The organism is Vreelandella sp. L-25 (assembly GCF_056857535.1).
The window spans coordinates 1-57,671 of record NZ_JBSXNH010000060.1 but is presented as its reverse complement, the minus strand read 5'-3'; the positions used below and the strand labels follow the sequence as shown (position 1 = coordinate 57,671).

55 protein-coding genes, 1 tRNA gene and 1 pseudogene (1 of these 57 running past the window's edge) are annotated in these 57,671 nt (G+C 58.0%); 33 read left to right on the top strand and 24 right to left on the bottom strand.

The window, feature by feature from the left end; all coding sequences use genetic code 11:
- On the bottom strand, positions 1-653 hold the 5' portion of the coding sequence (locus AC13CN_RS07710) for an ATP-binding protein (RefSeq protein ID WP_253561280.1). It extends 3,007 nt beyond the left edge of the window; only the first 653 of its 3,660 coding nucleotides appear in the window; its start codon is at positions 651-653; the stop codon falls past the left edge of the window.
- A gap of 89 nt (positions 654-742) precedes the next feature.
- Here AC13CN_RS07710 and AC13CN_RS07705 point away from each other — a divergent pair, with 89 nt between their 5' ends.
- Positions 743-1,852: a pyridoxal phosphate-dependent aminotransferase gene (locus tag AC13CN_RS07705; RefSeq protein WP_172515443.1), complete on the top strand. Its 1,110-nt coding sequence runs from the start codon at positions 743-745 to the stop codon at positions 1,850-1,852.
- 50 nt (positions 1,853-1,902) lie between these two features.
- On the opposite strand, the gene AC13CN_RS07700 is transcribed toward AC13CN_RS07705, so the two are convergent.
- The 11 genes from AC13CN_RS07700 to AC13CN_RS07650 form a co-directional block, all read right to left on the bottom strand.
- On the bottom strand, positions 1,903-2,859 hold the full coding sequence (locus AC13CN_RS07700; RefSeq protein ID WP_253557364.1) for a branched-chain amino acid transaminase: 957 nt from the start codon (positions 2,857-2,859) through the stop codon (positions 1,903-1,905).
- A complete protein-coding gene (locus AC13CN_RS07695) occupies positions 2,856-3,962 on the bottom strand; it encodes a class II histone deacetylase (protein WP_089675744.1) in 1,107 nt (368 codons plus the stop codon). Before AC13CN_RS07695 ends, AC13CN_RS07700 begins: the two co-directional genes overlap by 4 nt.
- Entirely contained in the window at positions 3,959-4,990 is a 1,032-nt protein-coding gene (locus AC13CN_RS07690; RefSeq protein WP_089675745.1) for a histone deacetylase family protein, read from the bottom strand. The genes AC13CN_RS07695 and AC13CN_RS07690 overlap by 4 nt, the downstream gene beginning before the upstream one ends.
- A 20-nt stretch (positions 4,991-5,010) precedes the next feature.
- The gene (locus AC13CN_RS07685; RefSeq protein WP_074211014.1) at positions 5,011-6,285 is read right to left on the bottom strand and encodes a TRAP transporter large permease; all 1,275 of its coding nucleotides are present in this window, start codon (positions 6,283-6,285) and stop codon (positions 5,011-5,013) included.
- Positions 6,282-6,827: a TRAP transporter small permease gene (locus AC13CN_RS07680; protein ID WP_253557365.1), complete on the bottom strand. Its 546-nt coding sequence runs from the start codon at positions 6,825-6,827 to the stop codon at positions 6,282-6,284. Before AC13CN_RS07680 ends, AC13CN_RS07685 begins: the two co-directional genes overlap by 4 nt.
- 45 nt (positions 6,828-6,872) lie before the next feature.
- Positions 6,873-7,946, bottom strand: coding sequence for a TRAP transporter substrate-binding protein DctP (gene dctP, locus AC13CN_RS07675; protein ID WP_172515440.1), 1,074 nt, complete (start codon positions 7,944-7,946; stop codon positions 6,873-6,875).
- Positions 7,947-8,055: 109 nt separating this feature from the next.
- A complete protein-coding gene (gene lhpI, locus AC13CN_RS07670) occupies positions 8,056-8,997 on the bottom strand; it encodes a bifunctional Delta(1)-pyrroline-2-carboxylate/Delta(1)-piperideine-2-carboxylate reductase (RefSeq protein WP_089675748.1) in 942 nt (313 codons plus the stop codon).
- Between the two features lies 1 nt (position 8,998).
- Entirely contained in the window at positions 8,999-9,355 is a 357-nt protein-coding gene (locus AC13CN_RS07665) for a RidA family protein (protein WP_054641707.1), read from the bottom strand.
- Positions 9,356-9,471: 116 nt separating this feature from the next.
- The gene (locus AC13CN_RS07660; protein ID WP_054641706.1) at positions 9,472-10,239 is read right to left on the bottom strand and encodes a helix-turn-helix transcriptional regulator; all 768 of its coding nucleotides are present in this window, start codon (positions 10,237-10,239) and stop codon (positions 9,472-9,474) included.
- 115 nt (positions 10,240-10,354) lie between these two features.
- Entirely contained in the window at positions 10,355-10,711 is a 357-nt protein-coding gene (locus tag AC13CN_RS07655; protein ID WP_054641705.1) for a RidA family protein, read from the bottom strand.
- Between the two features lie 119 nt (positions 10,712-10,830).
- Positions 10,831-11,849, bottom strand: a protein-coding gene (locus AC13CN_RS07650) for an IS630 family transposase (RefSeq protein ID WP_474790017.1) whose coding sequence is annotated in 2 segments (ribosomal slippage) — positions 10,831-11,457 and positions 11,460-11,849 — 1,017 coding nt in all. Because the reading frame shifts where the segments join, the coding sequence is not laid out codon by codon here.
- Between the two features lie 172 nt (positions 11,850-12,021).
- Between AC13CN_RS07650 and AC13CN_RS07645 the strand changes: the two genes are divergently transcribed.
- Complete coding sequence (locus AC13CN_RS07645; RefSeq protein WP_483053110.1) at positions 12,022-14,424, top strand: sulfatase-like hydrolase/transferase; 2,403 nt, start codon at positions 12,022-12,024, stop codon at positions 14,422-14,424.
- A gap of 3 nt (positions 14,425-14,427) precedes the next feature.
- On the opposite strand, the gene AC13CN_RS07640 is transcribed toward AC13CN_RS07645, so the two are convergent.
- Positions 14,428-15,390, bottom strand: a complete 963-nt coding sequence (locus tag AC13CN_RS07640) for a glycosyltransferase family 2 protein (RefSeq protein WP_228219938.1) — start codon at positions 15,388-15,390, stop codon at positions 14,428-14,430.
- 152 nt (positions 15,391-15,542) lie between these two features.
- On the opposite strand from AC13CN_RS07640, the gene AC13CN_RS07635 reads away from it, so the two are divergent.
- The 5 genes from AC13CN_RS07635 to rfbB all read left to right on the top strand — a co-directional run bounded on the left by AC13CN_RS07635 (position 15,543) and on the right by rfbB (position 21,849).
- Positions 15,543-17,303, top strand: coding sequence for a hypothetical protein (locus AC13CN_RS07635; RefSeq protein WP_228219939.1), 1,761 nt, complete (start codon positions 15,543-15,545; stop codon positions 17,301-17,303).
- A complete protein-coding gene (locus AC13CN_RS07630; RefSeq protein WP_074210353.1) occupies positions 17,303-18,130 on the top strand; it encodes an ABC transporter permease in 828 nt (275 codons plus the stop codon). The genes AC13CN_RS07635 and AC13CN_RS07630 overlap by 1 nt, the downstream gene beginning before the upstream one ends.
- Positions 18,120-19,574, top strand: coding sequence for an ABC transporter ATP-binding protein (locus AC13CN_RS07625; protein WP_074210354.1), 1,455 nt, complete (start codon positions 18,120-18,122; stop codon positions 19,572-19,574). Before AC13CN_RS07630 ends, AC13CN_RS07625 begins: the two co-directional genes overlap by 11 nt.
- A gap of 7 nt (positions 19,575-19,581) precedes the next feature.
- Positions 19,582-20,541, top strand: a complete 960-nt coding sequence (locus AC13CN_RS07620; protein ID WP_074211598.1) for a class I SAM-dependent methyltransferase — start codon at positions 19,582-19,584, stop codon at positions 20,539-20,541.
- Positions 20,542-20,790: 249 nt separating this feature from the next.
- Positions 20,791-21,849 carry a dTDP-glucose 4,6-dehydratase gene (rfbB, locus tag AC13CN_RS07615; RefSeq protein WP_228219940.1) on the top strand — a complete coding sequence of 353 codons (1,059 nt, stop codon included), beginning with the start codon at positions 20,791-20,793 and terminating at the stop codon, positions 21,847-21,849.
- Positions 21,850-21,880: 31 nt separating this feature from the next.
- Here rfbB and AC13CN_RS07610 read toward each other — a convergent pair whose 3' ends face one another.
- Positions 21,881-23,137, bottom strand: a complete 1,257-nt coding sequence (locus AC13CN_RS07610; protein WP_054641841.1) for a transposase — start codon at positions 23,135-23,137, stop codon at positions 21,881-21,883.
- Positions 23,138-23,257: 120 nt separating this feature from the next.
- Here AC13CN_RS07610 and AC13CN_RS07605 point away from each other — a divergent pair, with 120 nt between their 5' ends.
- Positions 23,258-24,694, top strand: a complete 1,437-nt coding sequence (locus AC13CN_RS07605; protein WP_483053108.1) for an IS4 family transposase — start codon at positions 23,258-23,260, stop codon at positions 24,692-24,694.
- 36 nt (positions 24,695-24,730) lie between these two features.
- On the opposite strand, the pseudogene AC13CN_RS07600 reads toward AC13CN_RS07605, so the two are convergent.
- Positions 24,731-25,015: pseudogene (locus AC13CN_RS07600) on the bottom strand (IS66 family transposase); the annotation flags it as partial.
- Between the two features lie 219 nt (positions 25,016-25,234).
- Positions 25,235-25,321 (bottom strand) — tRNA-Leu (locus tag AC13CN_RS07595).
- A gap of 113 nt (positions 25,322-25,434) precedes the next feature.
- Here AC13CN_RS07595 and queA point away from each other — a divergent pair.
- The 5 genes from queA (at position 25,435) to secF (ending at position 31,018) form a co-directional block, all read left to right on the top strand.
- Positions 25,435-26,466, top strand: coding sequence for a tRNA preQ1(34) S-adenosylmethionine ribosyltransferase-isomerase QueA (gene queA, locus AC13CN_RS07590; protein ID WP_044628913.1), 1,032 nt, complete (start codon positions 25,435-25,437; stop codon positions 26,464-26,466).
- A 54-nt stretch (positions 26,467-26,520) separates the two neighbouring features.
- Entirely contained in the window at positions 26,521-27,648 is a 1,128-nt protein-coding gene (tgt, locus tag AC13CN_RS07585; protein ID WP_083602330.1) for a tRNA guanosine(34) transglycosylase Tgt, read from the top strand.
- Positions 27,649-27,725: 77 nt separating this feature from the next.
- Positions 27,726-28,052 carry a preprotein translocase subunit YajC gene (gene yajC / locus AC13CN_RS07580; protein ID WP_044628915.1) on the top strand — a complete coding sequence of 109 codons (327 nt, stop codon included), beginning with the start codon at positions 27,726-27,728 and terminating at the stop codon, positions 28,050-28,052.
- Between the two features lie 136 nt (positions 28,053-28,188).
- Positions 28,189-30,042: a protein translocase subunit SecD gene (gene secD, locus AC13CN_RS07575; protein ID WP_483053107.1), complete on the top strand. Its 1,854-nt coding sequence runs from the start codon at positions 28,189-28,191 to the stop codon at positions 30,040-30,042.
- Between the two features lie 49 nt (positions 30,043-30,091).
- Positions 30,092-31,018: a protein translocase subunit SecF gene (gene secF, locus AC13CN_RS07570; RefSeq protein WP_062359889.1), complete on the top strand. Its 927-nt coding sequence runs from the start codon at positions 30,092-30,094 to the stop codon at positions 31,016-31,018.
- Positions 31,019-31,154: 136 nt separating this feature from the next.
- On the opposite strand, the gene AC13CN_RS07565 is transcribed toward secF, so the two are convergent.
- Positions 31,155-31,949, bottom strand: a complete 795-nt coding sequence (locus tag AC13CN_RS07565; protein WP_044628918.1) for an inositol monophosphatase family protein — start codon at positions 31,947-31,949, stop codon at positions 31,155-31,157.
- A 140-nt stretch (positions 31,950-32,089) separates the two neighbouring features.
- Between AC13CN_RS07565 and trmJ the strand changes: the two genes are divergently transcribed.
- From trmJ to AC13CN_RS07490, 15 genes are all read left to right on the top strand, one after another.
- A complete protein-coding gene (gene trmJ / locus AC13CN_RS07560) occupies positions 32,090-32,851 on the top strand; it encodes a tRNA (cytosine(32)/uridine(32)-2'-O)-methyltransferase TrmJ (protein ID WP_062359891.1) in 762 nt (253 codons plus the stop codon).
- A 193-nt stretch (positions 32,852-33,044) separates the two neighbouring features.
- A complete protein-coding gene (gene cysE, locus AC13CN_RS07555; RefSeq protein ID WP_062359893.1) occupies positions 33,045-33,908 on the top strand; it encodes a serine O-acetyltransferase in 864 nt (287 codons plus the stop codon).
- 79 nt (positions 33,909-33,987) lie between these two features.
- On the top strand, positions 33,988-34,455 hold the full coding sequence (locus tag AC13CN_RS07550; RefSeq protein ID WP_044628921.1) for a Fe-S cluster assembly transcription factor: 468 nt from the start codon (positions 33,988-33,990) through the stop codon (positions 34,453-34,455).
- Positions 34,456-34,480: 25 nt separating this feature from the next.
- A complete protein-coding gene (locus tag AC13CN_RS07545) occupies positions 34,481-35,656 on the top strand; it encodes an aminotransferase class V-fold PLP-dependent enzyme (RefSeq protein WP_474786890.1) in 1,176 nt (391 codons plus the stop codon).
- A 54-nt stretch (positions 35,657-35,710) separates the two neighbouring features.
- Complete coding sequence (locus AC13CN_RS07540) at positions 35,711-36,037, top strand: HesB/IscA family protein (RefSeq protein ID WP_044628923.1); 327 nt, start codon at positions 35,711-35,713, stop codon at positions 36,035-36,037.
- Between the two features lie 178 nt (positions 36,038-36,215).
- Positions 36,216-36,641: a nucleoside-diphosphate kinase gene (ndk, locus tag AC13CN_RS07535; RefSeq protein ID WP_044628924.1), complete on the top strand. Its 426-nt coding sequence runs from the start codon at positions 36,216-36,218 to the stop codon at positions 36,639-36,641.
- An 82-nt stretch (positions 36,642-36,723) separates the two neighbouring features.
- Positions 36,724-37,908, top strand: a complete 1,185-nt coding sequence (rlmN, locus tag AC13CN_RS07530) for a dual-specificity RNA methyltransferase RlmN (protein ID WP_044628925.1) — start codon at positions 36,724-36,726, stop codon at positions 37,906-37,908.
- 118 nt (positions 37,909-38,026) lie between these two features.
- Complete coding sequence (pilW, locus tag AC13CN_RS07525) at positions 38,027-38,761, top strand: type IV pilus biogenesis/stability protein PilW (protein ID WP_253557497.1); 735 nt, start codon at positions 38,027-38,029, stop codon at positions 38,759-38,761.
- Between the two features lie 40 nt (positions 38,762-38,801).
- Positions 38,802-39,788, top strand: coding sequence for a RodZ domain-containing protein (locus AC13CN_RS07520; protein WP_054641569.1), 987 nt, complete (start codon positions 38,802-38,804; stop codon positions 39,786-39,788).
- A gap of 8 nt (positions 39,789-39,796) precedes the next feature.
- Positions 39,797-40,912 carry a flavodoxin-dependent (E)-4-hydroxy-3-methylbut-2-enyl-diphosphate synthase gene (gene ispG / locus AC13CN_RS07515; protein ID WP_054641568.1) on the top strand — a complete coding sequence of 372 codons (1,116 nt, stop codon included), beginning with the start codon at positions 39,797-39,799 and terminating at the stop codon, positions 40,910-40,912.
- 68 nt (positions 40,913-40,980) lie between these two features.
- Entirely contained in the window at positions 40,981-42,288 is a 1,308-nt protein-coding gene (gene hisS / locus AC13CN_RS07510; RefSeq protein ID WP_054641567.1) for a histidine--tRNA ligase, read from the top strand.
- Between the two features lie 83 nt (positions 42,289-42,371).
- Positions 42,372-43,031, top strand: coding sequence for a YfgM family protein (locus tag AC13CN_RS07505; RefSeq protein WP_054644944.1), 660 nt, complete (start codon positions 42,372-42,374; stop codon positions 43,029-43,031).
- Positions 43,032-43,072: 41 nt separating this feature from the next.
- Entirely contained in the window at positions 43,073-44,212 is a 1,140-nt protein-coding gene (gene bamB / locus AC13CN_RS07500; RefSeq protein ID WP_054644948.1) for an outer membrane protein assembly factor BamB, read from the top strand.
- Positions 44,209-45,612: a ribosome biogenesis GTPase Der gene (gene der, locus AC13CN_RS07495; protein ID WP_054644943.1), complete on the top strand. Its 1,404-nt coding sequence runs from the start codon at positions 44,209-44,211 to the stop codon at positions 45,610-45,612. The genes bamB and der overlap by 4 nt, the downstream gene beginning before the upstream one ends.
- A gap of 171 nt (positions 45,613-45,783) precedes the next feature.
- Positions 45,784-46,398 (top strand): hypothetical protein, encoded by a 615-nt coding sequence (locus AC13CN_RS07490; protein WP_253557493.1) that lies wholly within the window; start codon positions 45,784-45,786, stop codon positions 46,396-46,398.
- 15 nt (positions 46,399-46,413) lie between these two features.
- Here the strand turns inward: AC13CN_RS07490 and AC13CN_RS07485 are convergent, their stop codons facing one another.
- Positions 46,414-47,286, bottom strand: a complete 873-nt coding sequence (locus AC13CN_RS07485) for an ATP-binding protein (RefSeq protein WP_253557491.1) — start codon at positions 47,284-47,286, stop codon at positions 46,414-46,416.
- 438 nt (positions 47,287-47,724) lie between these two features.
- Here AC13CN_RS07485 and AC13CN_RS07480 point away from each other — a divergent pair, with 438 nt between their 5' ends.
- Both AC13CN_RS07480 and AC13CN_RS07475 read left to right on the top strand, forming a co-directional pair.
- A complete protein-coding gene (locus tag AC13CN_RS07480; RefSeq protein ID WP_062359912.1) occupies positions 47,725-48,528 on the top strand; it encodes a M48 family metallopeptidase in 804 nt (267 codons plus the stop codon).
- Between the two features lie 18 nt (positions 48,529-48,546).
- Positions 48,547-48,804, top strand: coding sequence for a hypothetical protein (locus tag AC13CN_RS07475; protein WP_044628936.1), 258 nt, complete (start codon positions 48,547-48,549; stop codon positions 48,802-48,804).
- Positions 48,805-48,870: 66 nt separating this feature from the next.
- Here AC13CN_RS07475 and aroE read toward each other — a convergent pair whose 3' ends face one another.
- The 5 genes from aroE to AC13CN_RS07450 form a co-directional block, all read right to left on the bottom strand.
- The gene (aroE, locus tag AC13CN_RS07470; protein ID WP_253557490.1) at positions 48,871-49,689 is read right to left on the bottom strand and encodes a shikimate dehydrogenase; all 819 of its coding nucleotides are present in this window, start codon (positions 49,687-49,689) and stop codon (positions 48,871-48,873) included.
- A 9-nt stretch (positions 49,690-49,698) separates the two neighbouring features.
- Positions 49,699-50,631, bottom strand: a complete 933-nt coding sequence (gene hemF, locus AC13CN_RS07465; RefSeq protein WP_044628938.1) for an oxygen-dependent coproporphyrinogen oxidase — start codon at positions 50,629-50,631, stop codon at positions 49,699-49,701.
- A 70-nt stretch (positions 50,632-50,701) separates the two neighbouring features.
- Positions 50,702-51,259, bottom strand: coding sequence for an L-threonylcarbamoyladenylate synthase type 1 TsaC (tsaC, locus tag AC13CN_RS07460; RefSeq protein WP_044628939.1), 558 nt, complete (start codon positions 51,257-51,259; stop codon positions 50,702-50,704).
- Positions 51,260-51,307: 48 nt separating this feature from the next.
- Positions 51,308-52,429 (bottom strand): DNA-processing protein DprA, encoded by a 1,122-nt coding sequence (dprA, locus tag AC13CN_RS07455; RefSeq protein WP_044628940.1) that lies wholly within the window; start codon positions 52,427-52,429, stop codon positions 51,308-51,310.
- A 34-nt stretch (positions 52,430-52,463) separates the two neighbouring features.
- Positions 52,464-53,510: a LysM peptidoglycan-binding domain-containing protein gene (locus tag AC13CN_RS07450; protein WP_253557489.1), complete on the bottom strand. Its 1,047-nt coding sequence runs from the start codon at positions 53,508-53,510 to the stop codon at positions 52,464-52,466.
- A 174-nt stretch (positions 53,511-53,684) separates the two neighbouring features.
- Between AC13CN_RS07450 and def the strand changes: the two genes are divergently transcribed.
- The 3 genes from def to rsmB all read left to right on the top strand — a co-directional run bounded on the left by def (position 53,685) and on the right by rsmB (position 56,640).
- Positions 53,685-54,197, top strand: a complete 513-nt coding sequence (gene def, locus AC13CN_RS07445; protein ID WP_044628953.1) for a peptide deformylase — start codon at positions 53,685-53,687, stop codon at positions 54,195-54,197.
- Positions 54,198-54,328: 131 nt separating this feature from the next.
- A complete protein-coding gene (gene fmt, locus AC13CN_RS07440; RefSeq protein ID WP_044628942.1) occupies positions 54,329-55,309 on the top strand; it encodes a methionyl-tRNA formyltransferase in 981 nt (326 codons plus the stop codon).
- Complete coding sequence (gene rsmB, locus AC13CN_RS07435) at positions 55,306-56,640, top strand: 16S rRNA (cytosine(967)-C(5))-methyltransferase RsmB (protein WP_172515394.1); 1,335 nt, start codon at positions 55,306-55,308, stop codon at positions 56,638-56,640. The genes fmt and rsmB overlap by 4 nt, the downstream gene beginning before the upstream one ends.
- A gap of 292 nt (positions 56,641-56,932) precedes the next feature.
- Here the strand turns inward: rsmB and iscB are convergent.
- On the bottom strand, positions 56,933-57,671 hold a 739-nt coding region (gene iscB / locus AC13CN_RS07430), incomplete at its 5' end, for an RNA-guided endonuclease IscB (RefSeq protein WP_483053106.1).

Here is a 57,671-nt window from a genome sequence, read left to right as displayed (position 1 = left end):
CCGTCCTCTTCGAAAATCGCCGCCAGCATGGTCTTGAGGGTGTCCATCTTGCCCTCTTTGGCGTGCACCGCCGAGACCAGCTTTTCGATATGGCGAATGCGCCGCTCGGGATTGACCAGGCTGAACTGGGCGGCGATCTGGCGCAGCTTCAGGCCATCGCGGCTGTTGCCGTGGAGCTGGGTAAAGTCGTTCTGGATCACCGAGCGGAACTCGGAGGTGGCCCCCAGCTTGGGCGACACCGGCGTGCCGCTGCGGCGCAGCCCGCTGGCCCACTGGGTGTAGTCCAGCGCCAGCGGGCCCTGCTCGGTCTCGACCAGGTAGTCTTCCGGGCGGTAAGGCGCGCCGACGAAGCGATACTCCACGCCGCCTTCCTGCTTGCGGGTCAGCACCGCCTGGCACACGTTGCCCGCTTCGCGGCGGTATTCGTATACCAGGTAGCTGTTGCGGTTGGGTAGGTAGAACGCGTCGAACTTCATACGCGTTTTGGGCACTACCTTGTTGGGTAATTCGCCGTAAAACACCGGCACCAGCCGCTGTAGCGTGGTTTTACCGGAGGCGTTGGTGCCGCAAATATTGGTGTGGCCGTCCACACTGAGTTCGACCACGCCGCTCAGGTGGCCGTGAATCATCACGATGCGCAATAAGTGAGCCATGCCGTATCCTTGGACTGGTGTTGGTATTGCCGTTAATGCTTTCATTACTGTGCTAGGCGACAGTTTACGCTATCTGATTTGGAGACGTTATGCCCCGCTACCCCGAGCATCTCACAGGCGAAGGCCCCGTAAACCCTTTTCCGGGTATCAAAGTGCTAGAGCGGAAACTTGGTCGGGAGCTTCCGCACCGGCTGGGCTCTAACGAGGGATTAGACATGCCGCACCGCGCCCTGCGGGAGCACTTTGGCGATGCGGTGGCGCAGCACGTTTATTGCTATGGCGATGCCGAGGCGCTGGGGGTACGTCAACGCTTGAGCGCACAGCAGAACATTCCCCTGGATCACCTGCTGGTGGATGCCGGTGCCGATAGTCTGATCGCCCTAGCGCTGCGTACTACCTGCACGGCGGGCGATGCGGTGGTGAGCACCGCAGGCACCTACCCTACCTTCGGTTACTTCGCCCAGGGCCAGGGCTGCCACTTGATCGAGCCCAGCTACCATGAAGCCCCCGGCGTGCTCGCCCCGGATTTAGAAGCGCTGGCAGCCGCCGCCCATCAAGAAGAGGCGCGGTTGGTGTACCTGGCGAACCCCGACAATCCTAGCGGTCACCTGCATAGCGATACCGCGATTCTCAAGCTGCGCGAGGCGCTGCCGGAGGCGTGCTGGCTGCTGCTAGACGAGGCCTACGGCGATTTTCGTGACGACGCGGGCAGCGAGTTCCTTGGCCAGGCGCTGCCGGGCGTGATTCGCCTGCGTACGCTCTCCAAGGCCCACGGCCTGGCCGGGATGCGTATTGGCTACGCAATTGCCGAGCCTGACGTGCTGGCGATGATGATGAAAGTGCGTATTCACTACGCGGTGTCGTCGTTCACTCAGGCGGCGGCTGAAGTCGTGCTCGATCACCCCGACGAAGTACGCCAGCACATTGAAGCAGTGAAAGCCCGCCGCGAACAGCTGGCGCTGCACTTCACGGCGCTGGGTGCCGACGTGCTCCCCAGCGCGACGAACTTCGTCGGCATTCGGCTACCCAGCGCGGAGTTGGCGGCAGCGGTGCATCAGGAGCTGTTGGCCGAGGGCGTGCTGGTAGCCCGCCTCGCCCACCCGGAATTGGCCAACGTGATCCGAATTACAGCGGTCGAGGACGCGTTAGCGCCCGGCAGATTGGCCGCGCTGGAAAAAGCGCTTCAGCAGCACGGCTAGCACCGCCTGCCCCGGAGCAAAGCCGGGGCGACTTCAAAGCAATCAGCCCGTTATGCCGGGGTTAGCCAGTGCCGGTAGGCGTCTAGTTCGCCGCGCACGGCTTGGCGATAAAGATGCTGCAGCTGGGCCGTTACGCTATTCGCCGCCACCGGCTCGCTAAGGGGCGGCGCCCCGGCGCGAGTGCCGATTCTGCGCCCATCCAGCTCTCTTAGCGGCAGAATTTCGGCGGCGGTGCCGGTCAAAAATGCCTCATCGGCGGTGTAAAGCTCATCGCGGGTAATGCGCCGTTCTTTGACTTCGATGCCCAACACATCCCGGGCCAGTTGAATGACGCTATCTCGGGTGATGCCCTGCAGGCAGGAGGTCACTTCCGGGGTGTGTAGCACGCCATCGCGCAGTAAAAAGACGTTCGCCGCCGAGGCCTCGGCCACATAGCCTTCGGGGTCGAGCATGATAGTTTCATCAAAACCCGCTTTGACTGCCGTGTTGAGCGCCAGCATCGAATTCACGTAGTGGCCGCTGGTTTTAGCGCGGCACAGGCTGATGTTGACGTGGTGACGCGCCCAAGAGGACGTCAAGGCGCGCAGCCCGTGGGACGCTGCATGAGGGGAAAGGTAGGGCCCTAGATCCCAGGCGGCAATCATCACATGGGTGGTCAGCCCTTGGGCACGCAGCCCTAGGCCTTCCGCGCCGAGAAACACGGTGGGCTTTAAATAAGCGCTGCTTAACCCATTTTTAGTCAGGCTCTCACGCTGGGCATCGATCAGCTCGGCTTCGCTAAACGGCAGCGGGATATCCAGCGCGTGGGCGCTTTCCACTAGCCTTCGCGTGTGCTCCGCTACCCGAAACAGCTGCGGGCCTTGCGGCCCTGCGTAAGCGCGCACGCCTTCAAAACAGCCCATGCCATAGTGCAGCGTATGGGTGAACACATGCACTTTGGCGTTTCGCCAAGCGAGCCATTGGCCATCCTGCCAAATCCAGCCGTCACGATCATAGAGTGGTGTCATCGGGTCATTTGCTCCCACTGTTGTTGCCAGCCATCGATGAGCGCCTGCTGGTGCGGCTGTAGCGATTGGTAGCCCCAGGCGGCAATTTCGTCGTTTTGTGGATCGAATACGGCGGTCTTGCTGCCCGCAAGGGCTTGGATCACCGCATGACCGCAGAGCGGCACGTAGCCTTCGGAGTAGCCGCCTTCATGCACCACCACCAACTTGCCGCTGCAGCAGCGCTCTGCCACGGCCTTGACTTGAGCGGTCATAGTGGCGAAAGCCTGGCTATTGAGCAGCATCTTACCTAGCGGGTCTTTGGCGCAGGCATCATAGCCACAGGCCACCACGATTAGGTCAGGCTTGAATGCCTCCAACGCGGGCAGCACCAACGTTTCCATGGCATACGCGTAGGCCCCCAGGCCACAGCCAGGGGGCAGCGGCAGGTTAAGGTTAGCGCCTAGCCCGGCCCCTTCTCCCTGCTCGTCAAAACCACCGGTTTCCAGCGGGTAGTTGGCCGCTTGGTGCATGGAAACGGTGAAGACATCGGGGTCGTGATAAAACGCCGCCTGCTGGCCGTTGCCGTGGTGAACGTCCCAATCGAGTATCGCTACCCGTTTGGCTTGACCTAGGGCGCGGGCACGCATCACCGCGACGGGAATATTGCCCAGCAGGCAGAACCCTCGGCCTTGATCGGCTTCGGCATGGTGGCCCGGAGGGCGGCATAGCGCATAGGCGTTATCCACGTCGCCCAGTGCCACGGCCTCAACGGCGGCGATGACCAGCCCCGCTGAGTGGGTTGCCGCCGCCCAACTGCCCGGCATATAGGGCGCGCAGTCGCCGCCATTGCCCCCTCGTGCTTTATCCCCTGCTTGCAGTTCATCCAAATAACGCGGGGTATGAAAACGCCGCAGGTCTTCCATCGTGGCGGCAGGTGGCTTCACTACGTGAAGCTCATCAATCAGCCCGCTCACTTCCAGAATATTCTTCAGCCGCCGCTTGCTCTCTGGGCTTTCGGAGGCGGCCTGGGGCTGCAAGAACTCCCCCGGCGCGGAAAACACGCCAATGGCCCCCTGGTCGTGCCAAAAGCAGCGTTCGTGCCAGTAAAATCCGGTTTTACTCATGCGGTAAACCCCTGCATAAAGGCCGCTAGGTTGGCGCTTAAATGCTCGGTGGGGTAGCCGCCTTCCTGCACAATCACCATGGGTAGCGAGAGCGCTTTTAAACGTTTGCCCACCTCGATAAACGCCTCGGTTTCCACATGCAGGCCCGCTAGCGGGTCATCCTTATGGGCGTCTAACCCCAGCGCGACCACCACGGCATCCGGCTCATAGCGCTGCAGATGGTCGATCAGGATCGCCAGCGCATCCAAATAGACCTCGCCATCGCTGCCCACCGGCAGGGGGAGATTCACGTTGCAACCCACGCCCTCATCGCTGCCCTCTTCATCGGCACCGCCCCAGAAAAACGGATAAAAATCGCTGGGGTCGGCGTGTAGCGAACCGGTCCATACATCGTTTCTGGCGTAGAAAATATCCTGGGTGCCGTTACCGTGGTGCAGGTCTACATCGATAATCGCCACCTTGGCAAAGCGTTCGCGCAGCACGGTGGCGGCTAGCGCAGAGTTGTTCAGCAGGCAAAAGCCGCCTGCGCGCTCCGGCCCAGCATGGTGGCCTGGCGGGCGGCACAGCGCATAGGCCACCGCTTCCCCGTCTAACACCGCTTCTGCCGCCGCCTCTGCGGTGACGGCCGAGGCCAGCGCGCCTTGAAAACTAGTCGCGCTGAGCGGGCAGGCCATATCGTGCAGGTGCCAGCCCGCTTGCCCAATCGGGTGGCGGGGGTAGTGGTGGCCTCCGCCGCAGGGGTGAATGTTGGGTGCCACAAACTCGGCGGCATTGGGCAGCGCCTGCCAGCGGGCATAGATCGTTTCTAAGAACGTCAGGTAGCGCGGCGTATGAATTTGCTCTAGGCGCTTGCGCAGCTTGGGGGAGTCTGACTCAACTGGCGCAGTGAGCACTAAGCCAGCCTTTGCTAACCCCTGCGTCAGTAGCTCGGCACGCACCGGGCCTTCCGGCGATGCGACGGGCTGGCCACGTAGCAGGAAGGTAGGCGGCGCATGCATCGCTTGGTCAGGGTGATAAAAGCACTTCATGGGTCGCAGTCCTTAGCTAGTCACAGCAGTGACGGTATCCAGGTGGAGAGCACTGGGAAAGCCGCCAACAGCACAATCACCACCAAAAACGAGACGTAAAATGGCAGCGACGCCACAATGGCCCGTTCATAGGGCACCTCGGCTATTCGCGCGGCGGTCATTAGCGTCATCCCCACCGGCGGTGTGACGTTCGAGATATTGAGCACCACAATCATCAGAATAGCGAAGTGGAGCGGGTCAAAGCCAAGCTGAATCATGGCAGGCACCAGCACCGGCGCAATGACTACCAACGCGGGCAGCACATCCATGACGGTGCCAATCAACAACAGTAGCAGGCACACCAGCATCAACTGTATAAAGGCCACATCGCTAAAGGTGGTGATGATACTGGCTGCATCCCGCGCGATGCCTGAACGGGTCACAAACCAGCCTAGCACTGCCGAAGTGGCCAGCAGAAAAAACACCACGCCAGAAAAGCGCACGGTAGTGACTAACGCCTGCCATATTTTGCGCCAGGTTAAGTTTCGGTAGAACACCACGCCGATCACGATGGCGTACACCGCAGCAAACCCCGACGCTTCAGTGATGGTGGTTAAGCCAGAGAGAATGCCGCCTAGAATAATCATCGGCACCACAAGAGCGGGCAGCGCCAGTACAAATGACATCACCGCCATCTTAAACGGCGTGGGGGCCTGTTTTGGATAGTTACGCTTCCAGGCTAAAAAGAAGCTAACGCCTAGCAGCGCCACGGCCATTAGCAGACCTGGAATAATGCCACCGGCAAACAGATCGATCACCGAAATATCCCGCAGCAAGGTAGCGTACACCACCATCACAACGCTGGGGGGAATAATCGGCCCAATGATCGAAGAGCACGCGGTGACTGCGGCTGCATACTCGGCATCGTACCCCTGCTTTTTCATCTCGGGGATCATGATTTTGCCGATGGCCACCGTATCGGTCACCGCTGCCCCCGTCAGGCCCGCAAAAAACACCGACACCGAGATATTCACATGGGAGAGCGAGCCCCGCACCCGGCCAAACAGCGCATTGTTGAAGGCGATCAGCTTGTGGGTCAGCCCGCCCTGGTTCATTAGCTCTGCGGTAAAAATAAAGTAGGGCACGGCGATCAGCAGAAAGCCGGAGACGCCAGAGAACATACGGTCGGCGATGATGCCGAGCATGCGCTCGCCGCCAATCGCAAACCCACCCGCCAACCCAGACATAGCCATCACAACGGCTACCGGCGCGCCAATAAACAGCAGTACAACAAACGCAATAATCGCAGGCGTCATGAGCGGTGCTCCCCATCAACGGTATCGATAAGTTCGCCAATCACGTCCTGCTCATCCATAAAGTGTTCGAGCAGTGCAAACCCGTGCACCAAGTGCAGCAGCATAATGCCCCCACTCATCGGCACGACAACGGCGGTGACCTTGCTGGGAATACGGATTTGGTCGGAGACCATGTACACCTGGGTGGCGCTGCTAAAGTAGTCCCAGCCGTACCAGGTGAGCATGAGCGCAAACAGCCCAATCACCGCTAGGCAAAGCCCGGCGGCCACCTGCACCATCACTTTTGGCAAGCTGCGTACCAGTAGCGTCATGGCGACGTGCTCACCGTAGCGCAGCGAAATCGTCATCGAGAGAAAACCAATCCAAGGCAAAAACAGCCGCGCCAACGAGTAGGTCCAGCTCAGCGCGCTGCCCGTGATCAATTTGTATAAAAATGCGGTAAAGGAGATGCCTAGCATCGCCAGAATACAGCCCACACACACCACGATAGCGACCTGATTGACCAGGTCGCTTAAGCGGCGCAAAGGAGTTAAAACGCCCATGGTTATTCCTCACGCTGGGGCGCATGACCCCAGCGTTGATCACCGTTATTGTCCGTAAATCCGCAGGTCATCTTCGGCTAGCTGCTGGCCCACGCGTTCGACTTCATCTAGCAGGCCCTGCATGCGCGCCTCGTCCATCCCGAAGTCGTTGACGATCCACTCCTGCCAAGCGGGGCGGGCAATTTCAGCCATACGCTCACGTTCGGCATCGGGCATGAGATAACAGGATTCAAAGCGCTCGCAGGACTCGACCCAACTAGCGGTGGCTAACGCGCCCGACATGCCGTGGCTGAGCTGAATGGCCTCACGCGCCGAGCTAATCACCGCCTGCTGATGCGTTTCCGGCAGCGATTGGTACCAGGACTCGCTCACCACCCAAGGCGCGCTGTTGTACACATGCCCGGTGAGGGTGGTGTAGTCGGTCACTGCATCGAAATTGAAGGTGGTATTAAGGACCGGCGCGTTGAACTGACCATCGGCTAAGCCGGTTTCCAGCGCGGTGATCAGCTCGCCCCAGGGCAGCGGCGTCGCGGAGGCCCCTAACGAGCGCATGATGGCGACGTGGGCCGGGTTCTCTTCGGTGCGGATATTGAGCCCTTCTAGATCTTCCAGGGTTTCGATCAAACGGACGTTATTGGTAAAGGCTACGAAGCCGCCGCCGTCGTCGAAGGTGCCTAGATAGCGCATGCTCGCGGCATCCACGGAGCCCGACATAAAGTCGGCAAACCACTCACTATCAAAGAACGTCCACGCTTGCCGCCAGCTGGTAAATAGGAACGGTGCGGTCACCGCTTGGTAGTCGCCATAGAACGACGACATGGCCCCTGCGGACATGATGGTGGACTGCAACGTACGGCCGCCCTGCACTTCCGAGCCATTTTCTACTTCAGAGCCGAGCTGGCCGCCGCCGAAGATAGTGACTTCAAGATCCCCATCGGTACGGGCTTCGACGAGATTTTTAAAATGCACCAGCGCCGGATAGATTTCGTTATTGCTCATATCCTCCGGTAGCTGGGTGGCGATCACCATTTCATAGGATTGGGCTTGGGCTGTGGCGCTAGCCACTGCCAGCGGAAGTGCCGCGAGGGCAGTGAAGAGCAAAGAGCGATTAGCGTTCATAACACACCTCGTTTTGGTTATTAATGGTCTTCGTTATGACTGGCGTTGCAGTGCTACGGGCGTGGTGGCCTTTATTGTTGTTGTACGGCCAGACCTGTAGCGTGATTTATCAGTGATGTTTAGGCAGTGATTCCCATAGTTCAATCGCGGCTGCGAGATCCTCCAGGGAGGCCCCTACCGATTTAAACAGCGTGATAGCGTCTTTATCCGAGCGCCCAGGTTTAGCACCGGTTAACACCTCAGCAAGCTCCGCTTGGATGTGCTCAAACTGGAACTCACCCTCATCAATCGCTTGCAGAATATCTCCTGCCTCACCTTTTGCACCGGCGTAGGTATCCACAAATACTTGTGAGCGACGCAAGCAAAGCGCATCGGTTTCTCGCATTTGCGGCCGAAACGCGCCAATTAAATCGACGTGAGTTCCGGGGGTTAGCCACTCCCCTTTGATGATGGGTTGGGTGGAGAGCGTCACGCAACTGACAATATCTGCCTCCGCCACGGCGGCGGGTAATGCTTCTACTACTTGGGTATCAAAACGGCTTGCGTACTCCTCAGCAATCTCCGTTGCCTTGCTGGGGTTACGTCCCCAGATCAGCACGCGCTTGATCGGCCGCACGCTGGCGTGGGCTTCGATCACCATAGGGGCCAGCTTGCCTGTGCCCACGACCAACAGCGTTTCGGCGTCTTCATTGGCTAACGCTTGGGCGGCCAGCGCAGAGGCAGCGGCGGTACGGCGGCGGGTTAATTCACTGCCATCGATACAGGCCAGCGGCTGGCCGTGCTTGCCTTCACTGAGCAGGTAAAGCCCGGAAATAGCGGGAATACCGTGCTCGGCGTTTTGCGGAAACACGTTGACCATTTTCACACCAATATAGCCAGCGGCTTCCCAGGCGGGCATCAGCAGCATGGTGGCTTCACCATCTGGCCGGTACATGGCGTGATGGTGGCGAGGAGGCGACTCCACCCCGTTCACAAAGGTGTGCCGTAAGCGGTCAATGACTCCCTGCCAAGTTAAGTATTGCGCGACTTCCGCTGCCGAGACGACCTGCATATCAAGCCTCCAGCAGCGCAGCGATGACCATGATTTCCACCTTCCACTCAGGCTTGGCCAGCTTGGCTTCCACGGCGGCGCGCACCGGCGGGCGGCCAGGCACTACCCAGGCATCCCAAGCTTGGTTCATTTGATCGAACTCCGCCATGCTGGTGACCCACACTTGAGCAGAAATTAGGTGCTCTTTGGATGTCCCCGCTTGCACCAGCAGTTGGTCGATACGTGCAAGCACTTGCTCGGTTTGCCCACGCATATCGGCGGTGGTATCCGTTGGCACTTGGCCTGCGAGGTATACCGTGCCGTTATGAATCGCCACTTGGCTCATGCGAGTATTGCTGTCTTGATAGGTCACGCCCATGGGGTCTCTCCAAGGAAGGTGGGGATCCTCTTGAGACTACGACGATGCAAAAGGGTGTGCTTGCCCGAAACTCTGGCAAATTTGCCCGCAAGTCAGGCAGGCAGCGTGTTCAGGCGTTATCTGTCAGAAGAGGGGGAAATCTCAAAGTAACGACGATAGGCGCGGGAGAAGCTGCCTTGGTCGCGAAAGCCCACCAGCATGGCAATGTGGCCAAGACTCAGCGCGCTATGGCGAACCATCGTGCGCGCATGATCTAACCGCCTGCGCTGTACATAGGCCAGCGGCGTCACCCCGGTTAATTCACGAAAGCAGCTATAAAAGTGCCCAGGGCTTAATGCACACAGGGCCGCTAGCTGCTCAACGCGCACTTCATCCGCCAAATGTTGGTCTAGCCAGGCATCCAACCGCTCTAGATCAAGCCGCTCACTGATACAGCGCACCCCGAGCTGGTCGGCCGTCTGTTTTGGCGCGTCTTGCAGGTACATATAGAGCGCCCGCAGTAGCAACACAGCGATCTCATTTTGCAGTGCTGGGCATTGGTCAAGCTGATGCGCAAGCGCATGGGTGAGCTGATTTAAAGCAGGTGGAACGGTAAAGAAACGCGGCTTATCGAATAAGCGCTCAATCTCACTACCCTTTTCCAAGGTGGCTAAGTGCTGCACAGGGATATCCAGCACCAGCGTTCGATTGCTGCCATCGCCTTGATACTCGTGATGGCGCGACGAAGGGATCAAACAGCCACGGCGAGCGGTGACCCGCCCCCCTTGGCCTTCCATGGCAAGCTCGGTAACGCCACACGTCGCCAGGATTAGCTGGTGGAAATCGTGGGAGTGCGCCACCTGCTCTGGGGCCAAATTGCGGCTATGCAGCTCAAACTGGGCCATAAACTTACCACTGGGTTGGTTCTCAACAAGAGCCTTTACTATACGGCGATGCCCTATTGAAAAGCGAGGGTGCGTTAACGTTTCATTAACGCACCCCGCAACAGCCAGTAACCGCTTAGGCGTCAGGCAGTGCGGCAATCACCATAATTTCCACTTTCCACTCAGGCTTGGCCAGCTTGGCTTCCAGAGCGGCGCGCACTGGCGGGCGACCCGGCACCACCCAGGCTTCCCACACTTCGTTCATTTCCGCGAACTCGGCCATGTCGGTCACCCACACCTGAGCAGAAATCAGGTGCTCTTTAGAGGTACCTGCCTGCGCCAGCAGCTCATCAATACGCGCCAACACCTGCTCGGTTTGGCCACGCATACCCACCGTGGCATCGGCTGGCACTTGGCCCGCAAGGTAAACCGTTCCGTTATGAACAGCCACTTGGCTCATACGTGCATTGCTTTCGTGATAGGTCACGCCCATGGGGTTGTCTCCGTTAAAGTTACGTTTTATATGACATTGATGGCACGGCACCATTTTTACCACGAGATATGTTTAACGGATATCTCTAAACAACAGGCATAAAAAAAGGGCCTAAGTGCCTATTCAAAATTAATCGCGCACTCAGTGCCATAGCCATCGAGTAGCCGGTGCACCTCATCACAGAGGTTATCAAACGAAAGATACGCACTCAGCGGCAGCCATGCATACTTCATCTGCCGCCACAGAATCTCAATCAGATTCAGCTCCGGCGAGTAAGCCGATAAGTAGACCAGATGAACACGATGCGACATCCACTCGAGTATTTTCCGCCTGAAGGCCTTGGAGCGATGCATGCTGGCATTGTCGAGCACCACCACGGCGAAGGTGTCGGGGTCTTTCTGGGCTACAAAATGGTCAAACGCGTCGATGACCGTATCGGTGGTCACGGACTCGGTGGCAGTGTGATAGATCAGCTTCCCTGCTCGGCTGAGAAATCCCAGTACGTTCAGCCTTCGGCTATGTGAGTAGGCGGGCACTTCGCAGGGTTTACCAATGGGGCTCCACGCGTATGGCACCGACGATGATTGTGAAAAGCCTGATTCATCAAAGTAATAGAGCTCATGTTCGCCCTGGTCTTCCCGCTGGTGAAGCGCCTTGAGGAGGCCCTGAGTGTTGCGAAAATCAGTTTCGTCACGGCGTGCCTTCAATGAATGCCGAATACGCTTGAAGCTGAGCCTATTTTTTTTTTAAGCGCCCTGCGGAGCGTCACCATGCTGACCTTTTTCCCCGTCTCCTCCTGAAAGCGGGCGTGCAAGGAGCGGAGCTGATGGGGCTGTTCTGCGACCAGCTCCTGCAGTCGCTGATGGTCATTGTCATCCAAGGCAGGCGTTCGACCACTGCGCGGCTTATCGATTAGACCATCAAGGCCCGACGCTTCCCATTGCTTGAGCCATCGTGATACGGCATCGCGACGAACCTGCAGTATCTCGCTGATTTGATTGATGGTATGGCCTTGATGGCTTAACAGGATGGCATGAGCACGACGACGTAAGGCGCGCTTCTCACCATCTTGATAAGCAGAGGTCAGCGTCTGCTGTTCAGAGTCAGAAAGTGGAGCAATAAAGCGCCTTCTTGCCATGGTTCCATCCGTGCCCGAGATCCTTGCATCGATAATACACGAAAATATTAGATTAAGCACTTAGCTCTCATCTTTGGTGGCTTTGTTAAGTCACCTGGATGGGTTTTTTTAATTAATATTCAATGATTATTTGTTGAGTTTAACGTTTAAGGTGGCTGCTATTAATCAATATATGTTAGTCCTCTCGCTAGTGTTGAGTGCGTTGGCAATTATGGTAAATGGCCGATATGCTAACAGCAAAATTCCCGTAGCAGGCTCTTTAAGCATATTTTTGCTGGTTGTCTTATTGTGCGCTTTTTATGCGGTTGCCGACTACTTTACGGGCAACGGTATCGATGAATCTGTCTTGTATCATTTACAGGTTGGTGTAGAAGGCGCTGGCGTTGCAGCCTACAAGTGGCTTGTGGTGGTGGTAACGGTAGTGCTGGCGGTTGTGCTAATCGTAGCTTTCATTGCATTTACCAAAATTACTCGGCGCAAGCGACAGCATAGCCTCCCAGCCCTCGTGCTGGCTGCTGCACTACTCAGCAGCTCAGTGGCAGTCAACCCCGCATCCCACAACTTATATTCCCTATGGCAAATAATAGCGCAAGGGCAGCGTCAAATAACGTTGCCTGAATCACACTGGCAGCCTGTAAGCAAAACGCCAGAAGCACCGCTGAACGTGGTTGTGCTTTACCTAGAGAGCTTAGAGCGCACATATTTAAACAACGATGCGTTTCCAGACCTTACACCTAACCTGAACCACTGGGAGAGTAAGGGCACCTACTTTACTGATATTCAACAAGTCACCGGGTCGGGTTGGACTATCGGAGGTATGGTGGCCAGCCAATGTGGTATACCCCTAATGACACCAGGGCATGGTAATGCCATGTCAGGAATGCCCGACTTTCTACCGTTGGCTGACTGTCTAGGCGATTACTTGAACGACCAAGGGTATCGTCTAGATTTCATTGGCGGAGCTGATCTCGACTTTGCCGGGAAGGGTAAGTTTTATCAAACCCACGGGTTTACTAACGTACACGGCGTGAAAGAACTCACCACGCAGCTAAACCAACCCCCCATGTCGGATTGGGGAATATACGATGATGTCCTACTTGAGCATTTTCGTCAGCGCCTAGCATCAATGGCGAACCAGCAAACACCCTATGGCCTATTTGGCCTAACGCTGGATACACACCACCCTGCAGGCCATATTCCTCCCGCCTGTGAAAACATCGAATATGCGGATGGTGAAGACCCAATGCTCAATGCCGTCCACTGTGCTGACCGCCTAGTCGGGCAGTTTATTGACGCCTTCATGGAAAGCCCCGCCGCACAAGACACCGTGCTGGTGGTGATGTCGGACCACCTAGCCATGCGTAATACGGTGTGGGAGCGTCTTGAAACACAAGAGCGCCGTAACTTATTGATGATGTTCTCACCTCACTTACCGCCTGGGGAAGTAAACAAACCAGGCTCTACATTGGATGTAGCCCCCACGCTGCTGACGGCCATGGGGTATGAAACAGAAGGGTGGGGGTTTGGCCGTAACCTGCTCAATGACACCCCAACACTGCGAGAGAGTGAAGCCAATATCAATGACTTCCTGAACCTACAGCGAGGAGCCCTTGCTTCGCTATGGCGCTTCCCACAGTTAGATAGTGGCATTCGATTTAATGCCACGTCATCCACAATGCAAATGGAAGGGCAGCCATATCCCGTGCCAGCGTTACTGCGGCTGGATGAGGATGCCAATGTCGAAAGCTTTACTCCGTCCTCACCGGAACAGAGTGGCCTACTTGAGCAAATAGCAGCGCTGGCTCCTGATGAAAATTTCGTATGGAGTGACCAGTGTCGCCATATCGATGGCCTTTTTGAAACAGACTTCTCGACTAGCGGCACAGATAGCTCGCTTTGCCTAGCGGTTGGACAGCTCGAAGGCGACGTGTATATACAGCCGCTAGATAGCGATGACATTCACTTAACCCAGCGTAATATTGTTGACCACCTAGACCAAAGCAAAGCTGATACGCTCCCTTCTCAGCTCCAACAACGAGCACTTAGGCTAGCGAACTTTAATGCCTCTGGGGGTTGGTATGAAAAGCACGTTGCATGGTCTGACTGGGATAGCTTAGAAACTATCACTATCCGTTCAGCAGGGTTTGGGGCAGGGCAAACACATATCAACCAAAGCCCAAATAGCCAGGAAATGACGGCCGAAGTGCTTCCACAATTCCACCGAGGGGTCACCTTGGTAGGTGTCAACCCACAGCGTGAGCCAACGCTAATCAATCATGTGGATACATGCCAAGCATCCACGCCTGACACGGGCTTCGCCGAGCAAATCGCATCGTTACAGGAGGTATATTCGGCATTCGCGGTGATTGTGCACGACACCGCCTTTTGCCAAAGTCGCGACGCGTTTGCCGCGTTACTCAAGGACACACCGCTTTTAGAATGGCAACAACTGGCTTTTCGCGAGCCTTATATCGGGCTTATTACAGCAGATGGTCAGACACACGAAATGAAAGGCAGAGCCTCTGGCGCTGCCAGTATGACGCTCCGCCGTTCAGAGAGAAGAGTGAACCAGTAGCAGTCACAGAGACCAATAGCTAGCATGCATTGAGAGCCGCCGCTTGAGCCAAACAGGTAGGCGGCGCTCCATTCGCCCTAACCGGTAACCCATGTATTTCACAAGTGTCCGCAAGGCCGCCTCGGGTAACGAGAAGGGGGCATGTCGCCAAAGGTAGCGTATTTCCGAATTCACAAAGCGCCAACCTTCACCTTCAGGTTTGCCCAAACTCCTCAATAACAATGGCTCGCGGGAGTGTAGCACACCAATATCAAAATAGCGTTTGGCTTCCTCCAGCAGCGTATAATTATGGGAATGATACACACAAGCGTCAGACTGATAAGCCAGTGCCCAACCCGCTTTTAATAGCCGCGCACCGGCAATCATATCCTCACTTAAAATAGTGCCATGAGGAAATCCGCCCGCCTCAATCAATGCCTGCCGACGGTAAGCCGCAAAAGAGTTGGACAAAAACGCGGTCTTAATACCAAGCGAAGGGATATCCCCAGCATCCACTAAACGTGAAACAGGGGGGTAATTAAACAGCCGAGCGTGAGCGGCAATAGGAGTGGCATCACCATGGGGAAGCTGACGGCCAAAAGCGGCACCCACCTGCGGGTTTTCAAACGCCTTCACTAAGGTGGCCAAAGCCTGATGATCCGCAGGAACGGCATCTTGGGTGAGAAAAACCACCACATCGCTCGTGGCCAAATGCCTAAGCGCCATATCACGGGTAGCACCATGATTGAATGACTGCCTAGGGATCACCAAAGTATCGGCCCCCACTTGCCTAGCAAGCGACACCGTATCGTCTTCTGAAGAAGAGTCCACCACAAGAAGCGTAGCCTCTGGCAAGCTAGCGGTAACAATGCCAAGCCACCTAGCGAAATCCGCGCCTGGGTTCAGTGTAGGAACGCAAACCGCTACAGAAGGACTAAATACAGATAATGACGGCAAAATGAACCCCTGTAGGCAGCGAAAAAGCACCTAAAGCTCTAATTTTAGCATGTTGGGATAAAGGGTGTCTTATGGCATTATACCCACCCGCTGGTGACGCTGCCCGCCCAAGCGCTCAACCGCCGTTTTGCTAATGGCAACCCGTTTGAGATGGCCTAAGAGCAGGCTACACGAAGGTACCAATGGAAAAAAAGCACTCTTCTGAAAACTCCGTCGAAGGAACGACAATCGTTAATAAACGCACGCATAAACTTAGGCGAAAAGCGTATACACTACTGGCGTTGCTGAAAAATGGTGACTGGCAGGGCATTGCCGAGCGCCTAACGCGCTATGCCACGCGGTTAGGGCTTGGCAAACGGGCGCGCCGCCAACGGCAAATAGATGCCTGCGAGCCTGGTATAGATATTATCTGCACCCCCCATACCCGCTTTGTAGCGCTGCGCATGCGTTTGTCATTAGAAATGCTAGGCATTGGCCCCGTGCGTATTTTTGATGCCCAGCCTGCGCGTTACGCCCCAAAATTGCACATTGTCATCTGCCCGCAAATGGTAGCGCAGCTTCCAGCTAACTACATTGCCATGCAAATGGAGCAGTCGGTCAGTTCACGCTGGTTTGATCAAGCCTATATCGACCGGCTGGAAAATTCGGTTGCCATCATGGACTACTCACTGCACAACATTGCCTATCTGCAGGACAGTGCAGGGTTGTCCCATCGGCAAATTTTTTATACACCTGTCTCTAATTTACCCCGTGATTACCTATACCCTGTTGGCCAGGCCAAGCAGGATGACGACCCCACCAGCACCGGTACTGAACCTACTTACGATATCGCCTTTTACGGCGATGCTAATACGCCAAGGCGCCAGGCATTCCTAAGCGCACTGGAACAGCACTACTCAGTGTTACGTATCAGTGAAGTATTCGGCGAAGCGCTCTACGCCCAGCTAGCACGTGCGCGAGTAATCGTTAATATTCATTACTACGAAGGCGCACTGCTTGAAACCACCCGGCTGTATGAATGCCTCTCCCTTGGCCATAGTATCGTCTCAGAAAGCAGCGTCGATATTCACGAACACGCACTGCTCAAGCCATACATTACCTTCACACCGATCGGCGATATTGACGCCATGGTAGCAGCGGTGGGAGAACGTCTAAACCAAACACACACGCCCCCCGAGCTACCCGACGACATTGCCCACTTCCACTTCTACTTTGCGCGATTGCTGGTCGCCAACAACCTACTGGACGCCCAAGCGCTAGACGCCATACCCTCGCCGCTGCGCGCCTCGCAACTCGCCGAAGGGGTTGGGTTGTCGTTGCCAGAAACCCACCAGCGCCGCTTGGCGTTTCAAGCAAGCTACCCTGGTTACCCCGTTTTTCCTGGTTTGCGCCACCATCAAGGATGGCGTGGGTGTGCACTTAGCTACCGATATTTAGCGCGACAGGCGAGCGCCTGCGGGGTTAAGTCAATGGAAATACGTGAAGACGACGCCGGACTAGAAGGTGATGCCTCTGAGCGTTGGCAAAAAGCCACCCAGCTATTTGACGCACGGCCAGATCTCGACGTGCTGTGCGGGCTGGTAGCCGACGTGGCAGAAGACGTTAATGTACTGGAAACCCTAGAGCACGATGGCGAACGCTATATCGTGGTCAACCGTATGACCAGCATGGTGTGCAACCGCTATGGCACCAGAGCCATCCAAGCACTGGCTGAATGGCCGTTTGACGACACCAATGTAGAGCGCAACACCATTGACCGCTACCTGGAAGGCCTGAGCTTGAACGTACTCGTACCGCTTCCCTTTATAGCCCAGCACCGTGCAGAAAGCCGCTCCACGCTATGGCAGTTTCAAAACACAACCTACGACCCCATGATTGAAGCAAGCGAGCAGCGCCTCATTGCACTGAGCCGCCAAGCGCTAGAAAGCCGTGAGGGCCAGTGATGTCAATTCATAAACCAGCAGTGTCGCCGCTAGCCATCGGGCGAGATATCTACCAGCATCGCTACCTGCTAAAAACCATGATTTGGCGAGAAATAAACGGACGTTACCGCAGTTCGCTGCTAGGCGTACTATGGTCGTTCATTACTCCCTTATTAATGCTCGCCATTTACACGTTCGTGTTTACAGTTGTGTTTCAAGCCCGATGGAACATCGAAGCAGAGCACGGGCAAGCCACGTTTGCCCTGGTACTGTTTGTTGGCCTGATTATTCACGGGCTAATTGCCGAAGTACTCGGCCGAAGCCCAGGGCTAATGTACGAACACGGCAACTACGTCAAGCGGGTTGTGTTCCCCCTGCAAGTGCTACCGCTAGTACCGTGCTGCTCCGCACTGTTTCACTTTTTTATCAGCGTTGGCATGCTGCTACTGGTTATCCTACTACTAGGCCACCCGGTGCACGCCACGCTATTATGGCTACCGGTAGTGATTGCGCCGCTGATGCCCATGCTAGCGGGACTGGCGTGGCTACTGTCTGCGCTGGGCGTTTATGTGCGTGATATTAGCCATGTTTCTGGACTGATAGTGACCGTATTGCTATTCGTATCACCCATTTTTTTCCCAGCCGACGCGCTTGGCGAAACGTTCCAGCGCTTCATGTACCTCAACCCACTCACCGTGATCATTGAACAAGCACGAGGCGTACTGCTTTGGGGGCAAACGCCAGATGCCCTCGCGCTGATTGGCTACAGCGTTGTCTCGTGCAGTGTTGCCTGGCTAGGCTACATGGTATTCCAAAAAGCGCGGGGAGGCTTTGCCGATGTGCTCTGACCAAGTGACCAGCCATACCGCCCCGCAAACCGCCAGCAAGGGCAACATTGCCATTCGGGTAAACGGCGTTACCAAGCGTTACCGCCTATACCCCTCCACCAAGGCACGCCTGAAAGAGTGGTTATGGCGGCCGCTTAAGCGGCGGCTAGGCCGCCCGGCCCCTCCGTATTACCGCTCTTTTACAGCGCTGGATGAAATCAACTTCGAGCTGCCCAAAGGCCACACCATGGGGGTGATTGGCCGCAATGGCTCAGGCAAATCCACCCTGCTACAGCTCATCTGTGGCACGCTGGAGCCCAGCGCTGGCAACATAGAAGTCAATGGCCGCATTGCCGCGCTGCTAGAACTAGGCGCTGGCTTTAACCCCGAATTTACCGGCCGCGAAAACATCTACATTTACGCCGCTGTCATGGGGCTAAGCCGCGAGCAGGCAAGCAAGCGTTTCGATGACATCGTCGCCTTTGCCGATATTGGGGATTTTATCGAACAGCCGGTCAAATCTTACTCTAGCGGTATGCTCGTGCGCCTAGCTTTTGCCGTGATAGCCCACGTTGACGCCGATATCCTCATCATTGATGAAGCGTTAGCCGTCGGCGACGCCTTTTTTGTGCAAAAGTGCATGCGCTTTTTGCGCCGCTTCATGCAAACCGGCACCGTCTTGTTCGTTAGCCACGACAGCGCCGCCGTTACCAACCTCTGCGACCGCGCCATCTGGCTGGAGCAAGGGAAGCTACGCATGCAAGGCAGTGCCAAAGAGCTAACCGAACACTATCTCGCCGCACGCTATGCCACGGCCGAAAAAGCAGAAGCAGAAGAGAGCACCATGCCTGAACAACAGGCACCTAACAGGGCACCCAAACTGCCCAACATGCCCTCTAAACTAGACTATTACGACCCGCGTCAGGCACTCATCAACGCCAGCCCATTGCGTAACGAGCTAGAAATCTTTGCCTTCGATGAAACCCAGGAAAGCTTCGGGCAGGGCGGTGGCAGTATTACCCAAGCCATACTGCGCGATGCACAGGGCAGGGCGCTCAGGTGGGTGATTGGCGGTGAGCCGGTATCGCTGCGCGTAGACGGGGTAGCACACCGCGCCATGCAAGGGCCCATTGTCGGCTTTCTGCTCAAAGACCGGCTAGGGCAAACCCTCTTTGGCGACAACACCTTTCTCACCTGCCAAGACCTAACCCTAAAGGCCGGGCAAGCGTTTGTGGCCGAGTTCAACTTTGTTATGCCCACGCTACCCCGAGGGCAGTACAGCATCGCCCTAGCACTTGCCGAAGGCACCCAGCAAGATCATGTCCAACACCAATGGATACACGATGCGCTGCTGATTGAATCGCACTCCAGCTCAGAGTCCACCGGCTTGGTGGGTATTCCCATGCACCACATTGCACTGCAAGGCGTGGATGAGAACGCCGATGCAGGCCCCATTCAAAAATGAGAACGCCATGACCGCCCAGCAAATTGCCATTGAACCAGCACTTTTGTTTGAACCAGAGCGCATTGTCTGGCCAGCCAACTGGGCAGGCCATGTCCCCTTTGCCGCCTGGCTCATCGCCCACCAAAAACCGGCCACGCTAGTAGAGTTAGGCACGCATAACGGGTTCTCCTACAGTGCGTTTTGCCAAGCGGTGCAAGAAGCGCAGCTGGCCACGCGCTGCTACGCTATCGACACATGGGAAGGTGACGACCACTCAGGCTACTACGGCGAACACATCTACCAGGATATAAAAGCCTGGCACGACGCCCGCTTCACCGCCTTCTCACAACTACGGCGCACCACCTTTGACCAAGCCGTGGCCGAATTTGCCGACGGCAGCATAGACCTACTGCACATCGACGGCCTGCACACCTACGAAGCGGTAAAACACGACTTCGACACCTGGCGAGCCAAGCTCTCCTCCCGCGCCATTGTGTTATTTCATGATACCGATGTTCGCCAGGGCGATTTTGGCGTCTGGCGCTTCTGGGAAGAGCTGACCCCACACTACCCGCATCTGCACTTTACCCACTGTAACGGCCTCGGTGTGCTGCTTGTTGGCGCCGAACAGCCCGCCGCACTTACCGCGTTGCACGCCCAGTTCCAGCAAGACCCCAGCAGCTTACAGCGGCTGTTTGCCCAACTAGGCGAACGCATTGAACTACGCGCCTACAGCCGCGAACTAGAGCGCCAACGCGATGAAGCCGTAGCGTTAAAAGGCGCACTAGAACACCAACTCCAACAGCTGCAGCAACAGCAACAGCAGCAACAACAAGAGCAACAGGAAGCCTTAGCCCACGCTTCTCAGCAAGCCGAAAGGCAGCAGCAAAAAATTGATACTCAAAACTCCCAAATCAACGCACTGCTGCAATCAAAAAGCTGGCGCTTAACTTCACCGCTACGTCAGTTGGCAAAATGGATGCGTTAAATGATGTACGCGTAGTGCCCTGCCCTGTTAGGGCCGGATATAGTAAGAGCCCTCGCCCAATTTGATAGTGGTGGCATACGATGCACTGTTGTCCGCTTTGGCTATCTCTTTTTCGCTCTGCACACAGCAACTTTGCACTGTGACGCTATCACAGCATGAATTTGACGACTGGCAAGCACATTGGCACCGCATAGGTAAGACTTTCGTACCTTTGGTTAATAAATCTTTGATAGTAAGCGGTGGTTTAAAATGACTATTTTAGTAACGGGTGGCGCAGGTTTTATCGGCTCAGCGGTGGTGCGTCACTTGATTGAAAATACGCCGCATGCGGTGGTCAACGTAGATGCGCTCACCTATGCCGGTAACCTGGAGTCGCTGGCCGCGGTGGAGGGCAACGAGCGCTATGCGTTTGAGCACGCGGATATTGGCGATGCTGCCCGTATGGCGGCTATTTTTGAGCGCTACCAGCCGGATGCGGTGATGCACCTGGCGGCGGAGTCCCATGTAGACCGCTCTATTGATGGCCCGGCGGCGTTTGTTCAAACCAATATCGTGGGTACTTATACGCTGTTAGAAGCGGCCCGCCAGTATTGGAAGGGCTTGCAGGCCACAGCCCCTGAAAAGGCGGCGGCGTTCCGCTTCCATCATGTGTCTACCGATGAGGTGTACGGCGATTTAGAAGGGCCTGAAGACCTGTTCACCGAGGAAACCCCTTACGCGCCCAGCTCGCCTTATTCGGCCAGTAAAGCAAGTTCTGACCATTTGGTGCGGGCTTGGCACCGTACCTATGGGCTGCCGGTGTTGGTAACCAACTGCTCGAATAACTATGGGCCTTATCACTTCCCTGAAAAGCTCATCCCGCTGATGATTTTGAACGCCCTGGCGGGTAAGCCGTTGCCGGTATATGGCGATGGCCAGCAGGTGCGCGATTGGCTATATGTAGAAGACCACGCCCGTGCGTTGGTCAAGGTCATCACCGAAGGCGTGGTAGGCGAAACCTATAATATCGGCGGGCATAACGAGAAGGCGAATCTTGAAGTAGTGGAAACGCTGTGCGACCTGCTGCAGGACCTGGTGCCTGCCGAGCGTTCCTACCGTGAGTTGATTACCTTTGTGCAAGACCGCCCAGGCCACGACCTGCGCTACGCCATTGATGCCAGCAAGATTGAGCGTGAACTTGGCTGGACGCCAGAAGAAACCTTTGAAACCGGGTTGCGTAAAACCGTGCAGTGGTATTTGGAAAACCGGCAGTGGTGGCAGCGGGTTCAGGATGGCAGCTACCAAGGGGAACGTTTAGGTAGCTTATAGCTCTGCTAGGGTCTCCCCATTTTCCGGCGTGTCATCGGCATAGTCCTCCCGAGGAGGTGAACAAGTCTGGTATTCGTGCCTCGGCGTCTGGCGCTCTTCTCCAGAGGGGGTAGAAAACACTTCGGCCTTGAGCAAACAGCCGTTGCCAGCCTCGCTGCAGGCTATAGAACGGGAATATCAGCCGGTGGTGTCGCTTCTGACGTTGCGCGTGCCGCACCAACTCCGGCGCTCGGTCCTGATAGGCCGCAAGCAGTGCCCAGGCCAGGCTGGCCAGCGCCACCAAGTTCTGCAGCGTCGTGAAACGGCGTGCCTGGACACCCTCCAGGTCGAACCCCTGCTTGGTGAACCGGTACCCCTCCTCGCAGGCCCAGCGATCCAGGTAAGCCTGAATCATCCGCTCGCCTTGGCGGCGACCACGCACCGGGCGCGTCGTCACCAGCACCAGGCGCTCCGACTTCTCATGATCGACAACGATCATCCACAGCGGCGTCTCCGGATGCTCCCGCAGTGTGACCTTGGTGATGCCGAACCGCACCGGGATATGCTGCCCACGGCGCAAATGGCCGCGGTGCTTCAGTGGCAGATCTCGGGCAATCTGCTGCGACGTCTTGGCGGTATCTCGCCACTGCCAGAAGCGCTGATTGGCGGCCCGGACCAGCACATGACGCTCGGCGCGCAGCCAGGCATCCCACAGCCGCCCTCGATCGCCGCCACGATCGATGACCCACAGTGGCCGGCCCTCCACATGGCGCTGCACGGTATCCATCACGCTCAGGATATCGGTGTTTTCACTGCGGTAGCCGCCGCGAGCCGGCGATAGCAGCCGCGTGAGCAGTGGCCAGGTGGTGCCCCGCCTCAGGTCGCGTGCCACCACGCTGATCAGCGGATAACCACCGACGATCTCGCCGGTATCACCGTCGCGAACGCGGGTTCGGTATTCACTGGCCGGGGCGCCATCCCGGTTCAGGTCGCCCGGATCGATGGCCAGCACCATGTCATCGGTGATGTAAGGCGTGATCCGCTGGAGCTGCAGTTGCTCCGCGGCCCAAGCAAGCTCGCTGTGCCGGGACAGCATGCGCGACAACCGCTTCTGCGTGTGGTGCAGCCGACAGGGTTCCTTCAAGGCGCGGGCGATCTCGGCCTGGCGCAAACTACCGCTGGCCAGGATGCCAAAGAGCGTTTCTGCCGCCAGCTTCACGACGGGTCGAGCGAGGTGATCCGACAGGTCGTCACACCAGCCGATCAGGCGAGCTTTCCATTTGGCGCGGTCTTTGGCATCTTGAAGCATCGGGGTTTTCCTTTTGGTTCATGGTGTTAGGGGTAACAACATGATACCGGCGGGAAAGCCCCCGATCTCGTTGATAGCACTGAAATTTTCAACGCTATTCAGGCAGTTACAGCACCACCTGTGGAAAAGTGGGGAGACGCTAGGGGACAACACTGGGTGAACGAGGAAATGACTGGCTGCGACTTGGGGGACGCGCGACTGAATCAAAGGTTGGCTGTCATGCTGGAAGCACTCGGTGATCGGCCAGACAAATCACTACCCACCGCCTTTCAGGACTGGGCCAATACCAAGGCCGCCTATCGCTTCTTCGCGAATGAGAATGTCAGCGAGGACAAGATTTTGGAGGGACATTTTGCCGCCTCAGCTTTGCGCATCCAAGCCACCGATGGCCCTATATTGATCCTGCAGGATACAACCGAGTTTTCTTTCAAGCGTTCGTCACCTGAGAAGATTGGTTTCATTAATGAATCAACCGGGCGCAAGATGAAGGAGGGACGGCACCTTAAACATACCGTCTGCGGGCTGTTAATGCACGCTAGTCTGGCTATCACAACGGAAGGGTTGCCCTTGGGTCTAACAGCTGCCAAATTCTGGACGCGGAACAAATTCAAAGGCACAGAAGCTCTCAAGCGCAAGGTTAATCCGACCCGCGTACCCATCGAGCAGAAAGAAAGCATGCGTTGGCTTGACAACCTGCAGCGTTCTACTGAGCTTGCAGGTTCGCCTGAACGGTGCGTGCATATCGGTGATCGCGAGAGTGACATTTTTGAACTCTTTTGTCTGGCTCAAGATCTTGGCACTCACTTTTTGATCCGCAGTTGCGTTGATCGTCTCGCCGGGGAGGGAGACACTACGATTTCTCAAGTGATGGCCAAGACTCAGGTCAGTGGAACACACGATATTCACTTTCGTGACAAGCGAGGCAATCAACAGGAGGCGACCCTATCGGTCAAGTATGCAACGATGACAGTTTGTCCACCGATTGGGAAACAGAAAAAGTACCCAAAACAGAAGCTTGGTATTATTTTTGCGGAAGAGAAAAACCCACCCGAAGGGCGTTCCCCTATCATCTGGAAGTTGGTCACTAACCTTCCCGTTGCTACTCACGCCGACGCAGTGCAAAAGCTTGTTTGGTATTCACGGCGTTGGAATATCGAGACATTCTTCAAGACGCTGAAAACGGGTTGCCGCATTGAGGATATACGTCTCGCTACAGCAGATCGACTTGCCAACTGCATTGCGCTCTGCTGTGTCGTGTCCTGGCGAATATCATGGTTGACTATACTGCAGCGCCAATCTTCAACGACCTCTCCTGCAGCTGTTTTTACTGATATTGAAAGAACGCTTCTCGACCGATCAATGCCATCAAACAGACAAGGCACACGACGCGATATAGCTTTTTATATGACCGCTGTCGCTCGCCTGGGTGGTTATCTGGATCGCTCAAGTGATCCTCTCCCAGGAACCACCGTTCTATGGCGAGGCTTCATTCGCTTAGCAGATCTTGTTGCTGGATTCCAAGCTGCCAATCCAGATGCATCATCGACTTGTGGGTAATTGCAAGTCCACCAACCCCACCTGTTGCGGCCTGAGTTAGACCGGTAGAGTGTCTTTCCAGCACCAGGGCAGCAGCGTGCCGAGGTCGTCATCCTCGCCGAGAGTTGGCAGGGCCTCGAACACGAACTGCAGGTACTCGTAGGGTGAGAGGCCGTTGGCCTTGGCCGTCTCGATCAGGCTGTAGATTGCCGCGCTGGCCTGGGCACCGCTCGGTGTGTGGCTGAACAGCCAGTTCTTGCGGCCGACGACGAAGGGGCGAATGGCGTTCTCGGCCGGGTTGTTGTCCAGCGGGATCAACCCGTCATCGAGCACAAGCAGGAGAGAGTATGACGCGGGTTAGGGATCTGCTGGGGCACTCTAGCTTGCTAGTAACGAGTCGATACAGCCACATTTTCGACTCAGGGCTGGATGATGTAGGAAAACGATTGCCACAACTCAGCGCGGCGTTCTGCGACCAAACTACGACCAGACACTGAACTAAAGCCGACAAGAGCCAAATTTCAGGCAAAAAAAAGGGGCCTAAGCCCCTGATTCTAAAGATGGTGCCGGTGGCCAGACTCGAACTGGCACACCCGTAAAGGCGGCGGATTTTGAATCCGCTGCGTCTACCAATTCCGCCACACCGGCAATGGAGGCGAATTATACGCAGATCGCCCGTCAAGTCAATCACATCGCTGACTTTATCGACCTAAAGCGCTATCCTAGGCGGCTTGTTTGACCACTGAAAAGAGCTTATTCACATGCAGCGTGCGGACTTCCATTTCGAGCTACCCGATGAGCTAATTGCCCGCTATCCGTCCGAGCAGCGCAGTGATTGCCGCTTACTGTGTGTGGATGGTCAAAGCGGCGCGCTGGCTCATCGCCGCTTTCCTGACCTGCTGGACCTACTTGAGCCGGGCGACCTGCTGGTGTTTAACGATACCCGCGTGATTCCCGCCCGCCTGCATGGCCATAAGGCCAGCGGCGGCAAGGTAGAAATGCTGCTGGAGCGCCCGCTGGATAGCCACCGGGGGCTGGCGCATATCCGCTCAAGCAAGTCGCCCAAGCCGGGCACTGAGCTGATTTTCGAAGGCGACATCCACGCCGTGGTCGAAGGCCGCCGCGACGCCCTATTCGAGCTGCGCTTTTTAGGCGACACGCCAATGATCGCGCTGCTGGAAAAGCACGGCCATATGCCGCTGCCGCCCTATATCACCCGGGAAGACGAGCTGAGCGACCGCGAGCGCTACCAAACCGTCTACGCCCGCCGCGATGGTGCCGTTGCGGCACCTACCGCTGGCCTTCACTTCGACCAGCCGCTGCTGGACGCCCTGGCCGAAAAAGGCATCAACAGTGCTTTCGTGACGCTGCACGTTGGTGCGGGCACCTTCCAGCCGGTGCGGGTGGACAACATCCTCGAACACCACATGCACAGCGAGTGGATCGAGGTGACCGACGCGACCTGCCAACAGATTCGCGAGACGCAAGCCGCCGGTAAACGCGTGATCGCCGTGGGAACGACGAGCGTTCGCTGCCTGGAGAGCGCTTGCATGAAAAGTAGCGATGGCCAGATAGCGCCGTTCAGTGGCGATACCGACATCTTCATCTACCCCGGCTATGAATGGCGCTGTGTGGATGCGCTAATCACTAACTTCCACCTGCCCGAATCCACCCTATTGATGCTGGTATCGGCGTTCGCGGGCTATGAGCACATCATGCAGGCCTACCGTACGGCAGTAGAAGAGCGCTACGCCTTCTTTAGCTATGGCGACGCCATGCTGCTGACCCGCTAACCGCCGCGCTTACCGATTGATTAACGAGTTATTGTGATGCGAAACGAATGCTTTATGCGCTTCGAGCGCCTAGCCGAAGACGGCCGCGCGCGCCGTGGCCGCCTGCACTTTCCCCGAGGCACGGTGGAAACCCCCGCGTTCATGCCGGTCGGCACCTACGGTACGGTCAAGGGCATGACGCCCGAGTCGGTCAAAGAGATCGGCGCGGAAATCATCCTGGGCAATACGTTCCACCTCTGGCTGCGCCCCGGCACGGATGTCATTGAAGCCCACGGCGACCTGCACGACTTCGCCCAGTGGGATAAACCGATCCTGACCGACTCCGGCGGCTTCCAGGTGTTCTCGCTGGGTGAAATGCGCAAAATCACCGAACAGGGCGTGCATTTCCGCTCGCCGGTGGATGGCAGCAAAGTGTTCATGGGGCCGGAAGAGTCCATGGCGGTTCAGCGCTCGCTGGGCTCTGACGTGGTGATGATCTTTGACGAGTGCACGCCCTACCCGGCCACGTTCGAAGAAGCCGAAAAATCCATGGAGCTGTCGCTACGCTGGGCCAAGCGCTCTCGCGATGCCCATGGCGATTCGCCTTCCGCACTGTTCGGCATTATCCAGGGCGGCATGCACCCTGAGCTGCGTGAGCGCTCGCTCAAGGGGCTACTTGAGATTGGTTTCGACGGTCTCGCCATCGGTGGCCTCTCGGTGGGCGAACCCAAAGAGGAGATGATCAAAGTCCTCGATTACCTGCCCACCTGGATGCCGGACGACACCCCGCGCTACCTGATGGGTGTGGGCAAGCCGGAAGACCTCGTTGAGGGCGTACGCCGCGGTGTGGATATGTTTGACTGCGTGATGCCCACGCGCAACGCTCGCAACGGCCACCTGTTCACGTCAGATGGCACTGTTAAAATCCGTAACGCCAAGCACCGTTTTGACACACGCCCGCTGGATGAAGAGTGTGATTGCCATACCTGCCAGAATTTCTCTCGTGGCTATCTGCACCACCTTGATCGCTGCAATGAAATGCTCGGTTCCATGCTCAATACCATCCATAACTTACGCTACTACCAGCGTGTGATGGCTGATTTGCGCGCGGCAATCGAAGCGGGTACATTGACGACCTTTGTGGAAAGCTTCTACGCAAGGCGCGGCCTCCCGGTGCCTCCCCTTGCAGAATCTGACACCTAAACAATAAAAGCCACTGGCTGAGGCGAGTGGCTTAATCCGTTCACCCATTGAGTGTTCTAACCCAGGAGTTCCCTGCAATGCTGGATTTCTTCATCTCACCAGCCCATGCCCAAGAAGCCGCTGCTGGCGGTGGCATCGCGCAAATTGTCATGCTGGTCGGCTTCGTACTGATTTTCTACTTCCTGCTGTGGCGCCCGCAAGCCAAGCGCGCCAAGCAGCACAAACAGCTGGTCTCCGGCCTCGCCAAGGGCGATGAAGTCGTGATCGGCGGCGGTTTGGTTGGCCGCGTGACCAAAGTCAGCGACGAGTTCCTGACCCTGGAAGTCTCTGAAGGTACCGAAGTCAACGTGCAGAAAAACGCCGTGGCTGCCGTACTGCCTAAAGGCACCATTAAGTCCATCTAACGCTTGCACTCCCCCCCCTGCCGACCCAGTGCCAGCCACCCCGGCAGGGGTGACATGGTAGCGTCGATGGTGAACGTTGCTGTGCCCAGCCTGTCTGTGCACAGCGATTCCGTTTGTAATTGAAGGCAGGGCTTGCATGCTCAACCGTTACCCCCTGTGGAAGTATCTGCTGATACTGGTCGTCCTGGTGGCTGGCCTTATCTACTCGCTTCCCAATCTATTCCCCGCAGATCCCGCTATTCAGGTTAGCGATGCCCAAGGCAACGCCCTGGATGAACGGCAAATTACCCGCGTTGAAGAAGCGCTCAGCGAGCGCGATATCGCCGTCAAAGCCGTTGAAGAGAACAATGGTCAATGGCTGATTCGTCTGCAAAGCGACGATGACCAGCTCGACGCGCGGGATATTGCCGCCGAAGTGCTTGGCCCCAACGCGACCGTGGCGCTCAACCTTGCCGATGCGACACCTGGCTGGCTGCAAGCTTTTTCTGCTTCCCCGATGACGCTGGGCCTTGATTTACGCGGTGGCGTTCACTTCCTACTGGAAGTGGATATGGACGCCGCGCTGGCCCAGCGCCTTGAGGTGAACGCCAGCGCCATCCGCGAACTGCTGCGCAGCGAGCGTATTCGCTACCGCAACACCACCATCGACGACCGCTCGCTGTCGATCGACTTCGCCAGCAGCGAAGACCGCGACGCCGCCCGCCGTTTGATCAGTCGCGACTTCCCCAACTTCGAATACACCAGCGAAGGGGATGGCCGTACCTCTAGGCTAGTGATGACGCTAAGCGACATGGCGGTAAACGAGATTCAGGACTACGCCATCAACCAGAACTTGACCACGCTGCGTAACCGCGTGAACGAGCTGGGCGTCGCCGAGCCCATGGTACAGCGCCAAGGCCCGAGCCAAATCGTGGTCGAGCTACCCGGCGTACAGGACACCGTGGCCGCCAAGCGGATCGTCGGTGCGACGGCCAACCTCGAATTTCGTCTCGAGGCGCGCCACGATACACCGGATGCCGAAACCGAACGCTTCGAGTTTCGTAACGACCCGGCCCGCTCAGCGGAGCTGATGCGCGATGTGATCATTACTGGTGACAGCGTTTCCAGCGCCAGCAACAGCTTCGACGAAAACGGTCGCCCTCAGGTCAACATCAACCTGGACGGCACCGGCGGTACGCTGATGAACCGCGCCACGCGCACCAACATTGGCCGCAACATGGCGGTGCTGTTCATCGAGCATAAGAGCGAAGACCGCATCGAAGTCGATCCGGAAACGGGCGAAGAGACCATTGTTCGCGAACCGTATACCGAGCGCGGCCTGATCAGCTTGGCGACCATTCAAAGTGCACTGGGCAACAGCTTCCGCATCACCGGCCTTGATTCCCCCACTGAAGCCGCCGAGCTTGCCCTGCTACTGCGTTCCGGTTCGCTAGCAGCGCCGATTTACTTCGTACAAGAACGCACCATTGGACCAAGCCTAGGCGCTGAAAACATCGAGCGCGGCTTGCTATCGGTGCAGATCGGCCTGCTACTAGTCGTGCTGTTTATGCTGGTGCGCTACAAGGTATTCGGTGTTTTTGCCAACATCGCCCTGGCGCTCAACCTCACGCTGCTAGTCGCCGTGATGTCGATGCTGGGCGCTACGCTCACGCTACCCGGTATTGCCGGTATCGTGTTGACGCTGGGCATGGCGGTGGACGCCAACGTGCTTATCTTTGAGCGGATACGCGAAGAACTGCGCAACGGCATGTCGATTCAGCAAGCTATTTACGCGGGTTATGAACGGGCGTTCACCTCGATTGTGGATGCCAACATCACCACGCTGCTGGTGGCGGTGATTCTGTTCTCGATTGGCACCGGCCCGGTAAAAGGCTTTGCCGTTACGCTCTCTATCGGCATTTTGACGTCAATGTTCACTGCGCTGCTGGTGACGCGCGCCATGGTCAACCTGACCTATGGTGGCAAGCCCGTCAAAAAGCTGTGGATCTAATTTTAATGGGATCTCAACACGCGCTCAGCACAGAATTTAAGAGGTGGTAATGAAACCCCTATCACAACTGCGCATCGACTTTATGGGACGGCGCAACCTTGCGTTTATCGTCTCGGCCGTGATGCTGATTGTCTCTATTGGCGCCATTTTGTTTCAGCAGCTCAACCTGGGCCTGGACTTTACCGGCGGCACCCTGGTGGAAGTGCGCTACGGCGTGGCACCTTCACTGGATGCCATTCGCCAACTGCTGGAAGACAGCGGTTTCCAAGATGTCTCGGTACAAACCTTTGGCGCTTCAACAGAAGTATTGATTCGCCTGCAGCAAGCGTTTGATGGCGACGTGGGTAACGAGGTTGTCAATCTGCTGCGTGCCAATGGCGATAGTGTCAACTTAGTGCGCGCCGAGTTCGTGGGCGCCCAGGTCGGCGACCAGCTGCGTGACCAGAGCGGCTTAGGCCTGCTCGTCGCGCTGGGCGTGGTGATGCTTTACGTAGCTTTCCGCTTCCAGTACAAGTTCGCCCTTGGTGCCCTGCTTGCCCTGCTGCACGACGTGATCATCGTGGTAGGCGTGTTCGCGCTGTTCCAGCTCGACTTCGACCTAACGGTGCTGGCAGCCATTCTGGCGGTCATCGGCTACTCGCTGAACGACACCATCGTGGTCTATGACCGCATCCGCGAGACGATCCGCACCTCGCGTATCGACGATATGCCGCAGATTTTCAACGAGGCGATTAACGCTACGTTGTCGCGCACATTAGCCACCTCAGGCACAACCGTGCTGGTACTGCTAGCGCTGCTGCTGCTCGGTGGCGATATGATCGAGAACTTCGCCATCGCCCTACTGGTGGGTATCGTGGTGGGTACGTTCTCATCTATCTATATCTCCGGCGCCCTGCTGATTCCGCTAAAACTCTCTCGGGAAGACCTGATTCCCACCAAGAAAGAAGTGGATGAAGAGGAGGAAGAGCTGCCGTAAGCACGCAAAAGCAGCCAACGAAAAGGCCCTACCGGGATTACCCGGCAGGGCCTTTTTACTACCATTTTAGTGACTACTCACCACTCACTACTCACTACTCACCACTCACTACGCAGCGCGACCGCGCCGCCAGTGATTAAAAGTGCGGCGCCAGCTGCTTAATCAGCGCTTTGTAGAGGCGCGGGCCAGCGGCCATTAGCTGGCTTTCAGCATTCACGGTCGGCTTCCCGTCCGGAGTGCCCATCAGCGCGCCCGCTTCTTTTAGCAGCAGCGTACCTACCTGCATATCCTGCTCTTCTAGGCCCAGCACAAAGACGCTGTCTACACGTCCTGCGGCCAGCTCGCACATATCCAGCAGGCCGCTGCCGGTCGCTACCAGGGTTTCTACCTGCGGCGCGAGCTGCTGGGTAATGGTTAAGTAAGCAGGCAGATGGCTCGGACGCAGCCAGGTTTCTGGCAGGCTCATCGCCATGCGTGTGGCAGGAATAGCGGTTGGTTTGCTAACCCGCATGCGCTTGTCGTTGTGCTGAGCGCCGCGGCCGCGACTGGCGATATATTCGTCATCACCAAAGGGAGAGATCACCACCGCGTGTTCGGGGCGACCTTTAACGAGACACACCACTGAGAGTGCAAAGCCCTTACCGGCTACCGCTAAGTTGGAGTAGCCGTGCAGCGGTTCAATTTTCCATACGGTATCTTCGCCTTCGCCTTCACCCGCTTTATAGGGCGTATAGCGGCCAGAGAAGCCGTGCAGAGGGTAGCCACGCTGCAGTTGTTGAATGATGGTCGCCTCGGCTTTACGCGCCGTGTCTTCCAGCAAGCGGTCGAGGTTAAATTCCTCATGGGCGTTTTCGATACGTTCGCGAACGCGTAAAAAGTGTTCAACAGCGCCACGCGCGGCGCGCAGCGTAAATTGGACCATCGGATTCATGATCGGGCCTTGTCACAGTGATGTTAAAGAACGGTTCAGGCGCAATACGCCTTTTGGCGGGCAATTCTAACAGAGGCCCCTCGGGCATGCCATCGACTCATGCTAAACTGCGCGTTTTACGCACATGAACCGGGCCTACTATGCTTGAGCGCATCCGAATTGTTTTAATTGGCACCAGCCACCCTGGCAACATTGGCGGCGTGGCACGCGCCATGCACAACATGGGCTTAGCTGATTTAGCCCTGGTCGCTCCTCGCTGCGATGTGATCACCCAAGACAGTATTTCTCGCGCCTCAGGTGCCGACCATCTACTTCACCAAGCTACAGTGCATGCCACACTTGAAGAAGCCGTGGCCGATTGCACGCTAGCTGTTGGCGCCAGCGCCCGCTCGCGCACGCTGCCCTGGCCGATGATATCGCCTCGGGAACTTGCCGAGCGCCTACCCGGCGAATGCCAGCCAGAAAATGCCCGTGTGGCGCTGGTGTTTGGCCGTGAAGACAGCGGCTTAACCAACGCCGAGCTGCAGCGCTGCCATGCCCATGTGCATATTCCGACCAACGCTGATTTTAGCTCGCTCAACCTTGCCGCGGCGGTTCAAGTGGTGGCCTACGAGTGTCGCATGGCGTGGCTAAGCCAGGCAGATGCCCCAACTGCTGTCGATGATAATGACGAGCTAGCGACCCACGAAGAGCTTGAGCGCTACTTCGAGCACTTAGAGCGCACGCTAATCGCCATCGAGTTTCACGACCCTGCCCTGCCGCGCCAGCTCATGGCACGCCTGCGCCGTCTCTATCTTCGGTCACGGCCTGAAAAGATGGAGATGAACATTCTGCGCGGCATCCTCTCGGCGACTGAAAAGGCCGCCCAACAGAGCGAGACGCAGCGTATAAATAAAGTATGAATAAAGAGAGTCGCGACAAACTCGGCTAACCCGTCACAGCGCTCTCGTCGTAAAAGGCGCCAGCAAAGCGGCAATGGCCTAAACTTGAAGTTACAACAACGCGCCCCAACATCGCCTTTTCGACTGCCGCTTTGCACTCACCATATACCAATACTGTATTGCTGCTGCCTCCCTTAACGCCCAAGGATCACCCATGTTTCAACGCCTGCGTGAAGACATCAATAGCGTATTTGACCGCGACCCGGCGGCACGTAACTTTCTTGAGGTGCTGACCAACTATCCCGGCCTGCACGCCCTGTTGCTGCACCGCTGCGGCCACTGGCTGTGGAAAAAGAACTTTAAGTGGCTAGCACGAACGCTATCGACCTTCTCCCGCTGGCTCACTGGCATTGAAATCCACCCAGGCGCAACCATTGGGCGGCGCTTTTTTATCGACCATGGCATGGGCGTGGTGATTGGTGAAACCGCACAGGTGGGCGATAACGTCACGCTCTACCAAGGCGTGACGCTAGGCGGCACCAGTTGGAACAAAGGCAAACGTCACCCTACGCTGGAAGATGGTGTGATTGTTGGTGCCGGCGCCAAGATACTGGGGCCGTTTACCGTGGGCGCAGGTGCCAAAATTGGCTCTAACGCGGTAGTTACAAAAGAGGTGCCAGCGGGAGCAACGGTGGTCGGCATCCCCGGCAAAATCGTCAAACGCGCCGCCCCGGATATGGAAGAGGCGCTGGATATCGACCCGGCCCGCCGGGAAGCCATCTGCCAGAAGTTTGGTTTCGATGCCTATGGCGTCAGCCAAGACATGCCCGACCCGGTGGCGCGTTCGATGCAGGCCATGCTCGATCACATGCACGCCGTGGACGAGCGTATCGAGCGCATGTGCTCAACGCTTCGCAAGCTCGACGCCAACTACCGCGATGGCCAGTTACCGGCTCTGCGAGATGAGGACTTTGCCGATATTCTGGATGAAAACGATACCGGCTGCCCTGGCCTTGGTCATACTGCCCAGGAACGCAGCAGCCCATCACCGGAAAGCAGCACCACGCGCAATAGTTGACCAAAGCACTCAGGATTTCCATAATGGCGCAACATTTGCTGCCAGCGCGCTGAAAGCTCAGCGACGAGGGGTACCTGCTATGCGCTTGACGACAAAAGGCCGTTACGCCGTTACGGCCATGCTGGATTTGGCGCTTAACGCCCCCAGCGGCCCTACCAGCCTGGGAGATATCTCCCTGCGACAGGAGATCTCGCTCTCTTACCTGGAGCAACTCTTCGCAAGGCTGCGCCGGGCGGGGCTAGTTAGCAGCGTGCGCGGGCCGGGTGGCGGTTACCTACTGGCCAAAGCACCCGAGGAGATCAGCGTCTCTCTGGTGATTGATGCAGTCAACGAAACCGTCGACGCGACCCGCTGCCAGGGGCTATCCGACTGCCAGCAGGGCGATACCTGTTTAACGCACCATTTATGGTGCGAGCTATCCGGGCAAATTCGCAGTTTTCTCGACGATATTACGCTGGCGCAGTTGATACAGCGCCCTGATGTGATCCGCATCGCTACCCGGCAAAAACAGCGGGTCGATGCTGGCATCCTCGCGTCTTCCCCCTGAAGGTATTTACTGCACGCTGGAATCTATGACGATGACCTCCACTCCCTCTCTGCCCATTTATCTCGATTATGCCGCCACGACGCCGGTCGATGGTCGTGTGGCTGAGGTGATGCAGCGCTACCTCACGGTAGACCAGCTGTTCGCCAACCCCGCTTCCCGCAGCCATATGCTGGGCTGGCAGGCCGAGCAGGTGGTGGAACAGGCGCGCCGCCAAGTGGCCGATATGATCGGCGCTGACCCGCGTGAAATCGTCTGGACCAGTGGCGCCACCGAAGCCAATAACCTAGCGCTGATTGGCTTTATGCGTGCTAACCGCGAACGTGGCATGCACCTTGTCACCTCCAGCATTGAGCATAAAGCGGTGGTAGACACCGCCAAGGCACTGGAGAGCGAAGGCTTCGAGATCACCTGGCTAACCCCAGGGCGCGATGGACGCATCACCCCTGAGCAACTGCGTGCCGCCATGCGCGACGACACGGCACTGGTATCGCTAATGGCGGTGAATAATGAGCTAGGCAGCATTCATGATATTGCCGCCCTAGCGGAAGTCACCCATGAGTTCGGGGCGGCGTTCCACACCGATGCCGCCCAGGCGGTGGGGCGTATTCCGCTCGACGTGGTCGCTCAGCATATTGATTTGATGTCGCTATCAGGCCACAAAGCCTACGGGCCTAAAGGGGTCGGCGCTCTGTATGTGAAACGCCACCCGGATATTCGCGTCGAGGCACTCATTCATGGTGGCGGCCACGAGCGCGGCATGCGCTCCGGCACGCTGCCTACTCATCAGATTGCCGGGATGGGTGAAGCGTTTAACGTCATGCAACAGCAGCAGGACGCGGATCAGGCCCATATTTCGGCGCTACGCGAACGCTTTCTAAGCGGCTTATCAAACCTGGAAGGCATCATCCCCAACTCCCCACTGGAGAACGCCGTTCCCAACATCTTGAACTTGGCGTTTGAAGGCGTGGATGGCGAGGCACTGCTGATGGCGCTTCGGGATGTGGCCGTGTCTACCGGCTCTGCCTGCAACTCGGCAAGCGTTGACCCGTCTTATGTACTACTGGGCATTGGTACGCCCCGTCGGCTCGCGCTCTCATCGCTGCGTATTAGCTTTGGGCGCTTTACCCAAGAGGCCGATATCGACCACGCATTAACCCTACTGCGCCACGCGGTGAGCGGCTTACGTGCGACCGCACGTTAGGCGGCTGACGCTCTCCTGACGCACTGCTAACGACTTCTTAAAGGAGAACGCTCCATGGCAACACTAAACATTACGCCCGCTGCAGCTGAACAAATTCAGCGTGTGCTCGACGAGCGCGGCCAGGGGCTAGGCCTGCGGGTATCCGTTAAACCCAGCGGCTGTTCTGGCTACAGCTATGTGCTTGATTTTGCCGATGAAGCACGGGATGACGATGTGCGTTTCGAAGATCACGGCGCAAGCGTCTACGTGGCTCCTGATGCCGTCGAGATGCTAGACGGCAGCGAAGTGGATTACGTCAACGAAGGCTTGAATCGCTTTTTCCGCTTCAACAACCCCAATGTAAAAGATCAGTGCGGCTGCGGTGAAAGCTTCACAGTCTAAGCTATCCGCCGTGGCTGTTGCGTATATCACCGGTATTCATCCCCACCGGGAGGCGCTATAATCGCGGCCACTCGGCAGCCGACGCAACATACGGCCCTAGCCGACCACTTTTTTCCTGCGCCGCCCCGGCTTTCCGGGGCGGCAATTTCTGCTTTATCCCTTTTAAGGAGATTTCTGCATGGCGACTGAACGTACTCTTTCCATCATCAAGCCCGATGCCGTTGCTAAAAATGCCATTGGCGAGATCATTGCACGCTTTGAAAAAGCGGGCCTGAAGGTCGTTGCCGCTAAAATGATGCACCTCTCCGAAGAGAAGGCTGGTGGCTTCTACGCCGAGCACAAAGAGCGTCCCTTCTTCAAAGACCTAGTTGGCTTCATGACCTCTGGCCCGGTAGTGGTACAAGTGCTGGAAGGCGAAGGCGCCATCGCTAAAAACCGTGAGCTGATGGGTGCTACCAACCCGAAAGAAGCCGCTCCGGGCACCATTCGCGCTGACTTTGCGGAAACAATCGACGCCAACGCTGTCCATGGCTCTGATTCTCCGGAAAGCGCTGAGCGCGAAATTAGCTACTTCTTCGGTAACGACGAAATCTGCCCGCGCTAAACCAAGCGCCGCCGTTTCAACCTTCGTTGCCGGCCATTTTCGCGGGGGCTTTGCCCCCGCCTCTTTCTGAACGCTGACCGCCATGACCACCACCGTAGCTCAACATACGCCTGCCCCCAACACGACTCCTGACAGCGCGACTGCTCAACAAGCGGCACCGGCACGCCAGAACCTGCTGGGGCTTTCCCGCGAGCAGATGGAAGCTTTCTTTTTATCAATTGGCGAAAAGAAATTCCGCGCCACTCAGGTAATGAAGTGGATTCACCAGGAAGGCATCGACGACTTCACGGCGATGACCAACCTGTCGAAACCGCTGCGCGACAAGCTCTCCCAAGTCGCTGAAATTCGCGGCCCGGGCGTTGTCTACGAAGGCACTTCCAGCGACGGCACCCGTAAATGGGTGTTAGAGGTTGAGGATGGCAGCTACGTAGAAACGGTGCTGATTCCCGCTGAAAACGGTAAGCGGCGCACGCTGTGTGTCTCTTCCCAAGTGGGTTGTTCGCTGGACTGTAGCTTCTGCTCTACCGGTAAACAGGGCTTCCAGCGTAACTTAACCGCCGCCGAGATTATCGGCCAGGTGTGGGTTGCCCAACGCAGTGTTGGCCCGCGCCGTGATACCGCCAATCGCCCGGTGACCAACGTGGTCATGATGGGTATGGGCGAACCGCTGCTCAATTTCGATAACGTCGTGCCCGCCATGAAGCTGATGCTCGACGATAACGGTTACGGGCTCTCCAAGCGCCGCGTCACGCTCTCCACATCGGGTGTTGTACCGATGATTGACAAGCTGGGCGATGAGATAGATGTGAGCCTTGCTATCTCGCTGCACGCCTCCACCGATGAGCTGCGCAACGAGCTAGTACCGATCAACCGTAAGTACAATATTCGTGCGCTGCTGGATGCCTGCCACCGTTATCTGGCCAAGTGCCCAGATAACCGTCAGGTCACGATTGAGTACACGCTGATCAAAGACGTCAACGATCAGCAAGAGCACGCCGAACAACTGGCCGCTTTGCTCAAAGAGCTGCCGTGTAAAATCAACCTGATTCCGTTTAACCCTTTCCCGAACTCAGGTTACGAGAAGCCATCGCGTAACCAAGTGATGCGCTTCCAACAGTGGCTGTACGACTTAGAGTACAACGCTACCGTGCGCATGACCCGTGGCGACGATATTGATGCCGCCTGTGGTCAGCTAGTGGGCCGCGTAAAAGACCGTACCAAACGTAGCGCACGCTATATTCAGTCCGTTCAGCTTGACGCTGACTAATCGCTGCTGTCTTGACATCCACCTGACACAGCGCTTTGATGGACACGCTTTTGCCGGGTGCTTACAAAGCATCCACCTTGCAGCACTGGCTCAATAGTTTCGACTTAAGAGGGCGTAGATGATCGGTCACCGCAGGCGCATTACCCTTTTTAGGATGCCCATGCTGTCCGTGCTTGCTGGCAGCCTGCTGCTGGCGGGCTGCGCCACCTCTGGCCAAGGGATCAGTGACGACGCCAACCCCGGCGCGGCAGAAGCCTACACCCAGCTTGGCGTCGCCTACCTAGAGCGTGATAACCTGCCCCGCGCGTTGAATGCCCTTGATCGTGCTCTTGAACTGGACCCGCGCCACCCTGAGGCACTTCAGGCGCTCGCGCTGGTCTATCAACAGCAGGGAGAGAGCGATCTTGCCAACCGCTACTTCCAGCAGGCGTTGAATGCAGCGCCCTCGTTTACTCGCGCGCGTAACAACTACGCCGCGTTTTTGTATCAGCAGGCGCAGTTTTCACAGGCCTGCGAACAGTTAGAAATAGCATCTCAGGATGCCCAGTACGCCAATCGTGCCCAGCTATTTACCAACCTGGGGCAGTGCTATTTGGCAATAGATGAATTTGATAAAGCGCGCGAACGTTTGCAACGCGCGCAAAGTATCGACCCGCGCAACCCACGCGGGTATTTAATGTTAGCCGAACTGGAAGTTTCACAGGGCAATTATGATCAGGCCTGGGCACCGCTGCAGAACTATCTGCAGCTAGCCGGCCCAGACCCAGCGGCACTGGAACTGGCGATCGATGTCGCCCTCGCCCGCGGTGACGACGCCGCGGCTGCCGACTACCAGCGCTTGCTAAACAACTGATTGCCGCCCTGATCACCACATTATTGAAGGATGCTCAGCTATGAGCGACACACAGTTACAAGATAGTGTTACTACGGCCCACAGCACAGCAACCCCCGGTGAGTTGCTTTCTCGTCAACGCGAATCGCTGGGCGTCCCGCTGACGGATGCCGCCCGAGCACTGAACCTGCGCCCTGCTGTGGTGGATGGCCTAGAGCGCGATAATTACGAAGAGATTCCCGTCGCTGCGTATCGTCGCGGCTACTTGCGCGCCTATGCCAAATATTTAGGCATGGACGAACGTGTGGTGCTTGAAGCTTACCAGGTTCGCCACGGCACCCGTGATGCCGAACGCAAGGTGGCCCCGGTTACCGTGACTAAGCCGCCATCCAAAGTAGGCGCATGGCTCTTTAAGTTAGTCACTCTGCTGGTGATTGCCGGGCTGATTGCCGTGACGGTTGCTTGGTGGCAAAGCAGAGGTGGCAGCGAGCCGCCGAGCATCGGCGCCTCACCCGCTATGGAAGAGAACGAAGCGTTCATCAGCGAACCCGAGCCAGCTCCAGAGCCTACTCCGGTGGTCACACCTGATGAGCCCGCCGCAACGGAGGAGTTGACTAACGATGTGGTCAGCGGCGAGCCCGCCGACAGCGATATTCGCGATAGCAGTGCGCCCGCTGCTGACAACGATGAGCCAACCGCTGCCGCTAGCGACGAACCTGCGGCCCCGGCGGTTGACGCCGACGCAGCGACCGATGTAGCTGAGGCGCCTGCTGAAGAGGTGGCCAATGCCGCCCCCGCTGCTAACCCCAACTTGCTGGAGCTGACGTTTAACGAGCAGTCCTGGACAGAGATTTTCGATGCCAACAACCAGCGTGTGTTTGTCGGTCTACAAACCCCCGGCACTACCGCGAGCGTTGAGGGCGAACCGCCTTTTCGTTTAACCGTCGGCAACGCCACCGGTGTAGAACTGCGCTACCAAGGTGAGCTCGTCAACCTTGCCGAGCGCGCCGGTACCAATAACGTTGCCCGCTTTACCCTGGGAGAGTGACTCGTCTTATGCACGCCCCTTCTCCGATTAAACGCCGTCTGTCACGCCAAATTCATGTTGGCAATGTGGCCGTGGGCGGCGATGCGCCGATTTCCGTACAGAGCATGACCAACACCAATACCCTGGATGTGGACGCCACCGTCGGCCAGATCCAGCAGTTGGAAAAAGCCGGAGCAGATATCGTACGCGTCTCTGTGCCGGATATGGACGCCGCTGAAGCCTTCGGCAAAATCAAGCAGCGCGTAGCCATCCCCCTCGTTGCCGACATTCATTTCGATTACAAAATCGCCCTGCGCGTCGCTGAGCTAGGCGTTGACTGTCTGCGCATCAATCCCGGCAATATTGGCCGGGAAGATCGCGTACGCGCTGTGGTAAGCGCCGCCCGCGACCACGGTATTCCAATCCGTATCGGGGTGAACGCCGGGTCGCTGGAAAAAGATCTGCAAAAGAAGTACGGCGAGCCTACGCCCGCCGCGCTGGTTGAGTCTGCCATGCGCCATATTGACCACCTGGACCGCCTCGATTTCCAGGAGTTTAAAGTCAGCGTGAAAGCGTCTGATGTGTTTATGGCGGTGGCCGCTTATCGCGACCTTGCCACCCGCATCGAGCAGCCGCTGCACCTGGGTATCACCGAAGCAGGCGGCCTGCGTTCGGGCACAGTGAAGTCCTCCATTGGCCTAGGCATGCTGTTGATGGACGGTATCGGCGACACCATCCGCGTCTCGCTGGCTGCCGACCCGGTGGAAGAGATCAAGGTCGGGTTCGACATGCTCAAGAGCCTGAAGCTGCGCGCCAAGGGCATTAACTTCATCGCCTGCCCCAGCTGCTCGCGACAGAACTTTGACGTCATCAGCACCATGAACCAGCTTGAAGAGCGCCTGGAAGATGTGATGACGCCGCTGGATGTCTCGGTGATTGGCTGTGTGGTCAACGGCCCCGGCGAAGCTAAAGAGACCGATATCGGCCTAACCGGCGGCTCACCCGCCAACTTGGTCTACATCGATGGCAAACCGGCGAGTAAGCTGCGCAACGATCATCTGGTAGATGACCTGGAAAAGCTGATCCGCGACAAGGTACGCCAGAAAGAGCAGCAGCAAGAGAACATGATTGCACGCAGCGTTTGACACCTGCGTTGCCTGCAACAGGCGGCACGCCTTGCGCCTCGCGCTGCCGCCCAGACAAGGAGTTTTCATTGAGCAAGTCCGCCGCTAAAAAGATTCAAGCCATCCGTGGTATGAACGACCTATTGCCCAGCGACAGCCCTCGCTGGCAATTTTTTGAGGGCAAAGTACGCCAATTGATGCACCGCTACGGCTTCGATGAAATTCGTACGCCAATCGTGGAGCAAACCGCGCTGTTTGCCCGCTCGATTGGCGAAGTCACCGATATCGTCGAGAAAGAGATGTACACCTTCGACGACCGCAACGGTGACAGCCTGACGCTGCGCCCTGAAGGCACCGCCAGCTGCGTGCGGGCGGCAATGGAACACGGCTTGCTGCATAACCAAACCCAGCGGCTTTGGTACCAAGGGCCGATGTTCCGCCACGAACGGCCTCAGAAAGGGCGTTACCGTCAGTTTCACCAAGTGGGCGTGGAAACCTACGGCTTTGATGGCCCGGACATTGATGCCGAAGTCATACTGCTCTCGGCACGGCTATGGCAAGAGCTTGGCTTGATGGAGCACGTCACCCTGGAGCTGAACTCCCTGGGTTCCGCTGAAGCACGGGCGGCCTACCGAGACAAACTGGTGGCCTACTTTGAGCAGCACCAAGACGTTCTCGATGAAGACTCCAAACGACGCTTAACCAGCAATCCGCTGCGCATTCTGGACTCCAAAAACCCGGATATGGCCGAGATGCTCAACGCGGCCCCGCAGTTGATGGATCATCTGGACGATGAGTCCCGCGCGCATTTCGAGCAGCTCAAAGCGATGCTGGATGCCGCCGGTATTCCGTACGTAGTCAACCCGCGCTTGGTGCGCGGCCTGGACTACTACTGCCGCACGGTGTTCGAGTGGACCACCACTGCGCTGGGCAGCCAGGGCACCGTCTGTGCCGGTGGCCGCTACGATGGTCTGGTCGAGCAGCTTGGTGGCAAACCCACGCCTGCGGTGGGCTTCGCCATGGGGATCGAGCGCCTGGTACTACTGCTGGAAACGCTCAACTTGGTACCTGATGAGGCCCTAGGCGGCTGCGACGCTTATCTAGTGCCGATGGATGACAGCGCCACCGTGGCAGCTCTCACCCTGGCAGAACAGCTGCGCAGCGCACTGCCCGACCTGCGCCTGCAGCTGCACTGCGGCGGCGGCAGCTTCAAGAGTCGCATGAAAAAGGCCGACAAGAGCGCCGCGCCGGTGGCAATTCTGCTGGGTGAGGATGAGCTCGCCAACCAAACCGCCACACTGAAGTTTCTGCGCGATGACCGCGAGCAGCAGCAGGTGGCCCAGGCAGCGTTGGCCGAGACGCTTCGCGAGTTACTGCCTAACCTACCGTCTCATTAACGTAACTGCCCCCAGCGATGCCTGGGGCGGATGAACACTCGTTAGCCGCAAAAGCGGCTGACCCATGAAACAGGAGGCCGCCCGTGGCGGAGCTGAGAAGCGAAGAAGAGCAGCTAGAAGTCGTCAAACGCTGGTGGAAAGAGAACGGGACCTCGCTCATTGCCGGTGCCGTTCTCGCTGCGGCGGGCGTCTTTGGTTGGAACGCATGGCAGAACTACCAAGAGGGTAAGTCAGAGGCAGCTTCTGCCCGATACCAGCAGCTCATCAACATGACCGCTGGCACCACCTTGGAAGGGGATCAGTTAAGCGCGGCACAAACGCTGATTGATGAGCTCACCGACGACTACGGCAACACCCTGTATGCCGAACTGGCACAGCTGCTGGAGGCCCGCCTGGCCGTGCAGGAAGGCGATCTGGCCGCGGCCAAGCAGGCACTGCAGGACGTGGCCAGCAACTCCTCACGCCGCTATGTGCAAAGCCTGGCATGGCTGCGCTTGGCACGCATTGAAGTGGCTGAAGGTAACCCGGAAGCCGCGCTAGCGCTTCTTGATCAGCCTATTTCCGATGCGCTGGCCGCTCAACAAGCCAACGTGCGAGGCGATGCTTTCCTGGCTCAGAACCAGCCAGAGCAGGCTCGCGATGCATGGCAAACCGCGCAGTCTATCGCCCAAACGCAGAACCAGCCGCTTTATGGCGTGCAGCTCAAGCTCGACGATCTCGGCGCCGAGGAGGCGACACAGTGATAACGACTAGCCTGTCAAAACCGCTTTTTTCTAAACATCTGATGCGCACCACGCTCGGCGCCATGGCGCTGGCGCTATTGGCTGGCTGTGCCAGCAAAGGTGAGCCAGCGTTCACGCCCAAAGAGCTGCGCAGCTTTGATGAAACCTCTTCGCTGGACAGCGTTTGGGGTCGCCGCGTTGGCGATGGCTTTGGCCCCGCTCGCTACCCCATCGCCCCATCCCGTGAAGGCGATACGGTCTTTGCAGCAGACACCAACGGTCTAGTGGCCGCGTTCAATGCCAACAGCGGCGAGCGTGAGTGGGAAGTCGAGCTGGATACCCCTATTTCTAGTGCGCTGAACGCGATTGCAGGCCAGGTGTACTTGGGCACCCGCAACGGTGAAGTGATTGCCCTCGACCAGCGCGACGGTAGCGTTGCCTGGCGTTCGCGGGTCACCAGCGAAGTACTGGCAGCTCCGCAAGCCAACCAGCAGCTACTGCTGGTTCAGAGCGTGGACGGCCAAATTACCGCTCTGGATCGCGCTAGCGGCGAAGAGCGCTGGGTGTATACCAGCTCGCAGCCTGCCTTGACGCTGCGTGGTACCGGAACGCCAATGGTCATCGACCCGGTCACCTTCGTGGGCTTGGCCAACGGACGCCTGGCGACGCTGGACAACCGCAGCGGCCAGCCCCTTTGGGAAATGCAGATTGCCACACCACGTGGCCGTAGCGACGTTGAGCGCCTAGTGGACCTGTCTGGCCAGCCAGTACTTAGCCCCGATGGCCTCCTGTTCGTGACTAGCTACAACGGCCGTGTGGTTGCGCTGGAAGCGACCCGTGGCGGTGTGCTGTGGGAAACCAACCTCTCCAGCCGCCACACGCCGATTCTGGTGGGCGACTTCTTATTTGTGGTCAGCGACGACAGCCACATCGTTGCCTTGGACGCCAACAGCGGCCAAGAGATCTGGCGTAACGATGACCTGGAAGATCGCTGGCTCACCGCCCCCGCCTTTGCCGATGGCCGCATCGTCGTGGGTGATTTTGAGGGTTATGTCCACCTCATCGACGCCCGCGAAGGCAACCTGGTCGGCCGCACCCGTATCGATGATTCGGGTATTAGCGTGCGCCCGGTGACTGAAGGCAGCACCATTCATGTCCAGGCCAACAATGGTCGCCTGGAAACCCTGGAAGTAACTCCATGACACCCGTCATTGCATTAGTCGGTCGCCCCAATGTGGGCAAATCGACGCTGTTTAACCGTCTGACCCGCTCGCGCGATGCGCTGGTGGCAGACTTTCCTGGCCTGACCCGTGACCGTAAATACGGTAACGGCATGCTGGGTGGAAAGGCGTACACCGTCATCGATACCGGCGGTATCAGCGGTGACGAAGAAGGCATCGATGCCGCGATGGCCGAGCAGTCCCTCGCGGCCATCGACGAAGCCGATATCGTGCTGTTCCTGGTCGATGCCCGCGCCGGGTTGAACGTCGCCGACGAAGCGATTGCCAACCACCTGCGCGTCAACCAGAAAAAGACCTGGCTGGTGGTCAACAAGACCGACGGCCTGGAAGAGCACTCGGCCATGGCCGATTTCTGGAAACTGGGCCTGGGTGACCCGTGGCCGATTGCCGCCGCTCATGGCCGCAACGTATCGCTGCTGATTGATACGGTGCTTGAACCCTTCCCCGAACGGGATGCCAGCATTCCTGCCGATACAGGCAGCAAAGGCATTCGCATTGGCGTGATTGGCCGCCCGAACGTGGGTAAATCTACGCTGGTCAACCGCCTGCTCGGTGAAGAGCGCGTGGTAGTATTCGATGAAGCGGGCACCACCCGCGACGCTATCGAAATCCCTTTCGAGCGCAACGGCAAGCCGTACGTGCTGATCGACACCGCCGGCATTCGGCGGCGTAAGAACGTGCGTGAAATCGCCGAAAAGTTCTCGATCATCAAAACGCTGGATGCGATCAAAGAGAGCCACGTGGCCGTCATGGTATTGGACGCCCGCAGCGGCTTGGTTGAGCAGGACCTGCACCTGCTGGACTACGTGCTCACCACAGGGCGTGCGTTGGTACTGGCGGTCAACAAGTGGGACGGGCTGGAGAGCGAAGCCAAAGAGAAGATGCGCGCCGACATCAAGCGCCGTCTGGGCTTTGCCGACTACGCCGAGCTGCACTTTATTTCCGCGCTGCATGGCACCGCAGTGGGCGACTTGTACCCCTCCATTGAGCGGGCGTTTAACGCCGCCAACGCGCACTGGTCGACCAACCGTCTCACCACGCTGCTGCAGGATGCGGTAAGCCAGCATCCGCCCCCCATGGTCAACGGCCGCCGCATCAAGCTGCGTATGGCTCACCAGGGTGGCAGCAACCCGCCGATTATTGTGGTGCATGGCAACCAGACAGCATCGCTGCCTGAGGCTTATCGTCGCTACCTGACCAATACCTTCCGTAAAGTGTTGAAGGTGCGCGGCACGCCGATGCGCTTTGAGTTCCGGTCGGGCAACAACCCGTTCGATAACATGGCGGGCGCCAGCGATAAAGAGAAAGCCAAAAAGCGCGAGCTTAACCGTACCAAAGAGGCGCGCAAAAGCCGCCGTTAAGCGCGGCACTTTGCTTCCCCGCCCGTTGTATACGCAGCGGGCGTTTTTGTTGGCACTACCACCGAATCTACTTGACAGAGCCCCCCTCCCGCCCTCAAATAGCGACGCTTTTCGTCACCTGCTCGACCGATCCTTTCTTATCAACACTTGCCCTTCTTAGGAGGGACGTACATGCACTACGCTTTTCGTCGCGGACGCGGCTTGGTTTTACTGCTGCTGGCGAGCCTGCTAACCGGCTGCTTGGCGTTGCCTCAAACAGGGTTGTTTGCGTTTCGTCTGGCGGTCACATCGCTGGGGATTGAGGACGTACGCATTGGCCCTTACAGCGTCAATGCTGGATTGGACACCAGCGATCTATCGAGCTTGCTGGCCTCTAGCCTGGGTGCTGGCAGCTTGCCGGTGCAAGCCACCCTGGCGATGGGGCTTGGCCTGCCCGCTGGCATGCCTCCGGTGGAGATGTCGGGCTTTCGCTGGACGCTGGACATGCCTGGCGTAGACCCAGTGCAAGGCAATTATGGGCAGAACGTTACCCTCACGTCTGGGGAAGACGCCAATCTCCGCCTGCCGGTGGCCTTTGATGTTCTAGCTGCAGACCACCAGCAAATGACGCCAATGCTAGAGCTGGCGAGCCAACTCGCCAGCCAAGGGGAGCTGCCTGCAGGCAGTGAACTGGCCATTACCCCAGGGGATTTGCGCGGCCTGGGCATGACACTGCCCGCTGGCCTGCTCACCCCGACCATTCGCTTGAACGTGGGCGCCGACGGGCAGCTCAACCCCCAGCGCTAAGGCTTGCCAAGCGCGCTACTCACCGCGCTCATGAAGGCGTTTGCGGCCCACGTACTGGGCCGCAAACTGCCACGCTGTCCGGCCGCTGCGCCCACCGCGTAGCGTGGCAAAACGTACCGCCTCCGCACGGGCGGCCTCATCCCACTCTTGCTGTCCACCAATACGACTCACCCAGTGTTCGCAAACCTCCAGATAGGTGGCTTGGCTAAACGGATGAAAGCCTAACCACAGGCCGAAACGGTCTGACAGCGAGATTTTCTCTTCCACCGCATCGCCGTGATGCAACTCCTCGCCCACCAACCGTGAACCGCTATTGTCATCCATCGACTCCGGCAGCAGGTGACGACGGTTCGAGGTGGCATAGAGCAGTACGTTATCTGGTGGCCCGGTCAGCGCGCCGTCTAGCACGCTCTTGAGCGCCTTATACGCGTCATCGTTACCCTCGAAGGAGAGATCGTCACAGTACACTACGAAGCGATGCGGCTGATCCCGCAGTTGTTCCACTAGCAGCGGCAGACTCGATAGATCATGTCGGTCAACCTGGATCAGCCGTAACCCCTCTGTGGCCAGCGAGTTGAGCAGCGCACGTATCACAGACGATTTCCCGCTACCTCGTGAGCCCCAGAGCAGCGCATGGTTAGCTGGCAGCCCCTGCAAAAATGCCCGGGTGTTATCGACCAACGCCAGCTTTTGGCGCTCAATGCCTAGCAGGTCGTCCAGCGTCATGGTGTCTCTCGGCGGTACCGGCACCAACCGCCCGCCCAGTGGGTGGCGCTGCCAGATGGCCGCGACATGGGTGTTCCATTCCACCGGCGTAGGCGCAGGCGGCAGCCAGTGGTCTACATGATCGAGTAACCGCGCTAGGCGCTGGCTTAATTCAGCATCCATCGTCATCCTCAGAGAGCGTTATGATAAGGGTTGGTTTACCACTAACAGTGGTTATTAACCAGCGCGAAAAACCGCTTACTTTTAGTGAGCGGATGGATAGCGCGGCATCCGCAGGATGCCCTTGCTGACGTTTTGTACAGTGCTATACTACGCACGTCGACACGACCTACCGAGGGGCACTCGGAAAGTGACGTCTGTGGAGACAATGTGAGACCTGGGGGATATGAGTTGGTTCGCCACCGTAAAAATCCCCACCGTGGGACTTTTACGGCGATAACCAAGCCATTCCCTCGGGCAATCGTCTTGGAAACAGAAACCAGGAAGGTAACAACCTGGGAATCCTCTTCCTTTCCGTCGCCAGACGGCAGCGCAAGTTGAGGGAAGGGAGGATGTCAACTTGTGTGCAAGGATCCCCACTCGTCTATAAGGAAACTATCTATGCGTTGGCTTCGCCCATTAGCGGTTACGGCGCTCTGCGCCTCAATCGCCGCCTGTACGACCTCCCCCACCGGTCGCTCGCAGCTATTGCTGCTCTCTGATAGCGAGCTGAACGAGATGGGCCGTCAGGCGTTTACCCAATATCAGCAGGAACTGCCCACAGCGGGTCAGGCAAGCCAGCGCTATGTGCAGTGTATTGCGGATGCCATTGTGGCAGAACTGCCTGCCGAGCAGCAGCAGTTAGACTGGCAAATCCGGGTGTTTGAATCCGAGCAGCCCAACGCCTTTGCCCTTCCTGGCGGCTACATGGGTGTGAACACGGGCATGCTGGATATTGCCACAACCCAGGACCAATTAGCCTCTGTGATTGGTCATGAGATTGGTCACGTGCTGGCCAACCACGCCAATGAGCGCGCCTCAACCGAGAGCGCCACGTCATTAGGCCTATCGGTACTCTCCAGCACCTCCGGCATGCAGTCCGCCGGTGGCCAGCAGCTGATGGGGGTACTCGGCATGGGCGCTCAGTACGGCATCGTACTACCATTCTCCCGCGCCCATGAGAGCGAGGCCGATGTGATTGGCCTAGACCTCATGGCCCAAGCAGGCTTCAACCCACGTGAAAGCGTCACTCTGTGGGAGAATATGCAGGCAGCCACCGGCGGCGGCGCGCCCCCCGTATGGATGTCGACCCACCCCGGGCAAGGCCAGCGCATTCAGGGCCTCCAAGCCAACATGGATCGGGCACTGACGAGTTATGAGCAGGCCCGCAACAACGGCCGCACTCCCAACTGCCCGCGTCCATAGCGGCGCTTAGAGGTTTCGATGATCCGTTTGGGTTTACTGCTGTTAGTCCTGCCGATTTTAGTACTGCTGGGCGTCTATTTTTGGGAGCTGGGCGACGTTCGCGCCTGCCAGCTTGAGGGCGGCTACTGGAACTATCTGGAAGGAGCTTGCTACGATACGCCACAACCTTTTGTGTCGTGGCTGCAGCGCTCGCCGCTGCTGGTGAATGGCGGCATGCTGTTATCCGTGGTGGGGCTGGTGATGTGTATGGTGGGGTTTTATACCAAACCGCGTTAGCCCAAGCACAACCTGAATGGGGGCGTTCGCCCCCATTGCCTCAACTATCGCCTATCCCCCTACCGGCTAATAGTTGAGCGATTGCCGCAGCAGCGTGCGCACGCTGGCCGTTTCAGGCCGCACGTTGCGCCATAGAAAAAACGACTCGGCGGCTTGCTCGACCAGCATTCCCAAACCATCCAGCAGCTTGGCGCCTCGCGGCCCTGCCCACTGTAGAAACACCGTCGGCTCTGAACCGTACATCATATCGTAGGCCCAGGCACCTTTGGCAAACAGCGTCTCCGGCAGCGGCGGCAGCTCGCCTGATAGGCTGGCACTGGTGCCGTTAATCACCAGATCAAACTGCCCGTCGATGGATGCTAAACCGCCGCCCTGGATATTGCCCAAGTCGGCAAACGCTTGGGCCAACTGCTCGGCTTTCTCTGCCGTGCGGTTGACGATAACGACCTCACTGGGCTGCTCCGCCAGCAGCGGTTCCAATACGCCACGCACCGCGCCGCCTGCGCCGATGACCAGCACACGCTTACCCGCCAGAGGGACGCGGTGATAGGCCAAATCCCGCACTAACCCGATACCGTCGGTGGTATCGCCATAGGTACGCCCGTTACCGCCCACAATCAGCGTATTCACCGCCTGTGCGCGTTTGGCACGGTGGCTCAGGGTATCGCAAAGCGCAAAGGCATCGCCTTTGAAGGGAACGGTCACGTTGGCACCACGGCCACCATCGGCGATAAACGCCCGCCATGCGTCGGCAAACCCCTCTACCGGCACCAGCTCGGCGGTGTAACTCATGGCCTGATGAGTCTGGCTGGCAAACTCACCGTGGATCAGCGGCGATTTAGAGTGTTTGATTGGGTTACCAAACACACAGTAGCGGTCAGTCATCGAAGCTCCTTAGGCGTTGTTCTGCTGGGTGGCCTCGGCCAACCAATCGCGTGGCACCAAATAGTCGTGCAGTTGCGCTTCACGGCTGCCCGGCTCGGGAGTGAAAGCGTACTCCCAACGGGCCAGCGGCGGCATGGACATCAGAATGGACTCCGTGCGCCCGCCGCTTTGCAGGCCAAACAGCGTACCCCGGTCCCACACCAGATTGAACTCCACGTAGCGGCCGCGGCGGTAAAGCTGGAAATCACGCTCGCGTTCGCCCCACGCGTCCTGCTTTCGGCGCTCGACAATGGGAAGGTAAGCATCCAGAAAGCTATCACCCACCGCGCGCTGAAACGCAAAACACTCTTCAAAGCTGCCTTCGTTCAAGTCATCAAAAAAGAGTCCGCCGACGCCACGGGTCTCCTCGCGGTGCTTCAGATAGAAGTAGTCGTCGCACCACGCTTTGTAGCGCTCGTAAACGCCCTCACCAAAGGGCGCGCAGGCCTCGCGGGCCACTTGGTGCCAGTGCACCACATCTTCAAACACCGGATAGTAGGGGGTTAGGTCAAAACCGCCACCAAACCACCACACCGGCGGCTCACCCTCTTTTGCGGCAATAAAGAAGCGAACGTTGCCGTGGCTTGTCGGCACATTGGGGTTTTCAGGATGCATCACCCAGGAGACTCCCACCGCGTGGAAGCTGCGCCCGGCTAGCTCGGGCCGGGCAGCAGTCGCAGACGGCGGCAGCTGCGCACCGTGGACATGGGAAAAGTTGACGCCGCCTTTTTCGAAAATAGCGCCCGACTCCATCACCCGCGAGCGGCCTCCGCCGCCCTCTTCGCGCTGCCAGCTATCCTCTTTGAACGCGGCCCGCCCATCGGCGGCAGCAAGCCCTTCACAGAGGCGCTCCTGAAGGTCGAGAAGGTACGCTTTAACGTCGTCTAGGTGCTCGTGGGCCACGGTAACTCCTGGTGAGGTGAATCGTGAATCGTGAATCGTGAATCGCTGACAGTGTGACGAAGCCGAGCGGCTAGTCACGCATCACTTTGCCGGTCACTAAATCGCGGATGGTGCTGGGTTTGGCATTGCCGCCCAATTCGCCCGCCACGATGGCGGCTACGTCATCGCCAAAGATCGTGGCGACTTCTTCCGCGCTCATAGCGGGCGGATCGCCTGCACGGTTAGCGGAAGTGGAGACGAGCGGCCCGCCAAACGCTTCGCACAGTGCTTTCATCAGCGGATGGTCGGTGACGCGTAGCGCCACGCTTTGATGAGCGCCGCGTACTAGGCCGTGGCTGCGACCATTGTCCGGCACCAGCCAAGTATTCGGGCCTGGCCAACTGGCCGCCAACGGCGCATGGAGTTCCAACGGCAACTGGTTCAACCAGGGCTGAAATTGCGCGATACTCGCCGCCACCAAAATCACGCCCTTGGCCGGGTCGCGCTCCTTCATACGCATGAGATGCGCCAGCGCTTCGTCGTTATCGGGGTCACAGCTTAACCCCCATACCGCTTCGGTGGGGCAGGCAATCACACCGCCTTTACGCAGCGCGCTCACCGCCGCTTTCACGTCAACCGCCGGTTTCATAGACGCTCCTGATAAGCTCTCAGCCAATCACAAAATTGAGTTTGCATCTTACCATGGCGCTGCCAGCCGCACCCAACCACCCGCCTGCTGCGTCACTTTGCCATCCAGCTCCAGCATCAATAGCCGCTGCTGGCACTCGCTGACCGAGATACCGGTGCTCTGCACCAACACATCAATGGGGGTAGGCGATGGGCCTAAGGCGTCTAACAGATTATCCGCCGACGGTAATTCAACACTCGGTTGATGAGCCAACGGCTCATCGGCTGCAACTGCTAGCGGCGCAGGCACAAAGCGCGACACCCAATGCTGTAACTCTTCGAGAATATCGTCCACATGGCGTACCAGGGTGGCGCCACTACGCAACAGTTGCAGGCAGCCACGAGCCTGGACATTGTGTAGCGAACCCGGCAGCGCAAACAGCTCGCGACCCTGCTCTAGGGCGAGGCGGGCGCTGACGAGCGAGCCACTCTTCTCGGCTGCTTCAACCACTAAAGTGCCTAGCGAAAGGCCCGTTACAATTCGGTTGCGCCGGGGGAAGAAGGCCGGACGGGCCACGGTGCCTGGTGGATGCTCAGAGAGCAGCAAGCCGCCGGGTAGCGTACTGAGCTGTTCATACAAATCACGATGGCGGGCGGGGTAGATGACATCAATACCACAGCCAAGCACGGCAATGGAGCTTCCACCTGCGGCGAGCGCCGCACGCTGAGCCACCCCATCCACACCCAGCGCCATCCCGCTGACAATGCACCAGCCTCGGTTGGCCAACTCCCGGGCAAACGCCTGGGCATGTCCACTCCCTTCCGACGTTGGGCGACGAGTACCTACCATGGCAAGGCCTGGGGCCTCTAACGCGCGAAGATCGCCCTGGGCCCATAGTACTGCTGGCGGGTCAGGAAGTTGGCTTAAAAGGTCTGGCCATGCAGGATGGTCGCGGTGAAGCAGATGGCGGTTGGGGCCTTCTTGTAACCAGGAGAGGGTGTCATTGACCGTTTGTTGCAGCGGGCTGCGTTCTGGCTGCGCCAGCCACAATCGCAGGGCATTGGCGGCATTGCTGGGCAAAGTCGCTAGCCACCCTTGTGGCCATTGCGGCTTGCGCGCCACCATTTGCGCAATCCGCGCAGCGCCCATACCGGGCAAAGCATTTACCGCCAGCCACTCCTTAGCGTCCATAGAGCTCCCCTTATATCAAATCTTGATGCACACCTTAGCGCGTCGGCGTGTGTACACTATCTCCCACTGCCAGCACCCTTGAGGCCTGCATGACCAAGGCGTAACTCATATGGTTATAGGGCCTGAACACCATCACCAATCCTGCCTCGGTATTGGGCAACCGCAGCAGTTCTTGGGTACGTGGGTCAGTTACCAACTCCCCTTGCTGGTCTACACGCAATACATGGCCCGGCTGTAGGCCGTCTTGCGTTCCCAGGTCCAGTGCCACCACTTGCAGCCGCCCAATAAATCGTACTCCGCCCGGTACCGCAACAATCTGGCCCGACACGTTATTCAACGGTGCGCGGGGAACAAAGGCATCGCTTAGCTCACGATCTTCTAGAGGCAGCAGGATGTCGTTATTACGCACTTCTTGGTAGGCGCTAAGCACTTCGATGCGAGCAATATCGCCCTCGCTGCCCAGGTAGCGCGCCTCGCCAATATTGATCAACTCATCGCCCAACAGTGCGCCATTGGCTGATACATAGGGCTCGCCTGGACGGTAGATGCCCAGGCGCGTTCTAGCGGGTACGTTGCCACGCACGTACAGGGTATCGCCTGCGCCGCTAATCAAGCGCTGGTTATCGCCGCCCACCACATACGCAAGCTCCTGCGGGCTCTCTCCTGGCTCCACCACGCGATGCTCCCGTAGAAAGGCGCGCACCACCTCCATCGGAATAGGAGTAATCGCCTCTCGTTTAGGCACTGTACGCATCTGCGGCGAGAGCTTTACGACCCCTTGGCCCCGCTCCACAGAAAGGCATGGTTGGCCTTGGCATGTCCCCAATACCAGCACATCGCCGGGGTAGATAAGGTGCGGGTTACGAACTTGCGGATTCGCCTGCCATAGCGAAGGCCACTGCCAGGGCGAGCGTAAATAACGGGCGGAGATATCCCACAGCGTGTCGCCAGGCACTACTTCGTAGCGCTGTGGCGCATCGTTGCGCAGCCCTTCCACGGCTAAGGCTGGCTGGCTGACCAACAGCACCCACATTAAGAGCACGCCAAAGACGCTATAATAAAGAGGCTTTAGAGCCACCATCCGATTCTCCCCGGGCAGTCGTTGGTGAAGCGGTTTAAGGGGCTGCACGGTGTCGCGCGTGCCCAGGATCGCTATCAGCATGATATAGTGGTCAATAGTAAAGTAGTTAGGCTCGCCGACACAGGTGGCAGCCAGCTCATCTTAAAGACTCAGCATAACGGTGATTGTAACGCCATGGCCAAACTTCCTATTCTCGAATTCCCCGACGAGCGCCTGCGCACCAAGGCGGTACCGGTGGAAACCGTTGACGACGAGGTCCGCCAGCTCGTTGACGATATGTTGGAGACCATGTACGACGCGCGCGGCATCGGCCTTGCCGCAACGCAAATCGATGTCCATCGCCGCGTGGTGGTGATGGATGTCAGCGACGATAACTCCCAACCGCTGGTGCTGATTAACCCGCGCTACGAGCCCATTGGCGATGCCAAAGAGCCGCTCTCCGAGGGCTGTTTGTCGATCCCTGAATACTACGCTGAAGTGCCGCGCTACCTGAAAGTGAAGCTCAACGCGCTGGATCGTAACGGTGAGCCCTACGAGCTGGAAGCAGATGGCCTACTGGCCCATTGCATTCAACATGAGTACGACCATCTGGAAGGCGTACTATTTGTGGATTACCTCTCACCGCTCAAGCGCGACCGGGTGATGAAAAAAATGCAAAAGCGCCACAAGCTGATGAACGACGCCTAACCGGCACCTCATCACCTGGCCACTGGCCGAGCTGACACGCTGCCCGCAGGCACTCGCCTGTAACAACAGCGCTGCCTCTCGGCCTTTGTGCGTTTCATAGATGGCACTTTCTCTCTTAAGGGCTCTCCACCATGTCACCGTTACGCGTTGTTTTTGCTGGCACGCCAGACTTCGCCGCCTCCAGCCTTGCTGCCGTTCTCGACAGCGAACACGAAGTGGTGGCGGTTTACACCCAACCCGACCGCCCTGCTGGACGCGGCCGCAAGCTCACGCCCAGCCCGGTCAAACAGCTAGCACAAGAGCACGGGCTGCCGGTGGTCCAACCCGCCAGTCTCAAAGACGCCGATGATCAAGCCGAACTGGCGGCACTGAACGCCGATGTGATGGTCGTCGTCGCCTATGGGCTGCTGCTACCCCAAGCGGTGCTGGACACGCCGCGCCTAGGCTGCATTAACGTGCACGCCTCGCTGCTGCCCCGCTGGCGCGGTGCGGCGCCGATTCAGCGCGCCATTGAAGCGGGCGACAGCGTCTCCGGTGTGACCATCATGCAAATGGATGCGGGGCTGGATACCGGCGCCATGCTGTATGAAGTGCGTACCCCAATTACCTCCCGCACCACCGGTGGCGACCTCCACGACCGGCTGGCCATTCAAGGTGCTAATGCGCTGATCCACGTGCTGGACAACCTCGACAACGGCAGCCTAGAGGCAACGCCTCAGCCGGAAGAGGGCGTGACCTACGCCGCCAAGCTCAGCAAGGCCGAGGCCGAGCTAGACTTTAGCCAGCCCGCCGAGCAGCTGGCGCGCAAAATCCGCGCCTTCAACCCGTGGCCGGTGGCTTGGTGCACGCTAGGTAACGACCGCCTGCGCCTACTCATGGCCAGCGTCGAGCAAGGTGAACAGCCGCCATCGCCCCCCGGTACGCTGTTGGAACATGGCGATGATCACCTGCGTATTGCCTGCGGCGAACAAGGGCAAGAAGTGCTGTGTGTCAGCCGTGCCCAGCTACCTGGCGGCAAAGCGATGGCGATACGCGACTTATTAAACGCCCGCCAAACCTCACTCACCGTCGGCGTTCGCCTTGGGCAAACCCCGCAAGGAGCTAGCCAATGAGCCAGCAACGCCCAGCCAAAGGCGGCAGCGGCCTAGATGTCCGCGCAGCCGCTGCCCGTAGCCTCGTCCCGGTTCTCACTGATAAAGGGTCGCTGGCCAGCTTGGATGAACATAGCGTAGTGGCCCGAGACCGTGGCCTGCTGAAAGAGCTCTGTTACGGCACCTGCCGCCGCCTTCCACGCCTAGAAGCACTGGCTAGCCAGCTCCTCAAACAGCCATTTAAAAAGCGCGATGCCGATATCCACGCTCTGCTGCTGGTAGGTATTTATCAGCTGCTTTATATGCGCATTCCTGCCCACGCAGCGGTAGGAGAAACCGCCGGGGCAGCACGCCTGCTTGGCAAAGAGTGGGCCACCCGAGTATTGAACGGCTGCCTGCGACGCCTGCAGCGTGAAGCCGACGCGCTGCAAGAAGTCGTTGATCGTGACGAAAACGTTGCCCTGGAGCATCCGCCCTGGCTGCTGGACGCCCTGCGCCACGCTTGGCCCGAACAGTGGCGTGCCATTGCCCAGGCCAATAACGAGCCAGGACCGATGACCCTACGCGTCAACCAGCACTATAACGACCGTGAAGCGTATCTCCAGCAGCTGACCGAGCAAGGCTTAGACGGGCATCTCTGTTGTCACGCTCCAGACGGCATTACGCTAACAACGCCCTGCGACGTTGCCATACTGCCCGGTTTTGAGCAGGGCCACGTCAGCGTGCAGGATGAAGCGGCGCAGCTCTCTGCAGCGCTGCTTGGCCCGGCGCTCGCCCCACGCCCCGGTGCTCACGTATTGGATGCTTGCTGCGCGCCTGGCGGCAAAACCGCCCATCTGTTAGAGCAGTTTGATATTGCACTCACCGCCATTGATAACGACAACCAGCGGCTGGCGCGGGTGGACGATACGCTCAGCCGCTTAGGGCTGAGCGCCGAGCTAAAGCACGCCGACGCCACTACCCGCGACTGGTGGAGCGGCACACCGTTTGACGCCATTTTGTTGGACGCCCCTTGCTCGGGCACGGGCGTGATTCGTCGCCACCCGGATATCAAAGCGCTACGCCGTAAAGAGGATATTCGTCAGCTCGCTAAACTGCAGCGCCAACTGCTGGATAACCTCTGGCCGCTACTGCGTCCTGGCGGCACGCTGCTCTACGCCACTTGCTCAGTGCTGCCCGAAGAGAATGCGGCACAAATCGATGCGTTTCTGGCCCGCACACCGGATGCCAACGCCACTACGCCCCACGATGTGGCCTGGGGAGAGCAGAGCGGTCAGGGACGCCAGCTGTTTCCCGCGCAAAGCAGTCACGATGGCTTTTTTTATGCCAGACTAGAGAAGCGGACGACCTAGGCGATGATATCGCTCTAAGCCGTTATTTCATCTGATTTTGCGCGGGATACCCGGTACTTCTAGTGCCGGGAGGGATAGCGCGTCGCCCGCAGGACGACTGGGTTACGCCACCGCCTGTCCCGCTCCTCCTGTTAGGTTGCTGAAGAGTGTGAAGTGATAGCCGTAGCCATCACCGCGTTGGATGAGGGTGCAGTATTTGTGCGAGATGCCTTGCACTGCACCGTATTCGGCTTGGATGTTGAAACTGCCGGTTTTGCGTATCGCGACACGCCCCGTATGGGTACCGGCCTTCTTACCGGTGGGTACTATCGCACGCACCATGTCCGGTTTGAAAGCCGTGCACCTGCTTCTGCCGCATCAAAAAGCCGCGTGGGAAGCCGTACTTTGTCAATCGCGTGCGTTGATAGCTGCCACGCCCCATCGCCTTGATCGTCAGTGTCGGCACTGTCCAGTCATGCAGCTTCTCGAAAGCACCCACGCAGGCGGCATCCAGGGCATGCGATTTGGGGATGTTGAGGCGCTGCCGGTTGTATTTGGTACGACCACCGCTGGCTACTGTCACCGGCAAGCCGGTGGCGTTGAGCGCGGAGAACAGCGCCCAGCGCGTGGCATTGACCGCACTGGCATCGCGCAGCGGTTGTTTAAGCTGGCGCTGCACACGTTCAAGCCGAGCGTTAGCGGTGTGGCCGTTGGCTTTCAGGCGCTTTTTCAGGCCTTTGTCAGTAGCGAAAAAATCCACCAGTGACAGCGCATCCTTGCTCTGGTTGCAGGGGTGGCAGCTTAGGGTCAAATTACTGACACGATTCGAGCCGCCGCGTGAACGCGGCACCACATGCTCGATCTCCAGCGGCGTATCGGTGGTGCCACAGTAGGCACACTCACGCCCCCATTTTTCCAGCAGGTACTCGCGTACTTCGTAGCCCAGCAAGGTGCCTTGCTGGTACTCCACACCGCTGATCTCTGGGTTATCCAGCTTCTGCGTATCAAAGCGCACCAACTCTTGGCTGATGGCTGTTACAGGAGCCAAACGA

Coding starts and splice junctions, on each gene's coding strand:
- AC13CN_RS07705 (WP_172515443.1), top strand. CDS start 743: ATGCCCCGCTACCCCGAGCATCTCACAGGCGAAGGCCCCGTAAACCCT.
- AC13CN_RS07700 (WP_253557364.1), bottom strand. CDS start 2,859: ATGACACCACTCTATGATCGTGACGGCTGGATTTGGCAGGATGGCCAA.
- AC13CN_RS07695 (WP_089675744.1), bottom strand. CDS start 3,962: ATGAGTAAAACCGGATTTTACTGGCACGAACGCTGCTTTTGGCACGAC.
- AC13CN_RS07690 (WP_089675745.1), bottom strand. CDS start 4,990: ATGAAGTGCTTTTATCACCCTGACCAAGCGATGCATGCGCCGCCTACC.
- AC13CN_RS07685 (WP_074211014.1), bottom strand. CDS start 6,285: ATGACGCCTGCGATTATTGCGTTTGTTGTACTGCTGTTTATTGGCGCG.
- AC13CN_RS07680 (WP_253557365.1), bottom strand. CDS start 6,827: ATGGGCGTTTTAACTCCTTTGCGCCGCTTAAGCGACCTGGTCAATCAG.
- dctP (WP_172515440.1), bottom strand. CDS start 7,946: ATGAACGCTAATCGCTCTTTGCTCTTCACTGCCCTCGCGGCACTTCCG.
- lhpI (WP_089675748.1), bottom strand. CDS start 8,997: ATGCAGGTCGTCTCGGCAGCGGAAGTCGCGCAATACTTAACTTGGCAG.
- AC13CN_RS07665 (WP_054641707.1), bottom strand. CDS start 9,355: ATGGGCGTGACCTATCAAGACAGCAATACTCGCATGAGCCAAGTGGCG.
- AC13CN_RS07660 (WP_054641706.1), bottom strand. CDS start 10,239: ATGGCCCAGTTTGAGCTGCATAGCCGCAATTTGGCCCCAGAGCAGGTG.
- AC13CN_RS07655 (WP_054641705.1), bottom strand. CDS start 10,711: ATGGGCGTGACCTATCACGAAAGCAATGCACGTATGAGCCAAGTGGCT.
- AC13CN_RS07645 (WP_483053110.1), top strand. CDS start 12,022: ATGTTAGTCCTCTCGCTAGTGTTGAGTGCGTTGGCAATTATGGTAAAT.
- AC13CN_RS07635 (WP_228219939.1), top strand. CDS start 15,543: ATGGAAAAAAAGCACTCTTCTGAAAACTCCGTCGAAGGAACGACAATC.
- AC13CN_RS07630 (WP_074210353.1), top strand. CDS start 17,303: ATGTCAATTCATAAACCAGCAGTGTCGCCGCTAGCCATCGGGCGAGAT.
- AC13CN_RS07625 (WP_074210354.1), top strand. CDS start 18,120: ATGTGCTCTGACCAAGTGACCAGCCATACCGCCCCGCAAACCGCCAGC.
- AC13CN_RS07620 (WP_074211598.1), top strand. CDS start 19,582: ATGACCGCCCAGCAAATTGCCATTGAACCAGCACTTTTGTTTGAACCA.
- rfbB (WP_228219940.1), top strand. CDS start 20,791: ATGACTATTTTAGTAACGGGTGGCGCAGGTTTTATCGGCTCAGCGGTG.
- AC13CN_RS07610 (WP_054641841.1), bottom strand. CDS start 23,137: ATGCTTCAAGATGCCAAAGACCGCGCCAAATGGAAAGCTCGCCTGATC.
- queA (WP_044628913.1), top strand. CDS start 25,435: ATGCAGCGTGCGGACTTCCATTTCGAGCTACCCGATGAGCTAATTGCC.
- tgt (WP_083602330.1), top strand. CDS start 26,521: ATGCGCTTCGAGCGCCTAGCCGAAGACGGCCGCGCGCGCCGTGGCCGC.
- yajC (WP_044628915.1), top strand. CDS start 27,726: ATGCTGGATTTCTTCATCTCACCAGCCCATGCCCAAGAAGCCGCTGCT.
- secD (WP_483053107.1), top strand. CDS start 28,189: ATGCTCAACCGTTACCCCCTGTGGAAGTATCTGCTGATACTGGTCGTC.
- secF (WP_062359889.1), top strand. CDS start 30,092: ATGAAACCCCTATCACAACTGCGCATCGACTTTATGGGACGGCGCAAC.
- AC13CN_RS07565 (WP_044628918.1), bottom strand. CDS start 31,949: ATGAATCCGATGGTCCAATTTACGCTGCGCGCCGCGCGTGGCGCTGTT.
- trmJ (WP_062359891.1), top strand. CDS start 32,090: ATGCTTGAGCGCATCCGAATTGTTTTAATTGGCACCAGCCACCCTGGC.
- cysE (WP_062359893.1), top strand. CDS start 33,045: ATGTTTCAACGCCTGCGTGAAGACATCAATAGCGTATTTGACCGCGAC.
- AC13CN_RS07550 (WP_044628921.1), top strand. CDS start 33,988: ATGCGCTTGACGACAAAAGGCCGTTACGCCGTTACGGCCATGCTGGAT.
- AC13CN_RS07545 (WP_474786890.1), top strand. CDS start 34,481: ATGACGATGACCTCCACTCCCTCTCTGCCCATTTATCTCGATTATGCC.
- AC13CN_RS07540 (WP_044628923.1), top strand. CDS start 35,711: ATGGCAACACTAAACATTACGCCCGCTGCAGCTGAACAAATTCAGCGT.
- ndk (WP_044628924.1), top strand. CDS start 36,216: ATGGCGACTGAACGTACTCTTTCCATCATCAAGCCCGATGCCGTTGCT.
- rlmN (WP_044628925.1), top strand. CDS start 36,724: ATGACCACCACCGTAGCTCAACATACGCCTGCCCCCAACACGACTCCT.
- pilW (WP_253557497.1), top strand. CDS start 38,027: ATGATCGGTCACCGCAGGCGCATTACCCTTTTTAGGATGCCCATGCTG.
- AC13CN_RS07520 (WP_054641569.1), top strand. CDS start 38,802: ATGAGCGACACACAGTTACAAGATAGTGTTACTACGGCCCACAGCACA.
- ispG (WP_054641568.1), top strand. CDS start 39,797: ATGCACGCCCCTTCTCCGATTAAACGCCGTCTGTCACGCCAAATTCAT.
- bamB (WP_054644948.1), top strand. CDS start 43,073: ATGCGCACCACGCTCGGCGCCATGGCGCTGGCGCTATTGGCTGGCTGT.
- der (WP_054644943.1), top strand. CDS start 44,209: ATGACACCCGTCATTGCATTAGTCGGTCGCCCCAATGTGGGCAAATCG.
- AC13CN_RS07490 (WP_253557493.1), top strand. CDS start 45,784: ATGCACTACGCTTTTCGTCGCGGACGCGGCTTGGTTTTACTGCTGCTG.
- AC13CN_RS07485 (WP_253557491.1), bottom strand. CDS start 47,286: ATGGATGCTGAATTAAGCCAGCGCCTAGCGCGGTTACTCGATCATGTA.
- AC13CN_RS07480 (WP_062359912.1), top strand. CDS start 47,725: ATGCGTTGGCTTCGCCCATTAGCGGTTACGGCGCTCTGCGCCTCAATC.
- AC13CN_RS07475 (WP_044628936.1), top strand. CDS start 48,547: ATGATCCGTTTGGGTTTACTGCTGTTAGTCCTGCCGATTTTAGTACTG.
- aroE (WP_253557490.1), bottom strand. CDS start 49,689: ATGACTGACCGCTACTGTGTGTTTGGTAACCCAATCAAACACTCTAAA.
- tsaC (WP_044628939.1), bottom strand. CDS start 51,259: ATGAAACCGGCGGTTGACGTGAAAGCGGCGGTGAGCGCGCTGCGTAAA.
- dprA (WP_044628940.1), bottom strand. CDS start 52,429: ATGGACGCTAAGGAGTGGCTGGCGGTAAATGCTTTGCCCGGTATGGGC.
- AC13CN_RS07450 (WP_253557489.1), bottom strand. CDS start 53,510: ATGGTGGCTCTAAAGCCTCTTTATTATAGCGTCTTTGGCGTGCTCTTA.
- def (WP_044628953.1), top strand. CDS start 53,685: ATGGCCAAACTTCCTATTCTCGAATTCCCCGACGAGCGCCTGCGCACC.
- fmt (WP_044628942.1), top strand. CDS start 54,329: ATGTCACCGTTACGCGTTGTTTTTGCTGGCACGCCAGACTTCGCCGCC.
- rsmB (WP_172515394.1), top strand. CDS start 55,306: ATGAGCCAGCAACGCCCAGCCAAAGGCGGCAGCGGCCTAGATGTCCGC.